This is a genomic window from Acinetobacter sp. Tr-809 (genome assembly GCF_011753255.1).
In the GTDB taxonomy this organism is placed as follows: domain Bacteria; phylum Pseudomonadota; class Gammaproteobacteria; order Pseudomonadales; family Moraxellaceae; genus Acinetobacter.
Genome location: NZ_VWVZ01000001.1, coordinates 1 through 57,671, shown reverse-complemented (window position 1 = coordinate 57,671; position 57,671 = coordinate 1). Strand labels below are relative to the sequence as shown.

Here is a 57,671-nt window from a genome sequence, read left to right as displayed (position 1 = left end):
TTTCAATTGATCGGCAGGAAGTGCATAAACCGTGTCCAAAATTTTAAAGATAAATTTGCGTGTCATTTCATCTTCAATCTTTGCCGCATATTCCGTTGCTTGCTTTTGCTCAATTCCATTTTGACGATCTAAAGTAATCGAACGTGCTGCATTACCCACACTGACGCAATAGCCATGCCATTGTTCTTCAGGGGTTAATGGCTTTTTCTCAGCACAACCAGCCAAAACTAAACCTATTGCAATAAACAAAACTTTTTTCATCATCATACTGCGGCTAATTTGATGCACACATCATACTGAAACTTGTTTATTTTGCAAAAGGAAGCCTTTAAAACCATGCTTTCCGTAATAAAAACATACAAATCATTTGCTACAACGCATGTTATTGCCTAACTTTTGACACTTTCCTCCATTGGCAGAGAGATAAGTCGTACCCGCAACCAAACTATAATGCTTTCCCTTACTGTCCCAACATCTAACCCCATTGCAGTTTTTAACAGGAATAAGTATTTCACTTGTCGCAGTAAAATTGTTTGTGGTCGCCGTGGCTGCAGTTACAGGTTTGGTAGGTGTTGTTGCGGTAGTTGTTGTCAGCGTTGTAATTTTTGGCTCTTTGGGTGCAGTCGGCTGTTGTGCTGTAGTATTGCTATTCTTTTTAACAGGATCGAGCTGAGGTTCTTGTCGTTGTACAGGTTGTGGGGTTGCTGAATAAGTGGTGACGCCTTTGGCATCGACCCACTTATAATATTCCTTAGCATTGACTTGGAGTGTCGAACTGAATAGCACTAAGCCAAGCACTGCCCAAAGCTGACCAAAAGTGACAGATTTCATTTATTTTCTCCAAAAAATGTCATAAAATCATTAATTTTCAATAAGTTATATTAATTCTATCACATTTTTTATTTTCTAAAATAATTCGCCATAAAAAACCTGCTTTAAATAAAGCAGGTCTGTATTTTTAGTAGCTAACAAAACACTGTTCGGTACAGGCTGATTAATAAACGCAGCAGTTAATGTCCTCTTGAGAACAAACCTTAACAGCTAGCTTTGTAGCTTCCTCAATAATTTCTGCCTGAGCAGTTCTATATGTTGTCTCGCAAAAACATCACTGCACATTGATTATGATAGGTAATTCGCAGCTCGTAAGCTCCGCCACTTTTCTTTTTACAATCAGCTAGCGCTAAGCGTTCTGCTTTACTATTTGCTCACACTGTTGTTCCTAGTACACCACCTTTTGGTGATAGTGCAATTCCCCCCATGTCTTTATCCAATAACCTGTAAGTTGGGGTGTCTGCTGTGAACCACATTGCTATGATTGCTGCGTAATTCTTTTAAAGATTTATTCATTTCAGACTCTTCTTTTACGCACATCCTTCGATTTTACGGTTGCCAAAACATCACAACATGCACACTCAAAAAACAGATTTATATATTCCACCATAAAATCAACGCAATTCAGAACCATGGTTTTAACTTTAAGCCAAAGACTAGAATGACCTAAATAACAGACTTAAAATTCTAAATTATTAAAATAAAATAATGGATTGGTACTTAGAAATATTATCCAAACCATCAGCATAAGTATTAAAAAATTTCCCCAGATGGTTAATCCTCATTAATTTTTATGTGGATAGTATTTCGAGGGTAAATAAATCTGCTTTTTCATACAACCCAAATAATTCATTGCTAAGCAGTTTTTAATAACAGGCGAAAAAACAAAATTAACAATGATTATGCTCATAAATGCTTTATGGTGAATTTTCAGTATCTTGATCTTGTTGTTCAATGACTGGAGTATCTTGACTTGCTTTTTTAGCATCCAATTTTTTTAGATATTCCAAATCTATAGGTTTTATTTTAGTAAGTAGGATTGCATCTTTATGCTGCCTCATATAGCGCATAAACACCCCACCTAAAAAAACCTGGAGAATCATTGCGAAAAATAAAAATAAAGCAATAGGGATTACATTGGTCGCATTAATTTCTTTTTCAAAAAAATGTATAGGTACAAACATTGTAAAGTAAGCAGCTATTCCATTAATCATGAAAACAACTTCACCAATCTTACTTCTTTTTTCCGCACGTACTTCATCTATTGGCTGCTTAAGCTTAAATTGACCTAAAGACTCATCGAACTCAACAAGCTTGCCACAACTCTTTAGCTTATCAACAATAAATTTACTATTTTCATAGCTATTAACATGTACCAGTGATGGCAGATGAGTCTCAGCTGTCTTTAAAGATTTTTGATAGCTCAGAACTTTTCTTTTATATCTAAAAACATCCTTTTCATATTCTGAGTAAATATCAGATTCAATTTTCTGATCAAGCTCTTTGATTTTACGATTCCGCGTAGAATCATATAATGAAAAAACGTCTTGAATAATTCTTACTTTTTTGGCAAAAAAGTAAATAGCCAAGACAAAAATGATATATATAATAAAACTTGGAACACTTCCCGTTTCAATTATTTTGATCAATAGATCAATCATGGTGTATATAGCCCTCTTAGAAAAATCTCTTATCTTGTTTAATTATTTGTGTTCAGGAATGAATTAGATCTAAACATTTCATTGACGCAATTAATCATTTTAATTTTGATCTAAATCCCATCAATGATTTTATAAAAAAATCAAATACCTGATTAATTTTTATTTTTGCAATAGATCTAATAACTACCCTCACAAATTATTGATGCTCATCAAACCTTAGTGCTAAACATATTGATTAGGAAATGTAGAAATCCTACTTTAAAAATCAAAAAAAGCTAATTAAAACAATGAATTTATTTTCCAACTATAAGAATTAAATCAATAAATCGCAATAATTTTAATTTCCCAACAAATTAAAAAACATCCAGAAATTTAGTATAAAAATTATAGTTTATTCAAACAAAACAATAAGTTGGATTTTTAAACCCTTAAATTAACCATCAGCATAGACATTAAAAACTGTCCCAGACAGTTAATATATCTGTCCTGATTAATTTTTATGAGGATGTTTTTTTAGCGGTTTGGGGGAGTGTTACAAACATAAAAAAGAGGAACTATTTCATCGAAATAATTCCTCTTTCTGATTCTAAATCAAGCTATAAATCCTGTTTAGAACCTCCAATTGTAGAATACGTCAATCGCACGTTCTAAAGACTGGCTCGCTTCCAGATATAAACGACGGTTCATCTGATAACGCAAGGTCAATTTATTCACTGGGGTAAATACACCAATACCATAACGAATAAACAGATCTGGCGTGATATAACCTGTCAGACTTACTTGTGTATCATCCCCCGTACCCTGTGCATCCAATGCCAAACCGCTTAGACCAAAGGTTCGACCAATCTGGTTGGTCAAAGCACGCGTACCCCCCAAGCCCATACTAATACCCGCAGCAGCAATGGTATTATTCACGTCAGACTTAAAGCCTTCGGTATTGCTTAAACCACTGTTACCTTCATTAATACGGCCTGTGAGTAAGGCATTCAATGCTTCCTGTTCCGACAATCCCGCATCGTTATAAATTTGAATATTCGGTACAGTGGCAGTACCCGTGACGCGTACCCCGACCATACTACCTTGAACAGGTTTATTTGCATCAATATCTAGGGTTGGATTCGCCAATGGTCCATTAAAACGTGCAATCGCTCGGTTCAAATCAAGACTTTGACCATAGGCTTCGATCTTCACTTTTTGACTTACACCGATCGCACCATTGGCACGCATTGCCGTTTCCAAACCGCGTTGCGATAAGTGCAAACGACCAACCAATGGAATGGTACTTTCAAAACCTTGGAAAATGACTTGATTGCCTAAAGTCACGGTCATATCGGCACGAATATCCCAAGGCTTTGCTGCTTTTAACGTCGCAAGCAAATCCTGACCTTGTTGAACCACACGAACATCAGGTGACAAGTTCACTACGGTTGCAGAACTTTCAGGCATTGAAATTCGAGCGCGCGGTATATCAATTGTGCCTTTCAAACTTAACCGTTGATTAAATGGATAGACATCTAATGTCAGGTCAGGTTCTACAATCGCCGTGATCATTGGTGCTTGACGCACCAATAGGTTGTCACCTTTCAACGTCAGATTTAAATGTGGATCATTTTTCCAATCAAAATTACCTTTTAAGCGTCCAACACCCTGACCACTATTAAAAGCACCATCAATACTTGCAGATTGCTGGCGTATAGAGGAATACAACTGAATATTACTAAGGTTGACAGGCAAAGAGATCATCGAAATTGCACCATTTTTCAAGCGCATTTCACCGACGAACTCTGGTTGCGTCAAGGTACCATTCATCTTACCTGCCAAAGCCAAGGTACCAGACATTGAACGTACATCTTTAATAAAGGGTTTAAAGACTTTTAGTTGCACATCATCAAATGCAACTTCACCACGCATTGGCATATTGGCCTGATATGGATTAATAATCACATTGGCATAACCTGTACCAATATCAGGTGTCTTCATATCAACACGTAACAGTAAGCCTTCGCTGATGCTTTTTGCGATTACACTTAATTCGTCATAGGTTACCGTCGTTGCAGGATCTTGTGGATCGTCCGCAGCCAATCCAATTTCACCTTTGCGCGTTACCAATCGTGCATCAAGTTTAGGATGACTACCTTGAGCCCAAGATGCTTTAGCATAGCCATTGAGTTGACCTGTTACGGCCAAGCCCTCCGGCATGAATGCAGTAAAGTCTTTTAAATCTAAATTTTTAGTAATAAATGAAAAGCTACCTTTTTCTTTACTAATCCGTGCAGCTTGATCTAGACATAATTGGCTATTTGCACTTTGCCAGCAATGCTGACCAACATATAGCTCTTGTTGCGCTGTTGTGTAAATAATTGGAGCATTCTGATTCTGTACCAAATTGATATTGTGAGATTTAAAGCTACCTTTCTGAATCAACCCCAACCAATCATTTTTTGGATTAAAACCACCAGCAAGTTGTACATAAAAATTAGATTGGCGGTTTTTACTTTCAATCTTTAATAGATGTGCTTTACGCGTTCCAGCCAAATTCAAAGTTGCATGTTCAATTTCACGATTACCATTACGTAACTGATCTAATGTTGCAGTAAGTTGTGTTGGTGTAGTCTCAGAGGTAGGCAATTCACCTTGTACTTTTAGCGAACGAATCGTCACCAGATCATTAAAAGTAAAGTTATCAACCATCATATTTGCTGTAGCTTTCAAGCGAGGTTTCGATTGTACATTTAAACTGCCATAAGCACGCCCACGCAACCCTGGATAAAGCTCATACAATGCAGGCGCATTCAATTTAATAGCTAAATTTTGTGCATTTCCAGTTGCTTGAAGTTGGTTCTGTGCATAAGCAAGGAATAAATCATTGGCTTGAAATTGTTGTGGTAAGAATCCTTCTTGATTTGAATCCAGCAGCAAGCTTAGATTTCCACGACCTCGAATTGGCTTGTTATTGATAAAACCTGCGGCATTGAGCTCACGAATATCAATACGTTTCAGCTTATCTGACCAAACACCAAGTGTTTTAACTCGCCCAGAAACTTCACCTTTGACACTTGAAACAAAATATTGTGGTTTAAAACGGACTAATGAGGAGTCAATATCCCAACCCAATTTATCTTTGAGATTGACCGCACCCGTCGCATAAATCCTTCCTGCAACACCATCATGATTAAGTTCATTGATCTTGATGTAATCAGGCGTACCTGCAACCTTAATCTTTAATACACCATTGCCTTGATTCAAGGCATTTAAAGAACCATTGTAATCAACAGCAAAACTTTTAAATCCACCACCAGCTTTCTCATCATGGAAAATCAGTGCTGCAGTACTTTTGCCTTTTAGGGCGATCGTTTCTGTTTTATTTTCTTGTGGCAATTGCCCTGTTAAATCAATCTGTTCAAGCTGAATAATTTGTTGATTCGGCTTGGCAAATCCAGTGGCTTTAATCTCACCATTCAATAAGTTAATCGGTGCAGCCGCAGTAACAGTTTGCGGATTAAAATTCTGTGCTTTGAGCTGAGCTTGCCATGAAAGCTGCTGCTTCTCGGTTGGCAGCTTAACTTTGGCCTGACCTGACAAACTGCCTTTTTCCGCTTCATAACGGAAGTTTTCCACATCTAATAGATCACCCTTTACATCCAAACGCGCATCATATTTTCCTGTTGGTAATAACGCTTGTTCATGAGGGCGAATCGTGGTTGTGAGGTAAATGTCTTGCTGACCTTCTTTTAATGTCAGGTTGGTATGACCTTCTTCACTGCTGAGCCAGCCAATATATGGCATGGCACGGTCAATCCCTTTCCATGAAACATCCAACAACATCGGTTGTGCTTTTTTGTCTTTTTCTTCTGCTTGATTCAGCTTAACCGCCCAAGTTTCAAATTTGTCAAACGCAAGTTGTGCGTTCAGCACCAAACCTTTTTCCATTGAACCTATTGAGCTCAAGCTCGCATCCAAATTTGGCGGTAAGAAATCTTGTGCAATTTGCGGAACAGTTTTGTCTTTCGGGTCCAAGCGATCCAAACGCCCTTTAACATCCCAAGAGACATGATCATGCCAATTGACAAAACCCAGTAAGCTCACTGCACCGCCCATCAACTGGCCATTAAATTCACGAATATTCAATTGATGAGTTAAATCAGTATCCATCAGCGCAGTATATTGCCCCTCTGGCACTTGTTCGCCTTTTAAATCTGTATTCAAACTTAAAGCTAATTTTTGGATATCGCCATTAAATTTTGCCACACCATCTTTGGCAAAAAGTTTCTGATCTTTCAACAACGGTAAATGGTAGTTTTTAAAAAACAACTCACCGTTCATTGGCACATGATCACGTACAGGATGTACAACCGCCCAAGCTGTCAATAAATCAGGAGTACGTGTTGCAATACCAACTTTCAACGTATCTAAAGAGCCTCTGGCCGCGACTTTAATGACATCAATATCGAGGCTTTTAAGTGATGGAATGATCAGGTCAGCTGTGGCATTAAGTGGATATTTACCACTAAAATCCATTTCTCCTGTTGCCTTATTTACTGCCAAAAACTCCATTTTCATGCGTGAATCTTTGAACTTTAATTTGGTTTCTGACCACAAAGCATCTTTAAGATAAATATCGCTAAAATTGACTTTAGATGTGGTGGTTTGAAGTTCTAAATGGTCCAGGCTCGCCTCATCAACCCGCAATACAAAAGGAAGTTTGATCGGGTCAAATCCAAATGGTTTGCCTGAAGGTGGCTTCTTATCAAGAATTTTTAGATTACGAACATCAGCATGGCTAAGATGCACTTCTTTTTTAAGGATGGCTCGCCAGCCCAAAGACACATCGGCACGATCCAAAGAAACATCAATTCCTTCTAGTCGCACCAATACATTTTTTAAAATAATGCCTGAAAGCAGATTACCGCTTTCATATTCGTATTTAATGGTTTTCTGGCTTTGAAGTACACGGTCTAATAGGAAACGGCTACCCTTATCCGTTGACATCATCACTACCAAAGAACTGACCAATAATAAAAGAATGATCAGTACAATCAGCAGAATATTTCGTAGAATACGCCGCTGTTGTCTTGGTTCAGTTGGAGGGGTAAGTTGCTGCTCTACTTCCGTCATAATCAACCCGAAATTGTTTTGCCCTGATCAAGTACAGAGCTAAAAAAGTTTTTAAAGCTGTGGACCAATAAAGAAATGTAATCGAATTGGATTATTATCATTCGAAATACCTGATGCGATATCTAATCGAATTGGTCCAATTGGAGATCTCCAGCGGATACCAACACCGACACTGTATTCTGTTGGGTTGCTAAATTGTTTGTCATAAGCATTACCAAAGTCTGAGAACACAGCAGCACGCCAGCCATCTTTAAATTGATAGTTATATTCTAAGGAACCAACTCCTAAGGCTTGCCCACCCAATTTATAGCCATTTTCTTCTGGTGATAAACTCTTATAGTCGAAACCACGTAAAGATTGATCACCACCCGTAAAGAAACGTAAGTTATAAGGCACTTTATTAAAATCATCTGTAAAGATATAGCTGGCATCACCACGCCCAACGAATTGATGATTGTCATTTTCACCCAATGAATAAATGAAACGCCAGCCCGCACTTACAATTGCCATATTGGCATCTGAGAGTAAAGACTCTGTCCCCAATTCCACTTTATAAGTCTGTTTGAATCCGCGCGTTGGGTTTAAACGGGTGTTGGTATTGGTTTTTGATGCTTCATAACCTAACAGCAAAGATTCTTGCTCAGAATCAATTCCTGAAACTTTGAATGCATCAGGCAATTTATCGACATCTACATCACCTTTTTTGGTCAAGCGATCTAAGCGATAACGTAAACCAAAGGTATGTTGCCAGTCCCCCAGTGGATTTTTAATCACACGCTCACCGCCCAGTACAGCAGATTCGACCAATAGGTTTACATCTGGACCAATGTCATCACGAGTTTCGCGCTCATAACCACCAACAAGGTTAAAGTAATCATTTAATGGATGTTTATACGGAATACTGTAACGACCATCAATCGATTGACGGATTTCTGAAACCTCGACGTTGGCATCGAAAGAATGACCATATTTATTGACGATGGCCCGACGATACTGAGTACGAATACGCGCACCAGTATCTGTACCGTAACCAATACCAGTTTCAAGGCTATTTAAACGATCGGCATTCAGCGTCACCACAACAGGAATTTTACGTTCTGCTCGTGCTTGTTCTTCGAGCTTCTGACGTTCTTCATCGTCATCATCATGTGCAGGCGGCATCGGCATTGAACGAGCCAATGCATAAGGTTGTGCAGGTTCAGCACCAGAGAACTGTGATTCATCTACAACATCCTGTGTTACTTCTTGTGCCGAAGTGATTTTTGCACGGGCAAGATCTGCTTTTTGTTGACTATTCATCAATTGTGATTCTTGCACACGTTGCTGATCAACCAAAGCTTGTAAGTCAGGTGGTAAATCCAACGGTGGTTGAATGGCATCCGGTTTGATCGTATCAACCAAGGTATAGTTAAAATAACGGGTATTGGTTAAGTTATTTGCCAAAGCATTGACACGCCAGAAGGCATAATCATCGCCCTCTTTCCAAGGTGCCAAGCTATCTAGGACCTTCTGTGTGAGTGGCAATGGCTTGCTCGGATCACTCATCCGATACTCAACTTTCTTTAATTTATATCGCTCGCCTGTTTCATAATTTAAATTAATTTCAGCAGTTTTTTCTGGTTGTGTGATTTTGACATCATGTAATCGCCAAAATGCATCGAAATAACCGTTATCCGAAGCCACCGTGGTAATTTTGGTTTTGGTTGCTTCATAAGCGCCATGATTAAAAATATCGTCGACATCTTGCTCTGGAATTAATCGAATCACTTGGAATTGCGGGGTATTGGCACCTGCCCCAGTGAATTCAATATTTTGTTCTTTAATCTTAACGGGTTCATTTGGTACTACAATGACTTTCACTTTGCTTTCACTTTCTTTCACAAAAGTATAAGTGGCATTGTAATAACCTACTGCCTGTGCCGCCTGATTGGTTAAAGCACGCAATTGCGGTAAGGCAACATTAAAATCTTCAAAGGATTCTTGAGTGAAGCTAGATAGTTTGGCTTTGATATTCAGTGCCAAAATCGCAGGTGCGCCAGTCACATCTGCAGAAATACGCGGAATTTTATCCGTACTGAGTAAATTATCTGGACGGAAACGATTCACTATTCGTTTAAAGAATCCAACCTTTTCCTGCGGTTGATCAGACTTAGGCTGCAAATCAGCTAATGTTTTACCAGTTTCATTGGCCTCAACCACAATCTTACTATCCGCTTGAATCTCACCCATTAACTGGTCAATATTCAGCGGTGCTTGCTTGATTTCAGTCAGTTCAGTCTGTGATGCGTCAGCAATAATTGGTGCTGGATTCTTTGCAGTATTCTCACGATACGCTTGCGCTTCGTTCTTTGCATCTTCTGCAACACGGAAAATTTCATTTGCCATACCTTGATCCACAGGAATCACAGGCAAATTTTCTAAATTGTCATCCAACTGAATCGGTTTCAATTCGTTAATTTGATTAGTGGATTGTTGTTGTTCTTTTAACGCAGCCAAACTGTCTTGCCCTGGCAATACCCCTTGATCTGCAAGATTGATTGCTGGAACTGTTGGCGCGGCCGCTACAACCGCCAATTCGATCGGTTGTTCGCTCTGTTCAACTGCTTGATTTTCAGGCATAGTTAAATTTTGCTCTTGAGCATAAACACCTGATATGCAAGAACTAATTAAAAAACCACTACAAATAAGTTTAGGAAAACCCTGCATTTTAAAAATTAAATGCATAGAATGAACCAGTGTCGACTGTTTAAACTTCGTTTTAGATGGCATGTAAAACTCTAAATTTGTTTTTTAATTTATCGTTTTTGATGGGTGAAATAACTTCAAATCTTTGATTTTTCATCCAATCAGACCTTGGTATCATACATGCATTTCATCACCTTTTTACAGTTCGTCACATTTTTTTATAAATCACAATGAAGTGAACACACGATGAAACAAGACGAGCACTTAATGACATCACGTCGGTTCGCCCCGATGTTTTTCACTCAGTTCTTTGGCGCACTTAATGATAATGTTTATAAGCAAGCGCTGCTTTTAGTTATTACCTATGGGTGGATTCAACAACAAAGTGCCCCTGTCAGTACCTTAAATAATTTAGCCGCTTTATTATTCATATTGCCCTACTTCTTTTTCTCAGCGACTGCTGGTCAAATTGCCGACAAGTACGAACGATCACAGTTGATTCGCTTTATTAAAATATTAGAAATCGTGATCATGTTGATTGGTACCGCTGGCTTCCTACTTGGAAATTTATGGTTACTCTTGTTCGCCTTATTTTTAATGGGAACCCATTCAACCTGCTTTGGCCCGATCAAATACGCCATTCTGCCTGAGATTTTAAAACCACAAGAGTTAATGTCAGGCAATGCGCTGTTCCAATCTGGCACCTCCATTGCGATTTTGCTGGGGATGATTCTAGGTGGCGCTGTGATTGCTTCTTCTGAAGGCAATCTGTTATGGATCAGTGTCACCGTTGTGGTGATCGCATGCTTAGGCTATTTATGTAGCCGTTTTATTCTGCCACAGAAAGTTGCAGCACCCGATTTAAAAATTGATTGGAACTTCATTCGTACCAGTTTTCAAACCATCAAATATGCGAAAAGTATCCCCGTTGTATTTGTAATTCTGTTAGGTAACTCTTGGTATTGGTTTTATGGCGCAACCTACTTAACCCAAATTCCGCAACTGACACAACAAAACCTACATGCGTCAGAAAATGTGGTAAGCCTGTTGCTTACCTTTTTCTCGGTCGGGATTGGTGTTGGCTCTTTACTTTGCCGAAAAATTGGTGGGTCAGATATTAATATCAAGATGGTGCCTTATGGCGCAATTGGTTTAACCGTTTTTGCGCTATATCTGGCAGCAAGTCTGGCCTTTGTGCCTGAACGTACAGGTGAGTTACTCAGCTTAAAAGATATGTTTACACTCGGTGCCGTCTATTATCATGTGATGTTGGCAGTGACTTTGCTGGGCATTAGCGGTGGATTCTATATTGTGCCACTCTATGCCATGATGCAGGCCTATTCACCACGCTCACACCGAGCGCGTGTTGTCGCTGCAAATAACATTTTAAATGCTGTATTTATGGTCTCTTCCGCAGTTTTTTCAATTTTAATCTTAAGCATTTTAAAAATTGATATTAAAATCTTATTTACCATTACCGCAGTTTTAAGTGCAATTTTTTCATTTTGGTTATTAAAACGCCTAAAACCTTTATTGGAAAATGCTCCCAATACTTTAGAGGATTAATCTATGCGTCATTACACAGGTCTCGATAAAATGATTCATTCGTTTGATCAAGCCTTACGTAGTTTGGTACCAGGTGCAACCAGTGCACAACGGACGAATCCTGCCAATGATGAACCTTCACAACTTTGCGTCAGTGATGCCCGTCATGTTGCAGGTTTGATGCGAGTTAATCATAGTGGTGAAGTCTGTGCTCAAGCGCTTTATCATGGTCAGGCACTCACTGCAAAATTACCGCATGTCCGTGAAGAAATGCAGCAAGCGGCGATTGAAGAGCAAGACCATTTGGCGTGGTGCGAAGATCGTTTAAAAGAACTAGATAGCCACACCAGTGTATTAAATCCAATTTGGTATGGTCTGTCTTATGGTATGGGTGCGATTGCAGGGATTGCAGGCGACAAATACAGCTTAGGTTTTGTCGCAGAAACTGAACGTCAAGTCAGCCAGCACCTACAGGAACATATTCAACAACTTCCTGCACATGATGAACGTTCACGTAAAATTTTAGTCCAGATGAATGAAGATGAATTGCATCATCGTGATACCGCCTTAGAAGCAGGTGGTGTGGACTTACCTGCACCTGTGCGGATTACCATGACTGCCATTTCAAAACTCATGACTAAAACCAGTTATTATCTTTAAGTTATCCAAGGGAATTATTGCAAGGTAATTCCCATTTCTTTTAACTGATACAATCAAAAATTAACGAAAGATAATTTTGCCTTTATCAGTTGAATAACGGTCACTCCAAAAGCTTTGCGACTGCTTATCCAAATCAGTAAAAATCGTGTAGTCGATTTTACCCTGTCTAAAACTTAACTGATCATTCTTCTTTACTGCAATAACACGCGTGTCATTCACCCAAACCCGCTGCTGCTGATCAATTTTAATCAAAGCCAATGTTGTGCCGTCCGATCTTTCTGCAATCCACTGTGGTTGTTGTGTCGATATACTCGAACTAGGTACTTCTACCGTTTGCTCGATAAATCCCGCTTTGCTATTTTCCTCTTTGCTTTTCGTTATATCACAGCCCTGTGCTTCACTGACTTGGGTGCAACCTGATTGTTCTAATTGTTGTCTATATTTGGCATCAATTGCATAGGCTGAGTTCATGCTGCCACAGAGGATAACCCCTACAGCAATAAGTAACTTGGCTTGCATAAATAATTCCTTCATTATTCGCTTGTTATCTATTTAAACATCCTTATATACAGGCGTATGTAACTCAAGTGTGTTTCGTCGCAAACAAAAAATCCATGGACATAGCCATGGATTTTTAAATCATCACTCAAGCATCACTGCTTAATACAAACCATGTTCGGCCTTAAAGCGTTCTAGATTTCGAACAGCTTGATGGTAACGTGACTGTACCCAACTACTATTGATGCGCAAATCATATAAACGTTTTTGATAATCATCCCGAACTTTGCTTGAAAGATCTTTACGTTCCAGCTCTTTCAAATAACGGTTCATATCATTTTGAGAACGATCAAACTCTGAATCTGCTTGATAATATTCATTGGCAACTTGATAGTAGCTGCGCAAGGATTCACGTTTTTCGATTGGACAAACGCGAATATCGCCACGACCTTCGAGCGCTTCACTAAATATAATTTCTGGTCGGCAATAATAGCCTAGACCTTTTTGATACCCTTGCTCATATAACTTTTGATTGGGCACAATATTGGCTTTTTGACAGGAAGAATAGTATTTATCTAAACGGGATTCATGCCCATCGGAGCCATCTCTTTCACCCACATTAAACCAATTTGCTGTTTTGCATTGCTCGACACTCATCGCCGCACAACCCGAAAGTAAAACCGTTAAAGTCGATAAAATTAAAATAAGTTTCATAAAAAACTTCCTATTATTATAGTGTTACTTCATTTAAGTATTACATTGTAATGACAGGATAATGCATGCTTTGAAGATAGGCTAAATCTGCGTGCTGCCATAAATCATATAGAGGAATTTTTACATCCAAAGCCAATGGTAACTTTTTTGGATTAAATTGCATATGATCTAAAGTTTCACCCCATGCGATGACATCAATATCCAAACTGATATGGTGTGATGGACGAACTCGACCAGATTGCATTTCTAATTGTTTAAGGATTTCCGTCACTTCATCGACACAAAGGCGACTCTTTAATAGGCAGGCAGAATTCCAATAATCAGCCCCGATCCCATCCCGACATGGAATTTCATAAATCGGAGAAAATTCCACTGCGCCCAAACTTGAGAGCTGTTCATAAGCAAAAGTGAAATTTTGTTGTTGCTGGACATTACTCGCCAGTGCGAGCGCAAAAATTGTTTCTGTTGCGTTCAAGGCGAATTCCTACTGCATTGGCTTGTGCAATGATGGCGGGTTTGCGAATGGTGATACTGATCGATTCGATCGAGGGGAAAGTCGTAAATAGACATTCAAGTACCAATTGAGCAGCGTGCTCAATCAGTTTCGGTTTCGCCTCTTGTATGACTTGAGCTGCAAGCTCGCAGATTTGCGCATAGTTTAGCGTATCTTCTAGCTCATCCGAGTGTGCAGCTTGTGATAGATCATTATGAATGGTGAGATCTAGCATTAAAGGTTGAATAATCTGGCGTTCCCAATTGAAACAGCCAACCACAGTATCAACCTTCAACCCTTCAATTATAATGGCATCCATAATGACCTAATGAACCGATAAATAAATTAATGCTTTAAAAACGAAGCAGGTTCAATATTGTGAACCATTTTTAAACGTTGGTCAGCATAAATATCGGTATATGGTGCGAGAACACGCATGAAACGATCAAAATATAGCATTTGCTTGAATAGCAAAGCGAAGTCACGCGGGAATTTGATGCCGTGACGCTCGCCTACAGCTACCATGTCCATCATGATGTCATTCAAATCTGCTGGATTGGAATTGAGAATTTCTTGTGGATCTGCCAATAACACACCACTAAATAACCGCTCTAAATCATCAGCCAATACTTGGGTATCAATTTTCTGATGGGTCATGCCCATTTTCAGCATGTTTTCAGCCATTGCGTTGTAATTGGTATGCTGTAAAGCATCCATAAACGCCATACATGCTGTCCATACTTCAGGGTTTAACTGCCCAACAATACCGAAATCAATAAAACCAATACGCCCATCTTCAAGTAACATCAGATTACCTGCATGTAAATCCGCATGGAAACTCTTACATAGCATTAAGCTACCAAACCAAGTATTCATCGCAGTAATCAAGACTTGCGTCGGGTCTTTGGCGTATTGTTTCACCACATCAAAGTCAGTCAATGACACACCATATAAACGCTGCATAGTCAGCACACGGCGAGTCGAAAACTGGTGATAAACTTTTGGCGCAGTTGCAGCTTGGTTACCAGACACATTTAAGTACTGGATAAAATCATCCAAATTCTGAGCTTCTTCAATAAAATCAACTTCACGTACCATACGTGTTTTGATCTCATCCACAATTTCAGAAAGCGATGCAAACTTGATTTTTGGCACAGCTTTTTCTAAAAGTTTTGTCGCCCAATGCACCACATTTAAATCAGTGTATAAAATGGTTTCAACACCAGGTTTTTGAACCTTTAATACCACATCTTCGCCCGTGACTAATCGAGCGGCATGGACTTGCGCAATTGAGGCTGATGCCAAAGGTTTTTCATCAATGAAACTGAAAATTTCATTGAGATTGCGACCTTCGAACTCCTCTGCCAATACTTTTTGAATATAGCTAAACGGTAAAGTAGGCGTTTGATCTAAACAGCCTTGGAATTCCTGAACATATTCGCGTGGGAATAAAGACGGCGTACTGGCAATAAATTGCCCCAGTTTGATATAAGTCGAGCCAAGCGACTCAAAGGTCTCACGCATAAGTTTGGCGTTGCTTGGTTTTTCAGTTGCATATTTCACACCTGCTTGTGCTGCAACCACAACTGTTTCACCAATACGTGCAACAGATCGTAATCCATCGAATAAAATATTTCTTTTCATAATCTTTCTTGCCTCACAGATGGCATTAGTTTAGCAAATTTTGCTCAATTTACCGATCAAGTTGCCTGACAAACTGGACAATTTACATCTTTTTCAAATTTAAGAATGCGTTGCGATAAATTCAAACCATTCCAAAGCAACAGTTTTTGCTTGAGTGGTGTTAAACCTAAGCCTAAAAACAGCAAAGTGTGATGTGCTTGTAATGACGCTATCATTACAGGTGTAGTTGCCAATACACCTGACTCTGCACAGCGTAGGCCTTCATTGGCATGCTCTTCTTTTGGAAAGAGGCATTCATAACAAGCTGAATCCGATTCCACCATAAACATCTGCCCTTCAAAACCGATGGCTGAAGCACTGATGAGTGGTACTTGATGCTTTTTACACACCGCATTGACCAGATAACGGGTGGTAAAATTATCACAGCCATCTAAGACTACATCTTGATGCTGTACGAGTTCATCAGCATTCGTTTCATCGAATCGTATATTTTGATAGCTGACCTGTATATGCGGATTAATGTCTTGTAGATGTTTTGCCAAAATTTCGGCTTTATATCGACCTAAATCATTTGCTGTAAATGCGATTTGTCTTTGGAGATTACTTATCTCAATAGTATCAGCATCAACAATAGTAATTTTGCCCACACCTGCGCGTGCTAGCAGCTCAGCACTGGTACAGCCAATTCCCCCTGCACCGATAATCAGTACATTGGCAAGTTTGAGTTTTTCTTGTGCTTCGATATCCCAACCATCTAATAAAATCTGACGACTATAGAGATGCATTTCCTCATTGCTTAGCTCAAATTCGTTTTCTAAATGGTCTGACACGTGACTTGCTTCTTTATCATCAAGGGTAATGCTGATTTTAAGTCGATGTAGGATTTGAGGAAAGTAATAAATTGGAACGAACACTATTTTCTTTTGACAAAAAGCTATTTTTACCCCAATATTTTTCTTACTCCTTAACAGCTTAATAAAATCAATAAGTTACTATATCAGTTAAAAACTTTGGGTATTTATGCCTTTTTGATTTTAACTTTATGTTTTAGCTTATATTATTTTCATTATTTTATAGTTCATGACGGCATACGTCATTTAGAAATCATGTTTTTTCCAGACTTCAGCTCGGTCCATGTTCATGACGGCATACGTCATTTAGAAATAGAATGCGGTCAAAGTCTAGGCGTTGCGTACGTTCATGACGGCATACGTCATTTAGAAAATGAATACACGTAAACAAGCGGAAAAACTAGCGGTTCATGACGGCATACGTCATTTAGAAAACAATGGGGTCGAGTTCGTAACGCGGACAACGGTTCATGACGGCATACGTCATTTAGAAAAGACAGTCCCTGGTTCATTCGCATAAGCATCCGTTCATGACGGCATACGTCATTTAGAAAATTGCCCCTTCTTCTATCCAATCCGTGCCATAGTTCATGACGGCATACGTCATTTAGAAAAAATAGCACGCTTTTCTGCCGTGACAAAACCAGTTCATGACGGCATACGTCATTTAGAAAATACGCATTTGAGGTATTCACAATTTCATCCAGTTCATGACGGCATACGTCATTTAGAAATGATCTTGGTTATCTAGTAGTAGCAACGAAAAGTTCATGACGGCATACGTCATTTAGAAATGTTTCATTGTCATCAAGTGCTTGGCTTTGGAGTTCATGACGGCATACGTCATTTAGAAAAGCAATGAAGCTCAGTTCCAAATGGGATACAAGTTCATGACGGCATACGTCATTTAGAAACAGCAAAAGTCTTATTTGAATGGATTGTCAGAGTTCATGACGGCATACGTCATTTAGAAATAAACTTGCAAGTACCAAAGAAATACTTTTCCGTTCATGACGGCATACGTCATTTAGAAATAGAATTCCACCCCCCGTTTGCTGCAATCTATGTTCATGACGGCATACGTCATTTAGAAAAACAGGCTCACTTAACATTAGTGACAATACAAGTTCATGACGGCATACGTCATTTAGAAAAGACATTTCTTATCCTGCCTTTCTTAAAGCTAGTTCATGACGGCATACGTCATTTAGAAATCAATCAATGGCTGATAGACATAAACAGGATGGTTCATGACGGCATACGTCATTTAGAAATTATCTTGGATTGTAGGAAGCATTGAATCTCCGTTCATGACGGCATACGTCATTTAGAAAATCAGCAGCCATTGCAGGCGTGATAGAAACGAGTTCATGACGGCATACGTCATTTAGAAATTAGCATGATTCAGATTAAGGTAGTTAATTACGTTCATGACGGCATACGTCATTTAGAAAAAGTCAGCTTCACCACATCATACTTGTTGATTGTTCATGACGGCATACGTCATTTAGAAAAAAGCGCGCGTTAATTGGCGCACAAAACAAGAGTTCATGACGGCATACGTCATTTAGAAAATAAACAGTAAACGCATAATCACCAGCATCAGGTTCATGACGGCATACGTCATTTAGAAAACAAAACCAGCTAGAATATTATGAAATCTTCGGTTCATGACGGCATACATCACATAAATTAATGTTCTAACTGGAGATAAGATTTAAATCGAAAACCACGATGTATCAAAGCATTTAAAGAAATAGGAAATCGAAATCTGGCAGTTTGTAATACTTGAAGAACCCATGTTTTTTCAGCTAAAAATTCAAATAAGATTTTATCATCACATATCCTCGGGCCAGTAAAGATATCTGTCTGATAAGCTAACCCTATCCATAATGACTCCAACAATATATTTTTATCTAGATCGACTAACGCCAAAGTTAAAGTTTCCTCAAAGATACAATCATGGCTAAGGAAAAGAAGATAGCAGTGAGAATATACACAAACTACACCTTCTAAGACTTTACCCTCAACCATAACCCCTGTCTTTTTTCCCCTAACCATGACTTCAGACTGCGGAGAACTATTCGCCCCCATGTCTTGGATCAATGCTAAACCGATATAATCAGCCACATACATATTCAACTTTGCCTAATAAAAATATTACCGATTATATTTCCATCTATTACTTTGACTTTACTTCCGATCATGCATCATTTCATAAGACTGCGCTCTTAATAAATCTTCTTTAGTCCCAAAGGATTGATTACGTAATTGATTAATCGACTGTTGTTTACTGGCATCACTCGCATCACTTTTTAAAATTTGGTCACGTTCAGCCAAATATCCATTCACCTGCGTTTGCCATCCTGCTTCTTCTTGATCAACCTTTTCCAAACGATCAGCTGCATCGGGCCCTAATAAACTTTCACGCATATTGCGAAGCTCTTGTGCAGAACCGCCCTTTTCCCGTACCTCTTGCGTCAGTTGCTGCAATTCAGCAAATTGCATCGAAACCCGAACACCATCAGCCAAAGTTGTTGGAAGTTGATCAATCAATTTCGCCAACTCAGCTGCCTTTTGCTGAGCGGTTAGGGTTTTATTGGCATGGATACGCATTTGATCAATATTAAACTGGTTCAAATTACGTTCATTGCCAAATAAAGCATTGATCTCAGCGGCATTAAAAAACTGCTGTTGTACTTTGTACATCTGCTCAACCACTTTTTGATAACCATCAATATCACCCGTTTTAAAATTACCCATCGGTTTTATATTTTTTAAAGCGTGCGTATAGGCAACATATTGATCTAGCAGATAACTGGCATAACTTGAAGCCGTGTCAGGTAAAGTCGCACTGAGATACTGTCGAATATCGGCAATCAATTCTGTTTCTGTTTTTTCACCTAAACTAGAAAAGAAATAATCAAAACAGCTGCGAATACCAACCGTTAAAACTAATTTACCATTGGCATCAACCTGAATCGGGCAGTCAATTTCGGTGCCTCGCAATGAAGATGCCAATTCAGGCATTTTGCCTTTTTGATTATTTTGCTGACTTGCCTCTAAGCCATTTTCTGAAACCTGTGATTGAGCTTGCTGATTCGGCGCATGCTGGCTATTTTGAGCATCGGGTTTAAATATCCAATAGATTAAAGCCAATAAGAGCAATAAACATGCGATTAAAACTATACTGATGGTTTTATTATTCAAAAATTTACCGTTCATCATCCCTTGCTCTATTTATCATTCTTTCTTTGTTTGAACCGTTAAGAACTAAAGGAGCAACGGATTGCCCCTTTAGCAAATGAATTATAAACCTTGATTTTTTAAACGATTTGCTTGAGTACGATATGGTGTCACTGGGTTTTGTAAGAATCCGACTAAACCGAGGATCTGATTCACTTCATCCAAATGGTTAAATGCATAATTGTCACGAATCACGGTGCCCAAATGACTTGAACAACGCGGCACCAAGCCATCATTTTCACCAGAAATAAGTAAAGAAGTTGCTGTTAATGCATAATCCATTGGATCTAAAGCATTGGTAAATGGACTGGTTCCACTCCATGAATAATAACGCACACCATTGACCAATTCTGTTCCTGAACCACATGCTGTGGTTGGTACACCTGCTGGGAAGCGTTGGTTAAAGTTAGCTGAACCACTGGTGGTTAATGAATTTAAGCCCGCCAGTGCATCTTGATCATAATAATGCCCTGAACCAATACCCACCAATGAGAAGAAGGCATTTACCCCTGCTGCGATCACGGGTGCGAGTACTGGACCCACAGGAGACTTAACCACTGAGTCAACCACATCTGCAACATCAGAACCTTTGGTTGGACCACCCACTGCTGTGACTGACGCAACTTTGTTAGGCAACAAACTTGCGACATAACGAACCGATTGAGAGCCATGACTATGGCCAATTAAGTTAATTTTCTCCGCACCTGTAATTGCCAATACTTGCTTCGCCTGTAGCAACAATTGCTCGCCGCGTACCTCCGATGAATTAAAAGAAGCTTGCTGTGCAACGAAGACATTCGCACCATTACCCACCAAGTCCTCGGTAATGCCATTCCAATATTGCAAAGGACCAACAGCAGAGAAGCCTGCCATCCCGTGCGCAAGTAGAATTGGATACTTGGTTTTTGCATAGCTTGATGTAACACTGGTGCTACCGCCGACTGAACAAGAGTTCACATTACAGTTTTGCCATGATGCCTTTGGTGCAAAAAAATCGAACAAACCTGCATGTACCACAGATCCACTACTCACCAACATGCCCGCCATTAGCGCCATGACATTTAAATATTTTTTCTTCACGTTTTGCTCCTAGCATTTTTCATTTTTATTACAACGATTTAGTCTTTTTCTTCGTATCTGGAATCATTCCGAGCATACAAACGACTGGCAAAAATTATACTCCTTCGAAATATTGTGTGATTTTTAGACTAAAACAAACTGTGCCAAAATCATAACAATTCGTGCCAAAATTACGCTGGATTGAAAAAATTCCGATGAATGCACATTTTCAAATCCATCACTCTGCTTTAATTTCAGAATGAATTGGATCAGCTTTAAAATGGAATTTACTTCGCACTATGAGTATTCCCCGTCTTCATAATCAGCATTTTATTAGCAGCTCTTATGCACACCTACTGAGTGAGGTGGTATCACGATGGAATATTTCAGCTGAAACCTTATTTTGGGGCACTGGTGTTGAGATCGAAAAACTATCTGATCTCAATGATAAAATCAGCCTGAATGCCTTTAAAAAAGTAATTGCCCGAACCATTGAGTTAACACAAGAACAAGGCATCGGTTTTTATGCAGGTACGCAGTTAAAGATTAGTTCACACGGCTTACTAGGTTTTACCGTTGCCATTTCAAAAAATGCTTTAGAAGCCATTGAAACTATTAATCAATTTGTCAGCTTGCAATGTTCATTTGTCGAACTAAATTTTAAAGTTGAAAATGAGCTCGCCTATTACAGTATCGCCTATGATCGTTCCTTGCTGAATTTTAATGATGAATCAGACACAGAAGCCTACGAATTTAGCTGTATTTTCTTTCTGACCGGTTTTGTACATTTAGTCCGTTTCTTTATCCCAGATTTCAAACCAAGTGTTGATCTACAATGTAAATATCCAGCGTATTTTTCTCGTTTTACGGAGATATTGACATCGACTTTTGCAGACATACGTTATGAACAGCCTTATACCCGCTTAATTGCCGCTGCAACTTTTCTAGATGCACCACTCAGTATGGCCGATCCACTCACCGCAGAAAAATTTAAATTACTGTGCCAAAAAGAATTGGATGAACTGCTTGCGACCCAGGATATTTTACAACGGGTTAAATATCTAATTGATGATAAAACAGAAGGCTTACTGAGTATTGATCAAGTTGCTCAAAAGCTAAACCTGACCAAAAGAACCTTACAACGGATGTTGCAAGAAAAAATGATCAGCTTCCAAACTTTGTATGATGAAGTCCGAAAGGAAAAAGCCAAGAAACTGATGCTGAATCCGTTTATGACTAAAGATGAACTTGCTAAAAAATTGGGATATTCTTCTCTCTCAAGTTTTAATCGCGCCTATAAACGTTGGGAAATTGAATAAAGTTTTAGGGAAGTTTATGTAACAATGGAGTGATGTCTCAATCTAGTGGATGTTATATGAGTCACCCAGAAATTACCGCTGTTGAACTATCCAAAGCCTATCGCCTGCTCAATCATGGCCCGACAGTTTTGGTTTCTGCTCAGTATGGGCAAGAACGCAATGTCATGGCCGCAGCTTGGGCCTGTGCTTTAGAATTAACACCTGCAAAGGTCACTGTGGTCTTGGATAAAAGTACCAAGACTCGCCAATTGGTTGAACAAAGTGGCTATTTTGCCTTACAAATTCCCTGCTATGCGCAAATTGATATGGTGCATCAGCTCGGAACTATCAGTCAGTTTGATCAACCGAATAAATTAGAAGATTGTGAAACTGAATTGTTTTACCAAGATGATTTTCCTGTCCCACTAGTAGCAGGTAGTCTGGCTTGGCTAATCTGTAAAGTGATTCCAGAACCACACAATCAACAAGCGCATGATCTATTTATCGGCTCGGTGGTGGGTGCTTGGGCTGATTCACGGGTATTTCGTGATGGGCATTGGCACTTTCAAGAAGCCAGTAAAGCGTTGCGTAGTCTGCATTATATTGCAGGCGGTACATTTTATCTGATTGGTGATGAAGTTAAGGTCAAATAGTCTTTGATATAAGGCAAGGCCAAACCAGCTTTGCCTATTTTTATTGATCATTGATTTTCATCAATTCACGATACATAAGATCTAAAAACTGCTGCTGTTCTTGGTCATTTTTAAAGTAACGTTGATAAAGAACACTACAGCTTTGCACATCAGCAATATTGGCTTTATTAAATGACCAATCCTTTCGATCTATGATGCTGATACCTAGATCATCATCACAGCTCTGCCATAACTGAGAAAACTTGGTTTGTTTATCTGCATCTAGTTTTTTAAAATTTGCATGGACAGAATAACCGCGCATAGCTGAATTAAAAAACTGCGAAATCATGGTGACTGGCACACCACCCCAATCGATGCTTTGACCAATAGGCAATCGAATATCGGTCAATTTATTTTCAGACATGATCTCAGGCTGCTTGCCTTTTTTGAAGTGCTGTTCTTCGTAAACCAAGGTCGTTCCTACTGGGACATAAATTTTTTTAACCAGCATCGGTTGTTGCGTCACATAGTACGGATAATTCGGTCTTGAGTTTCCACCTGTCGGGTTCATATTACCCACACAGCCTGCTAAAGACACAGTCATTGCAGCAGATAAAAAAATCATTGCTTTCATCATCGATTCGGACACAATATCAAATACCAAAGTAAAAACCGTTGTGAGATCCACAACGGCTTTAAATAAAATCAGAGTTTAATCACCGAATTAAAATAAAATCTACTTGGCAGCCATACGGATTGCACCATCCAAACGGATCACTTCACCATTCAAATAGGAGTTTTCAGCAATATGTGCCACTAAACGCGCAAACTCTTCTGGGCGACCTAAACGTGATGGATAAGGTACCATTTGTCCTAAGGCATCTTGCACATTCTGAGGTAAACCTTTCAACATTGGCGTTTCCATAATCCCTGGGGCAATGGTCATGATACGAATACCATGTCGCGCTAACTCTCGTGCAATCGGCAAAGTCATCGCGACTACAGCTCCTTTTGATGCCGAATAAGCTGCTTGTCCAATCTGACCATCAAAGGCTGCCACTGACGCAGTATTTACAATCACGCCACGATCTTCATCGCCTTCAGCAACAGTATTTTTGCTCATTGCATCTGCTGCAAAACGCAGCATATTGAATGTACCTGTCACGTTGATGTGCAAGGTTTTAGAGAACATCGCCAAATCATGTACGCCTTCTTTACCGACGACTTTTGCAGATGGGCCAATGCCGGCACAGTTGATCAAACCATAAACGCTGCCATGTTTCGCCAATACATCTTTAAAAAACTGTTCTGCTGCCGCTTCATCGGTCACATCCAGTTTTACAAATTCTGCTGCTGCACCCAAGGTCTGCGCTTGTTGTTCGCCAGCGTCGATATTCATATCGACGAGTGTCACAGAAGCACCTTTTTCAACTAAATATTCTGCTGTTGCTGCACCTAGGCCCGAACCGCCACCTGTAATAACAAAATGTTTTCCCTGAATTTTCATTTACGTTTCCTATCAAATTAAAGATATAAATTTTTATAACTAAGCCTAAAGGCAAGTATTTTCCGATACAATTTCAAAAAGTAGCAAATTTGCTGCGGCTTTTGAGCATTCGATTTCATTCTTCTCCTGTATTTTATTGATATATGAACAAAAACCTCAACCTCGATCTTAATTCGGCTAAAGATACCATTTCAAATGCTTTAATTCGTGAAGCATTAAGTGTTGCTGCGAGTCGTGGGTTGAATATTGTCAATATCGCCAATCGTGCAGGTATTTCAGCAGAGCTCTTAACCTCCTCCAAGGCGCGAGTGCCTGTGACCCAATGTGCTCAGTTATGGGTCGAGCTTGCTGAAAGTATGAATGATGAGTTTCTCGGTATGGACACTCATCCCATGCGCCGAGGCAGTTATAGCCTATTAGCCAAATTAGCGTTTAATGCCGAAACGCTGGAGCAAGCCATCCAAGAAATTTTAAAATTTTTAAGTTTGGTGCTGGATGATATTCGGGGTGAACTGATTCAAAAAGGCAGTAAGGCCTATCTGATCTTGCATGATCGTGAGCACCCAAAACGGATGTTTACCTATTCAACCTATTTAATGTTGGTGCATAGTTTGATGTGTTGGTTGAGTGATCAGCGCATTGGCTTTCATAAAATGAGTTTTAGATGCCACCCGCCTGTGGAAATACAAGATTATCGGGTGCGTTTTTGCGAGAACATTCAATTTAATGCCGAGCAAAACCAAATCGAGTTTGACGCGCATTATCTCAAGCATAAAATCAAAAAAGATAAACAAGCACTCAAAGATTTTCTCAAACACACGCCTTATAACCTGATTGTACGCTTTAAAAATGAGAACTCGTTAAGCTTGCAAATCCGCCGTCAACTGCTGCTACAGCCACCATCACAATGGGACGAGCTGAAAGAGATTGCACAGCAATTGAATATGTCGACTGCCACCATTCAACGCCGCCTAAAGCAAGAAGGCGTCAGTTATCAGCAGCTTAAAAATGATATCCGCTGTGATATTGCCATTGAACGACTGAGTAAAAGTAATGATTCAATCCAGAACATCAGTGATGATTTGCATTTCCATGATCCCAGTGCTTTCCATCGTGCCTTTAAAAAATGGACGGGCGTCAGTCCCGGCAGCTACAGAAAGTCTTCACCCAATAAAAAGAAACGCTTGGGGCATTTAGAATAATCGAAGGAATAAGCTATGTATTTACCTGAAATATTTGAAGAAACAGATCTTGAAAAATTATACCAACTGATTCAGGACTACCCTTTTGCCACGCTAATAAGTCATAGTTCTGAAGGCTTAGAAGCCAATCATTTACCCTTTCATTTACTACGTGATGAGCACAGCCACGCAGCGACACTGATTGCACATATTGCCAAGAATAATCCGCTACATACTCAAATTGAAAATGGTGCAACAGTTTTAATTATTTTTCAGGGTGAACAAGGTTATATCTCACCGAATTGGTATCCAAGCAAGCAACAACACCATCGACATGTACCCACATGGAACTATCAAGTGGTTCACGTCAAAGGAAGCATCAATTTCTTACATGATGAAAAAGCACTACGCGGCATCTTGGCTAGACTGACGCATACCCATGAGGCCAAACAAGCAACGCCTTGGAAAATGTCGGATGCACCCAGCGAATATATTGCACAGGAATTGCAAGGCATTGTCGGGATCGAAATTCCAGTCTCACAGATTACAGGAAAGTTTAAACTCAGCCAAAATCGGGAAAAGCCAGATGCTTTAGGCGTAGTGGATGGACTGCAACAACAAGGTGAAAGCCGTTTAGCCAATGCAGTACAACACTATATTGAGGATTAAGCCTGCTTTTGTCCTAAGCTGACACGATCATTACCACCATAATCCTGAATGGTTTTAATCTGGCTAAAGCCATGCTGCTCAAAAATATCTCGTACTGCTTGACCTTGGTCATAACCATGTTCAAGCACAATCCAGCCGTTCGGTTTAAGCCAGTCTTTACCTTGGGTGATGATAATCTCAATATCTGCCATACCCTGCTTATCTGCGATCAATGCACGCTCAGGCTCCGACTTGAGCTTTTGCATATGCACATCGTCAGGATCAATATAAGGCGGATTAGATACAATCAGATCAAACTGTTGCTGTTCTAAAGCCGAAAACCAAGCACCACAAGCAAACTTGACCTGCATGAGACCATGTCGCACGGCATTGTCCTGAGCCACCTCTAAAGTTGGTGCATAGATATCAGTTGCAGTCACTTGCCAGTGTGGACGCTCGCTCGCAAGTGCCAAAGCAATCGCCCCCGTTCCCGTGCCTAGATCGACAATGTTGGCCTGTTGATCAATTGGAAGCTTTAATACTGTTTCGACAAGGATTTCAGTATCGGGACGTGGCACTAAAGTATCATGGGTGACTTTTAAATCGAGTGTCCAGAAAGGTTGTGAACCAGTGACATAGGCCAAAGGTTCACCTTGTTCGATACGAGCCAGCCCATCTAAATAAGCTTGCTCTTGTATTTCTGTTAGTTCTTGCTCAAGTCTTAATTTAAGTTCTAAGGCATTAATCCCCAAAAGATGCTCGAGTAACCATGCCGCCTCTTGACGTTCATAGCTATCTATTTCGCCTTTGATTTCTAATGCTTGAGCAATATTCATTAGCCGCCATTTTCCTGTGCAAGCATCGCCAACTGATCTGCTTGATATTCGCGATGCAAACTATCTAACAGTTCCGTTAAATCGCCTTCCATAATCGCATCCAACTTATATAAAGTCAGGTTAATACGATGATCGGTCATACGACCTTGCGGGTAGTTATAAGTACGAATACGCTCTGAACGGTCACCTGAACCAACGAGGTCACGGCGCATTTCTGAGGTTGCTGCATCAGCAGCCGCACGTTTTGCATTTTCTAAACGTGAGACTAACAAAGCCATCGCTTTGGCTTTGTTCTTATGCTGTGAACGCTCTTCCTGACATTCCACTACCACACCCGATGGAATATGGGTAATACGCACCGCTGAATCGGTTTTGTTAATGTGCTGACCACCCGCACCAGATGCACGATAGGTATCAATACGTAAATCTGCTGGATTGATTTCTACTGTGGTATCCACATCGACTTCTGGCAGAATCGCAACAGTACAAGCCGAAGTATGTACACGGCCTTGTGATTCAGTCGCAGGAACACGTTGTACACGATGTGCACCACTCTCAAATTTCAAACGACCATAAACACCTTCGCCATCAATACGGCAAATGATTTCTTTGTAGCCGCCGTGCTCGCCTTCATTTTCAGAAAGCACTTCAATACGCCAGCCTTGTGTTTCTGCGTATTTGCTATACATACGGAATAAATCACCCGAGAAGATCGCAGCTTCATCACCGCCTGTACCCGCACGCACCTCAAGATAGGCCGCGTTGGCGTCATTTGGATCTTTCGGAATCATCAATACATTCAATTGCTCTTCAAGTGCAACCAAAAGTGCTTTGTTTTCTTTAATTTCTTCTTCTGCCATATCTTTGAAATCAGGATCCGACTTCATCATTTCAGCAGTTTCGATATCTTCTTCAGCTTGACGATATTTGCTCCAAACCTCAGTGATTTCAGTTAAATCATTGTGTTCACGAGACAGTTTACGAAAACGTTTATTGTCCGAAATTACTTCTACATCAGCGAGTAATGCAGTCAGCTCTTCATGACGATCACAAAGTTGATCGAGTCTTAAACGGAGTGATGCTTTCATGGGCGGAATATCTCAAAATCTAAAGACTCAGTGCCAATGAAGCACGAGCAAAATCAAAAAATTGCGCATAGTTTACAGACTCTACTGCTTAAAAGACATAGAGAATCAGGGGAACTTACTATTCCTCACCCATTTCATCACAAATTGTTCAGTTTTAGTTTTCATAGCTTGTTCTCTGATCAAGGCTTAGATATAAATAATGAAGGATAAATAGAAAGATAAAACAACAGGATAATCTATGAATAATTTTATAAACCGTCCCACATCAGCCTTTATTGCTGCAAGCTGGGTTGCCTTACTCGCAGGTGGGGCTGGCTTTATGATTGGCTTATGGAATGCCAACATGCCACTACACGAGAAAGGCTATTATTTTGTGATTTTGCTCTACGGCCTTTTCTCTGCTGCATCTTTACAAAAATCGGTCCGTGATCAGCTTGAAGAAATTCCTGTGACTGCCATTTATTACGGATTATGTTGGGCTTCGATGGCGGTGTGTATTGTGCTGCTTTTGATTAGCTTATGGAATGCAGAACTCACCATGAGTGAAAAGGGCTTTTATATTATGTCATTCTTGCTCAGTCTATTTGGCGTGGTAGCCACCCAAAAGAATATTCGTGACATGAACTATCTACGCTTACAAACTGAACTGAATCCTCGTCAACTCAAACTTGAAGAACAAGCTGAAAAAGATGATCAATTAGATTAATTAAAAAATGAATGAAACCTTAAAATAAGGTTTCATTTTTTTGTGCGCTTTTAGACTATCTTATTGTTTAATCGAACTTAACCCTCATTCCTCGTCATTCTCAGCAACAAAACACTACAATCAAGAAACTAAAGAGTAATAATTAAGGAAAGCTTCTCCACACTTTCATATGCAAATTTTGTTACATTTGCTGCCATTAGAAAGAGGTCCGCTATGTTTCGGACACGGAGTCAAAAATGAAATTAAATGCTTGGTTATGTGCTGCTATTTTTGCAAGCTCGTCACTGGTTACGGCTGCTCATGCTGATAATGCAACCCGTGTTGCTGCGACGTCTGCACTTGGTAGTGTTGTAGGTACTGCTATTGGTAAAGAAATGGGTGGAAATAGTGGCGCAATGATTGGCTCTGCACTCGGTGGTGCTGGTGGTGCAGCGGCTGCAAGTAGCAAACGTACCCGTACAGAAGCTGCTATTGGTGGTGGTCTAGGCGGCGTTGGTGGTTATACTGTCGGCAAAAACCTTGGTGGCACTACAGGAGGTTATATTGGCGCTGCAGCAGGTGCAGCGGGTGGTTCTGCTCTAGGTCGTAAAGTCGGTCAAGACCGCGACTATGACAATTACCAGTCTAAAAAATACAAGAAAAAAAGAAAGCATCGTCATCACTAATTCTAAAAAGCACCCTAGGGTGCTTTTTTATGGTCTAGATTTTCTATAAACATCTATAAAATCCTGAGCAAAATGCTAGGTTGAATCCTCGTGCTGAACTTTTTAGAATAATTCCATATTTTTTATATGCCTTTTAAGCTGCATTATGAAGACTGAATTACTCTCTCCTGCTGGTTCACTTAAAAATATGCGTTATGCCTTTGCTTATGGCGCCGATGCGGTCTATGCAGGTCAGCCACGTTATAGCTTACGCGTGCGCAACAATGAATTTGACCATGACAATTTAAAAATCGGGATTGATGAAGCCCACGCCTTAGGTAAAAAGTTTTATGTAGTGGTCAATATCCAGCCGCATAACAGCAAACTCAAAAATTTTATCCGAGATATTGAACCGATTATTGCCATGCAACCAGACGCGCTGATTATGTCTGATCCTGGTTTGATTATGCTGGTACGTGAACATTTCCCTGAGATGCAGATTCATCTGTCGGTACAAGCCAATGCCATTAACTGGGCCACTGTAAAATTCTGGAAAGATTATGGTTTAAGTCGCGTAATTTTATCTCGAGAACTTTCGCTCGAAGAAATAGAACAAATCCAAAACCATGTCCCTGAAATTGAACTAGAAGTGTTCGTGCATGGTGCACTGTGTATGGCCTATTCAGGTCGTTGCCTGTTATCTGGTTATATGAATAAACGCGATGCCAATCAAGGTGCCTGCACCAATGCCTGTCGTTGGGACTATAAAATCCACAAGGCACAAGAAGATTCCAATGGTGATGTGATTCCAGTTCAGCAAGTCGCAACTCAACAGCAATGTTGTTCACAAACATCAAACCGCACTGATACGGTGGCACAAACTGTTTTGGTGCAGCGTAATGATGAAGACATGTTTGCGGCTGAAGAAGATGAGCATGGCACTTATTTCATGAACTCCAAAGATCTACGCGCAGTACAGCATGTGGACCGTCTGACTCAAATGGGTGTTGCTTCTTTAAAGATCGAAGGTCGTACCAAATCTTATTTTTATTGTGCCCGTACTGCACAGATTTACCGTAAAGCCATTGATGATGCACTAGTGGGTAAAGAATTTGATCCTAGCTTGATGACACAACTGGAAGGATTGGCCAATCGTGGTTATACCGAAGGTTTCTTACGACGCCATGTGCATAGCGATTATCAAAATTATACCGATGGCTCATCACATTTTGACTATCAACAATTTTGTGGTGAAGTCATTGCACGTCATGGTGACTATATTCGGATTGAGGTCAAAAACCGCTTTGTGATTGGCGATTCGCTTGAATTGATGACACCTAAAGGCAATATCAAGTTCAAATTGGAACAAATGCGTGATCTTAAAGGCAATGCCATTGAAAGTGCCAAAGGTTCAGGTCATATCGTCGAAATTCCATTGTCTTCTGAAATCGATATTGAATATGCCCTATTAATTCGTAATTTGCCCCAAGCCACAACCGAGTTGCAATCTGCAGCGCTTGCCTATTCGGCAGATTAATATGGCACTTATGATTACCAGTGCATGTATCAATTGTGATATGTGCTTGCCTGAATGTCCCAATCAAGCGATTGATGAAGGTGCAAAAGTCTATGAAATCGACCCAGAACGTTGCACTGAATGTGTTGGCTTTTATCAAGTACCCACTTGTGTAGCAGTATGCCCGATTGACTGTATCAAACCCAATCCGCAATATCACGAAACCCAAGCAGAACTTTTACAGAAGTTTAATCATCTACAAATTGTATAAAAGACAGCAATAAAAAAAGCGCCTTACGGCGCTTTCTTTTTAGATATACAAATTAGTTTGCATACACTGGGAATTTTGCACAAACAGCTTCAACTTTAGCTTTTACGTCAGCGATAACTTTCTCGTCACCTTTGCTGTCGATCACGTCAGCAATCCAACCTGCAAGTTCACGTACTTCAGCTTCACCAAAACCACGAGTCGTCACTGCTGGCGTACCAATACGGATACCAGAAGTTACGAACGGAGAACGCGGGTCATTTGGAACCGCATTTTTGTTTACTGTAATGTGAGCAGCACCTAACCAAGCATCAACTTCTTTACCCGTTACGTCTTGTTTGATCAAAGACAATAAGAATAAATGATTTTCTGTACCACCAGAAACAACATCAAAGCCACGTGAAATCAACACTTCAGCCATAGCTTGTGCATTTTTCACAACTTGTTGTTGGTAAGTTTTAAACTCATCCGACATTGCTTCTTTGAAACAGATTGCTTTAGCAGCAATTGCATGCATCAAAGGACCACCTTGGTTACCTGGGAATACAGCAGATTGAAGTTTCTTCTCAATTTCTTCGTTTGCTTTAGCTAAGATTAAACCAGAACGTGGACCACGAAGTGTTTTATGCGTCGTTGTTGTAGTAACGTCCGCAATTTGCACTGGGTTCGGATAAACACCTGCAGCAACTAAACCAGCAACATGCGCCATATCAACAAAAAGGTATGCACCTACTTTGTCTGCGATGTCACGGAAACGCTGCCAATCAACGATTTGGCTATATGCAGAGAAACCAGCAACGATCATGCGTGGCTTGTGTTCCAACGCTAAACGCTCTACTTCTTCATAATCAATTTCGCCAGTTTCAGTATTTAAACCATACTGAACAGCATTATATGTTTTACCAGAGAAGCTTACTTTAGCACCGTGAGTCAAGTGACCACCGTGAGCCAAGCTCATACCTAATACAGTATCACCTGGGTTAAGAAGCGCTAGGTAAACAGCAGAGTTTGCTTGTGAACCCGCATGCGGTTGAACGTTTGCATAGTCTGCACCGAACAACTCTTTTGCACGATCAATTGCAAGTTGTTCAATCACGTCCACATATTCACAACCGCCATAGTAGCGTTTGCCAGGATAGCCTTCTGCATATTTATTCGTAAGTTTTGATCCTTGTGCTTCCATTACAGCTGGTGAGCAATAGTTTTCAGATGCGATTAACTCAATATGAGCTTCTTGGCGTACGCCTTCAGAAGCAATCGCTTGAGCTAATTCTGGATCAAATTCAGCAATAGAGATATTGGCAAACATTAGCGGAGGGTCCTATGAATTAGGGCTTTTAAGCCGTGCTAAAGATTGGCACATATTGTAGCACGAAGTTTATGGTTTCACCGCTTGATATTTATTTAATTATTCGTGAATTTTACTTATCTTAATTGTTATGCTAACAACACAATAAAAAAGGATATCTAAATGGGATTAATCGATAAATTTTGGCCGAGTAAGAATCATACAACAACAAAAGAATCCACCCATCAATTACTAGAAGTTCCAGAAAATTGGGATTTTTATATGTTTGATATAGATGGGCAACCTGCAAGTTATTTTCTCAATCTAGCTTTGACGAGAATTGCACCGATATTAGATAGATCAACCTTGCTCTGGGTTGAAATAAAGATGAACCATTCAAGAGAGGATGGTCTATCTTCCAGTGAGGAATTTGATCACCTGATTGAAATAGAGGATCAACTCATCCCCGCACTTACGACCAGACTCCCTGCTCTCTATGTCGGTCGTTTGACTCATAATCACTTGAGATATTTCTACTTTTATTGCAAAGATGGAATAGATGTAGACCCTATTCTTCATAAAATCATGCAATCTTATCCAGACTATAGTTATCATTTTGGCCAAAAAGTTGATTCAGATTGGTCAACCTATTTCAATGATATGTATCCAAATGAAGAAATCATGCAATCCATCTCGAATAGATCTGTCATTGAAGAACTTTTAAACCATGGAGATAATCTTGAGGTTGAACGCCCTGTAGATCACTGGATTTACTTTCAAAATGAGATGGACCGAACTGTTTTTTCAAAAGCAATTCTATCTTTAGGCTTTGAAATTATTCAGCAAGATCAAGTTGAAGCAAGTCAAAACTTTCATTATCAACTACAAATTTCCAGAAGTGATTCTGTGAACCAACAATCTATTGATGCATGTACTATACAGCTAATTAAATTGGCTCAACAATTTAATGCTCAATATGATGGCTGGGAAACACAGATCATTAGGAATTAAAGAACCTACCCAACTTACCTTTTACAAAGTAAGTTGGGCTGTTCCCTGCTCTTAATTATTCACAGGCATTGCCGTTTTTACATCATTGACAATATTAATAATATTCGCCTCGTAGGCAGTACCATGGTCCCACTTTACAGGACTATTATCATCAGTAATATACTGAATAGAAGTACCCTGTTGTTGCGCAGAATTCACCAAGGTATTAGTTGCCAAGCGAGGAACGGTAGCGTCATTGGTTCCCTGATAAATAATAATTGGTGTCGTCACTTTGACCGTTAAAGGTTGACCGTCTTTAGTGGTAAAGTTTTTAACGATAGGAAGGTTTAAGAAATTATCTTGGGTGCGACCATAACCATTTAAACTTCCTGTTGATTTATCATATAACGTCATACTGTACCCAAAGGCATTCCCGAGATCACCAGAACATCCTGTTTCTGCATATTTCTGTGCAAGTTCTGCCGTTGGATTTTTGAAAATTTGGCTGTATTGCAAGTCAGGATTTGAATTACGTAACCCTGCTGTAATCAGTGCAGTAAAAGTATCTAGACTGGCATAAACGGGAATCTGTACTGCTGCTGGTTTACCTATAACAGACAGCTCTCCTAATGTTAAAATTAAATCCAGATTAGAAGCAGGTGCGACAGCAACCGTTCCCTTATAATCAAGCTTGGCCCGACTTTGATATTGTGCTGCACCTAATGCGGCTTGCCCGCCTTGAGAATGCCCGACAGTCATCCATTGGCGAGAAACTAGCTTACCTTGACCAGCTAAATAATATCGCGCAGCAACCACTGCGTCAGTAATCGAATAAGCTTCACTTTTTACATTCAAGAATGGATGTAGTTCTCGACTGCCAGGTTCCCCTAAACCCTCATAATCAGGTGCAACCACCACATAACCTGCTGCCAGAAATTGACTAATCATATCTTTAATAGCAGGACTAGTCGCATTACGGCTTGGTGCACATTGGTCTGCAACTCCCGTTGTGCCATGTGCCCAAGCAACAATTTTCCATCCTCCAGTTGGCATTGGTCCACCAGGTACAAACAATAAACTGGTCGCCATGGTCTCTTTTCCATCTTGCCCTAACATTTTATAGGTCATGACCGAACTTTCAGAAGCCACAGCACCGAAGTCAGTCTTGGTATAAGCAACTGGAATACCAACCACAGGGTTTTGAATATTATTTTCTGGAATTTCTGGCTTAGGTATAAACGAAATATTGTCGTTGTCATCATCATTACAGGCTGTAAGTAACAAACTAGAACTCAGCAGTGCAACCGTTAGTAATTTCATATTCATGTCATGTTCCCTGATTTTTTATCGTTTTCATTTTAATGCTTAGTATTTCTTTTACTAAGGCAATTACTTCCATAAGAATGCGCTTAATATCAAATTGTTCAAGTATTTTTTCACTTTGCTGCTTATTTATTCAAAGTTATTGCCAATTTTCTAAAAAATGAAATTGATACAACCTCATTCAATACTGCTTGTGAGATTTTCTTGTAAGATGTTCACATTCTCAACCAAGCTAGGCCAACTTTATGCAAGCAATCATCTTAGACACTGAAACACACACGCTGAATGGTTTGCCAATTGAAATTGCTTATGCTCCGATTGAAATTGAAAATGGAAAACTCAGTCTCGATAAAAAACAGATTTTTGACCAGCTTTATCAGGTCGGCCAGCCTATCTCGTTCGCGGCAATGGCAGTACACCATATTTTAGAATCAGATCTGATTGACCAACCTTTTTATAATGAGTTTAAGCTTCCTGCTCAAACCACTTATATCATTGGGCATAATGTTGATTATGATGTTGCCGCAATTGCACGTTGTGGTGTTGACACCTCAAAGTTGAAACCAATTTGTACCTTAGCTTTAGCACGTCACATTTGGGAAGATGCCGAAGCACATAATATTTCTGCTCTAATCTATTTGATCTCAAAAGGCAGTGATAAAGCACGTGAAATGTTGAAAGGTGCACATCGCGCAGATGCTGACATTATTTTAACTGCCAACATCTTGATGCATATTATTCATCAACTCAATATTCAAAATATCGAGCAACTTTATCTTGCCTCAGAAGAAGCGCGTATTCCCAAAACGATTACCTTTGGGAAACATAAAGGTACAGCCATTCAAGACCTTCCTGCCGACTATATTCAATGGTTGATGCGTCAGGATGATCTTGACCCATATCTGCGTAAAGCATTAGAGGCTAAACTGGTTAAATAAGAGTAAAAGTTCGCAATTTTTAGATTATTTGCCACTTAGTTTAAACAAGGCAATGATATTTAATAAATTGTTAACATTACTGTCATTTTTTAACCTTATCTTAATCTCCGTCTAGATCTTGATTTGGGGGAGATTAAGAGATGTCACATTTTTTTAAAACAGAGCTTGGGCAAACTGCCCTACAAGAACGTAGTATTGCATTGACTGCACGTCAACGTCGTCTACTACTTTTAATTGATCATGAAGATTTCAAAGAGTTGGATCAAGACTATAAGGAAAGGATTGCACCGACTGAACTTGTTCAACAACTGATTGATATGGGACTATTAGCAGAACAAGCATCACCTATTGTTCAAGAAGAAGCTATTGAACCCGAAATAAAAAGCAATGATCTCAAAACAACACTAGAGCCAGTTACAGCAGAAGAAACAATCACAATTGTACCAAAACCGATTGCAGCTGAACCAAAACCAGAAATCGAACCTGAAATTATTGAATTAGAAAAATTGCCTTTTGTTGAAATCCAACAAGTCATGATTCAAACACTCACGACGTATTGTGGTCTGATGGCGCGTCCGTTGATACAGAAAATTCAGTCGATTAGTTCTTTACAACAACTCAAAGCCTGTCAAATGCAATGGATAACCTCACTGCAAGAATCACGGATTCCACCTGCTCAACTGAATCAAACTTTAAAGTTGATCAATTATTCAGTGCAACATTTATAGTTGGATATATAGAATCTTTATAAGCTAGCGATAAAATTGATGTTTTAATAAACAAGAAGTACCTTTATTAGAAGGTATATATTTACCTACTTGTATTTTTTGCCTATGATGTGGCACGCATACATGCGCTCATAGCTCAACTGGATAGAGTACAGGTCTCCGAAGCCTGTGGCGTGGGTTCGAGTCCCGCTGAGCGCACCATTGCATCTTCTTCTCTTCTATATATTCTCTCCTTTCTATAATCGTTCTGTTTTTAACACGCCATAAACCTATTTTTCTACTTGGTTTATTTTTTCATATCGCTCAAAATACCCGTTCTATTTAACAACGTGAGACGTTTATGACTGATGCTTTGGTGTTGAGCGGTTTGTCCAAAACTTATCGTAATGGTTTTCAGGCGTTAAAAGGGATCGACCTGACCGTACCTGAAGGTGAATTTTATGCATTATTAGGACCTAATGGTGCAGGAAAATCGACAACGATTGGTATCATCAGCTCTTTAACCAAAAAAACATCTGGTTCTGTTGAGATTTTTGGGCACAACTTAGATACCCATCCCTCTCATGCAAAACAATGTCTTGGTGTTGTTCCTCAAGAATTTAACTTTGGGCAATTCGAAAAAACTTTCGATATTTTAGTGACCCAAGCGGGTTATTACGGCATTCCTAAAAAGCTGGCTGAGCAGCGTGCTGAACATTATTTAGAAAAATTAGGTTTATGGGAAAAACGTAATATTCAATCGCGTATGCTTTCGGGTGGTATGAAACGCCGTTTAATGATTGCACGTGCGATGATGCATGAACCTAAACTGCTGATCCTTGATGAACCGACAGCAGGCGTCGATATTGAGCTCCGTCGTTCGATGTGGGACTTCCTCACCGAAATGAATGAAAATGGCACATCCATCATTCTCACAACACACTATTTAGAAGAAGCAGAAATGCTGTGTCGTCGCATCGCAATTATTGACCGCGGTGTGATTAAAGAAGATACCTCGATGAAAGGTTTCCTCAATCAACTGAATGAAGAATCGTTTATCTGCGATTTAGCCGAGCCAATCGAAACTTTTGACCTGAATATTATCGGTTTTAAATTTAATCTGATTGATCCAGTTACCCTAGAAGTAACAATGGATAAGGCGCATAGCATGAATGATCTGTTCCTGCTCTTACAGTCACAGAATATCCAGGTCAGCAGCATGCGTAATAAATCGAATCGCTTAGAAGAATTGTTCGTGAAAATGGTCGAGAAGAATCTTGCAGGAGCGGATCAATGAATTTCAGTCAATTACAAACCGCTCTCTGGACTTTAGTTGTTAAAGAAATTCGTCGCTTTATGCGAATCTGGCCACAGACCTTGCTCCCGCCTGCAATCACTATGAGTTTGTACTTTGTGATTTTTGGCAACTTGGTAGGTTCACGTATCGGTGAGATGGGCGGCTTTAGCTATATGCAGTTTATTGTGCCCGGCTTAATTATGATGGCCGTGATCACCAACAGCTACGCCAACGTTTCTTCAAGCTTCTTTAGTGCCAAATTCCAGAAAAGCATTGAAGAGCTGATTATGAGCCCAGTACCATTACATTTAATCTTGTGGGGTTATGTAATTGGTGGTGTTAGCCGTGGTGTATTGGTTGGCTTAATCGTCACCATAATGAGCTTATTCTTTACTCACCTAGAAATTTATAATGTGTTTGTGACTATATATACAGTCATCATTACTTCATTATTATTTTCATTGGGCGGTTTCATCAATGCGGTCTATGCCAAGTCATTTGATGATATTTCAATTATCCCGACTTTCGTATTGACACCTCTCACCTATTTAGGTGGAGTGTTCTATGCCATTAGTGCATTAAGCCCATTTTGGCAAAACGTCTCTTTAGTTAATCCAATTGTATATATGGTCAATGCCTTCCGTTACGGTATTTTAGGGCACAGCGACGTTAATGTGACCTTCTCTTTAGGTATCGTGACGCTGTGCTGTGTCGTCCTGTATGCAATTGCATATCATTTATTAGCTCGTGGTTCAGGAATGCGTGAATGAGTGTTGAACATTCTTTATTGGGTAAAGACACCCAATACCCTACTCAATATCAACCAGATGTTTTATTTCCAATTGCCCGTGCTGAGTCTCGTCAACAGTATTTACATGTTGAGGGAATTACGCAGGGTAAAGACTGGTGGCATGTATTTGAAATCTCATGGCTGAACAGTTTTGGTTTACCGCAAGTCGCGATTGGCCGTTTAACCCTACCTGCAAGTTCGCCAAATTTAATTGAATCAAAGTCACTTAAACTTTATTTCAATAGCATGAACTTCACTCAATTTGAATCTCAACAGGCTTTTGTTGAAACAGTTGAACGTGATTTATCCAATGCTGCTGGCGCAAAAGTTGAACTACAGCTGTTTCAGGTTGATGATTTAGAGATTTCTAAACCTAAAGGGATCTGTATCGACAATCTAATCCCTGAGCGTTTATCAGAACATCCTGATTCAACTTTATTGCAGTTAGATATGGCCGCAGAAGATGACGTTGAAATTGAGCTGTACTCGCATTTATTAAGAAGTAATTGCCCTGTGACGGGTCAGCCAGACTGGGGTACTGTTTTTATTCGTTTACAAGGTAAAAAGCCTTGTTATCGCAGCATTTTAGCTTATATTATCTCGTACCGTCAGCATAATGGTTTCCATGAACAATGTGTTGAGCAAATGTTTGCAGATATTTGGCAACTTTTGAAACCAGCAAAACTGATGGTCTATGCAACCTATACTCGCCGTGGGGGCTTGGATATTAACCCATGCCGAGTATCTGATTTGTCATGGATGCCCGAGCCAATTCGCTTGGCACGACAATAAAACGAATAAATTTGATATAGAGGACGTTCTTCAATGACCAGTTATTTCGGTATTCTTCCGTCAGCAAGTTTGAGTCAGGACATTCAACTTGCACAAGCCAATCGTGATAGTAAAGAGCCACAATACCCTTTACGTGACAAAATTTCTCTACAGCTTACCGATGAGTTAATTGACACCATGTTGGTTCACTTGGTTCAACAATTTCCACCAAGTGACAAACGAGATACCACCGAAGGACTTGCGATTAAAATTCGCGGCATTGTTGAAACCTTAATGAAACAGCTTCTCGGCAAGGCACCAAATGAACAAGTCCTTGAATCATTAGCATTCATGGAAAAGAGCTTGTTCATTGATAATGAAGGTAAACAACGTATCGGTACAGTATTACCAGATAGCCTTGTGACTGAAATGAAAAAAAGCTTTGCTGAAGTTGCAGCTGGAAACGGTAAAGAACAACGTGATGCTTTAACAAAACAGTTTAAAACTTTTGCTGATGCCTTGATCCACCACTTTATGACAGAGTTCAACAAGACACTTGGTCTAGGTATGGTGAAACGTGGCGTTGCCAGTGTAGCAACCAGTGGTGTTGAAACTGCTGTTCATATCGTGATTAAGAAGCTTATCCCAAGCTTAAGCCAAGTTGAACTCGAAGTCTTTACCAAGCACTTCGATCAGTTGTTGGTACAAAAATAAGCTTTGACTAATCAGAAAGCGACGATTGTAAAATCGTCGCTTTTTTTATGCCAAATTAATCTCTTATAAATGTCACAATTTCTAAATTTGCATTGTCTAAATCAGCGTTTATGTTAGCATTCGCGAAGCATTGATTTACCTGATTTAGAATCGCATGTCTCCAAGCCCGCAATACAAATTTTTACGTCAAGCACCTCGTGATGGCTTGAGTACTGCCAATCAGCCTTCTCGTTGGCAACAACTGCATATCGACCCATGGCTTTGTCTATTTCTGATTCTCAATGCCATTCTGGGGCTCACAGTCCTATATAGTGCATCTGCACAAGACGTTGGGCTTGTAAGTAAACAAGCCATGAGCTTTGGTATCGGTTTCGTGGTCATGTTTAGTTTGGCGCAGATCCCTCCAAAAGTGTATCAGGCCTTTTCACCGTACTTTTATGTTTTCGGTGTACTGTCGCTGCTTGCAGTGGTGATTTTTGGTGAAGTTCGCATGGGTGCACAACGTTGGATCGACATCCCCGGCTTTGGTAGCGTACAACCCAGTGAGTTTATGAAAATTGGTATGCCAATGATGGTGGCTTGGTTCTTGTCGCGCAAAGCCTTACCTCCGAGCTTCTCACAAGTTATTCTGTCTTTATTGCTCATTGTTGTACCTTTTTTACTTATTGCAGAACAGCCCGACTTAGGCACCTCATTATTGGTACTTGCCAGTGGTATTTTCGTGCTATTTCTTAGCGGATTGTCTTGGAAGTTAATTGCGGGTGCAGCAGGTGTAGCGGGCATTATCATTCCAATTGCGTGGGAATTTTTACTGCACGACTATCAACGCCAACGTGTTTTAACTTTATTTAATCCAGAAGCCGATGCACTCGGAACAGGTTGGAATATTATTCAATCTAAAACTGCAATCGGCTCTGGTGGTTTTTCAGGTAAAGGTTTCTTAGAGGGAACTCAATCCCACCTACACTTTTTACCTGAAGGTCATACCGACTTTATTATTGCAGCCTATTCAGAAGAGTTTGGCCTAATTGGTGTCACCTTACTTATTCTTCTGTATTGCGCGATCATTTTTAGAACATTCCAAATCGGCTTACAAAGCTTCCATAACTATGGTCGTTTGGTTGCTGGTGCATTTGGTTTGTCATTTTTTGTTTATGTATTTGTAAATGCAGGCATGGTCAGTGGTATTTTACCTGTAGTAGGTGTGCCTTTGCCGTTCATGAGTTATGGCGGAACTGCAATTATTACCCTTATGTCAACTTTTGGACTGGTTATGTCTATTCATACACATCGATAATGAGGAATTTTATAAACTTATGTTTCTTCCTACTTTGAATAAAACTTTTAAATTTTTAACTTTAAGCGCTGGTTTATTCTTGAGCAGTAATTGGGCACAAGCAAATGAATTTTATAATCATCCTAATTACTTTGCGTTCAAACAAAAGGCAATGACAACCTATGGCTTAAGCAGCGAACAAATCGATACTGCGATGAGTGGTGCGCGTAACTTACCCAATATTTTGAACATCATGACCCGCCCAGGTGAAAGTAAACCTTGGTATCAATACCGCTCAATGTTTTTAGTTGAAGGCACTATTCAACGTGGTGCGCGTTTTAAGAGCCAATATGAAGATGTACTTAATCGTGCTGAACAGCAGTACGGTGTGCCTAAATCAGTGATTCTCGGTATTTTAGGCGTAGAAACGGGTTATGGTGCCAATAAAGGCTCTTTCATCACCAGAGACGCCCTAGCAACGCTTGCCTTTGGTTACCCACGTCGTGCTGACTATTTTAGTGATGAATTAGCGGCGTTGATTTCATGGACATATAAAGAAGGCTATCCTACCAACAGTATTGTAGGCTCCTATGCGGGCGCAATTGGTTACCCGCAATTCATGCCAAGTAATATTCAAAAACTAGGTGTGGATTACGATGGCAATGGTCATATTGATTTAAGAAACTCTGCGGCAGATGCAATCGGTTCAATTGCCAACTATTTAGCTCAACATGGCTGGGAACGTGATCGTCCTATTGGCTTCCCTGCTCGCTACTTAGGTAATAACCCTGATAGCGTTATTGCCAAGGATTTAACTCAACCAGTCCCTTATGGTGAATTAAAGAAATTAGGTGTCGCCCCAATTGACCCTTTGGTAAAAATTGATGATCTTGATTTAGTCAATGTCATTCAATTACAAGATCAATTTGGTCCAATTTACTATATTACTTATCCAAATTTCCAAGTAATTACGACCTACAATAAGAGCCGCATGTATGCAACTGCTGTATGGTTATTAGGCACAGAAGTAGCTAGCCGATAGGCTAGCTTTTTTACAACATTATGAAAAGTCAATAAATTTTTTATTAAAAAAGTATACACAATAAGCAAATTTCATAAATTGTTACAATATTGATTATTTTTTGATCCGAAACTGTAAGTTTTTGCCCTTTTTGTAACTATTTATCGTTAAGGACTAGACACACTTCGTAAGTGATGAATATTATCGCCGCAAGATTAAAGTAATTGCAAAAGTGAATAATTAGACATGTGCACTATATTTCAAGGTGTTTTATTGAAATAGAAAAGCATGTTCTCTAGGAGTTTATACAATGCAGTTTTCGCTAAAATATATTCTAGCGCTGACGGCAGGCTTAAGTTTAAGCCCGTTACATGCTGAAATGGTACAGTCTTCATCATTAACAAATGATGTGGAAGGTTCTAATTTGGCTGCCCGCGTACTAAGCAAAGATTCTCAAAATTTTAATTCTCGTTTTTCAAACGTTAATAGTCTTTCAATCACTGAGAGTTCAGGTGACAAAGTTCGTCGCCAAACGATCGCTGCTAAGATCGATATCCCAGCAGAAGAGCCTTCAGTGATTGAAAAACTGAATACTGTTGCTTCGAACACCGTTCGTAAATTCAGCCAAAATGGCGTTGCATCATGGTATGGTCGTCAATTCCATGGTCGCAAAACAGCAAGCGGTGAAACATTCGATATGAATGCTATGACTGCTGCACACCGTAGCCTTCCTTTGAACTGTTATATCCGTGTGACAAACAAAGACAATGGTAAAAGTGTTGTTGTAAAAGTTAATGATCGTGGTCCATTCCATGGTAACCGTGTTCTAGACTTATCTTATGGTGCTGCAAAGCAACTTGGTATGTCTAGCTCAGGTACAGGTAATGTGAGCATTGAACGTGTAGATGGTCCTAATTCTTAATCATTAAGACCATTACAAAAAAGCCGCTTATTGCGGCTTTTTTATTTTTATCTATTACATTTGTTAATGCTTTACGCCCTATCCTATTCTTCGGTATATTGAATGAAGAAAAATGAATATCGCATGGAGAGCAATGTGAAGTCGATCGATGAATGGTTTGATGAATATAGTGACAGTCACCAAAACCAAACTAACAAAAAAATCCACTGGGTCTGTGTTCCTGCAATTCTATTTTCGATCATTGGTATTCTGGCACATTTTAGCACCCTGCTTACCGCACTATTGCTGGTTTTAACTTTAGTGTTTTATGCACGTTTGGATATTGTTTTAGCAGTGGCGATGGCGGCCCTATTAGCCGTTATGGCATGGCTAATTGTGATTCTACCTGTAGGTGTTGGATTCTATATCGGCGTTTTTGTGATTGCTTGGATCGGACAATTTTATGGGCATAAAGTTGAAGGAAAGAAACCTTCATTCTTTAAAGATTTACAATTCCTTCTGATTGGCCCTGTATGGTGCATGGACGCTTATTTAGCTAAAGTCCTACCTAAATGGAAAATTCGTCAAAAATCAGCGATTACAAGCTAATTTAGCGCACATCTTGCAAGCGACCAACCGAGGGAAACTCTTATTGATAGATTTTCCCTTGGTATTTCAACCAACCATCAATATGTTTTCCACGCGGATCATGATGAGTCCAATGAATGACACCGCCCTTTTGGCTATATTCATATTCGCCAAAAAACTCAACTGTATCGCCTTTTTTCAGTCCTTCGATTCTCGGGGCTAAATCAATGTTGTGTGCGATCAATACGGTTAAACCATTCTCCAGTTTGAGGATCATTTTTTGATGTCTTGAGCCTTCGTTGTCATCTGGCAAAATTGCTTTCACAACACCCTTTGCTTGGACTTGTACATTACTTCGTTGCTGTTGATAGGCCTGCATGATCTTGTGTTGATCATCTACAAACACATTGCTACTTATAGTCGGTGAATGACTATTTGTATTTTGTTTTTGCTTTAAATCAAAACCAAAATAAGCTGCGATCAACACAATAATCGTAATAATGATCAAATTATTTTTTTGAGTTTTCATACTTACCTTTGATTTAGTCCAAGATAGCAAAATGCCAATCGAGTTGATTGGCATTTTGATCATATCGTGTCTATGATATTTAGAACAAACGATTCATACCGTTCAACGCTGCAACACGATACGCCTCAGCCATGGTTGGATAGTTGAATGTTGTTTCCACGAAATACTTCAAAGTATTGTTTGGACTGTGCATCACCACTTGCCCAATGTGGATAATCTCTGCCGCATTGTTACCAAAACAATGGATACCCAATACTTCTAAAGTATCACGATGGAACAGAATCTTTAGTTCACCGACGGTATCACCGGTAATCTGTGCACGTGCCAGATGACGGAAAGATGCTTGCCCCACTTCATAAGGCACTTTCTCTTCAGTTAACTCTTGCTCGGTCTTACCAATCGAGGAAATCTCAGGAATGGTATAAATACCTGTCGGCACATCACGGATCGGCTTCACATTTTTCTCACCAACCATGTTTGCACCCGCGCAACGGCCTTGGTCATACGCTGCTGACGCCAATGATGGCCAACCAATCACATCACCTGCCGCATAAATATTTTCAGCTTCAGTTTGATATTGATCATTGACCATCAACTGACCACGGCCATTCGGCACTAAGCCCACATTTTCCAAACCTAGACCATCGGTATTCCCTGAGCGGCCATTACACCATAAGATCGCATCTGCCTTGATCTTCTTACCGCTGAGCAAATGCAAGACCACGTGATCATCAAAGGTTTCTAAACGATCTATTTGCTCATTGTGACGAATCAATACACCTTGTTCACGCAAGTGATATGACAATGCATCGGCAATTTCATCATCAAGGTAGCTTAAAAGCTTTTGCTGGGTATTGATCAAATCAACTTTATGATCAAGTCCGATAAAAATAGAAGCGTATTCACAACCAATTACGCCCGCACCATAAATGATGATTTTTTGGATTGAATAATCAAGATCAAGGATCTTGTCCGAATCAAATACGCGCGGATGATTGAAATCTAAACCTTTCGGTTGGTATGGACGACTGCCTGTTGCAATCACGATTTGTTTGCAAATGATGGTGTCTTTAATGCCATCCTGACCGAAAATCAATACGGTGTTTTTATCTTGGATATATGCGCGACCGTGGAAAACTTCGATTTTATTACGGTCATAAAAACGTGTATGCGTATCGACTTGCTGTTGAATGACTTTATGCGCATTGCGGAGTACCTGTTTCATGGTGAATTGTTTCCACTCACCTACTTTTTGAAACATTGGGTCACGCTGATAACGAATAATACTTGAAACCGTTTGACGTAATGCCTTACTTGGAATTGTTCCTACGTGTGCACAGTTACCACCGAGTTGATCACGAACATCAACGATTGCAACACGTTTACCTGCTTTTGCAAGCTTCATTGCCGCGCCTTCGCCAGCTGGGCCAGAACCGAGAATTACTGCATCATATTTAACAATATTCCCACCAACGACCTCTTTCTTACGTGGCATTCAAAGCTCCTTTATTTCTTAACCGTTTTGCTATGTATATGATAACCAATATGCAGCCAGATGATGTATTTCACAACTATATATTTTTATATATTTACATTTTCAAAATGAATACCACTTTTCATGCTTTATTACGGTAAATTTGACTATAATAACGGGATATCTCAAGTCAAAGGCTGTAGAACTTATATGTCTGAACACCGTAAACCTGAACAGGGTATAAAACTTCGTGGCGCGGAAAAAGTCGCGAGAATTCCTGTAAAAGTTATCCCTACGGTTGAAGTACCTCGCAAACCTGACTGGATTCGAGTCAAGATGACAGCTCCAGAAGAAGTTCAGCGTATCAAAACAACCTTGCGCTCGCAAAAACTACATACCGTATGTGAAGAAGCTGCCTGCCCTAACCTGCCTGAATGTTTCGGTGGTGGTACAGCAACCTTTATGATCATGGGTGATATCTGTACTCGTCGCTGTCCGTTCTGTGACGTTGCACATGGTCGTCCAAATGCTCTAGATCCAGATGAACCTCGCCACATGGCAGAAACCATTTCCAATCTAGGTCTAAAATATGCCGTGATTACCTCGGTTGACCGGGATGATTTGCTAGATGGTGGTGCTCAACACTTCGTTGACTGTATCAAAGAAGCTCGTGCATTAAGCCCAAAAACCTTATTGGAAATTTTGGTACCTGACTTCCGTGGTCGTATGGATATTGCCTTACGCATCATGACTGAATGTCCGCCTGATGTGTTCAACCACAACATTGAAACTGTGCCACGTTTATATAAAGCGATGCGTCCAGGTTCTGATTATCAGCACTCTTTAACCTTGTTAAAAATGTTTAAAGAATACTGCCCTGATGTACCAACCAAATGTGGTTTGATGGTTGGTATCGGTGAAACTGAAGAAGAAGTGATTGCATTGCTAGATGATCTTCGTGCACATGATGTTGACTACATTACCATTGGTCAATATCTACAGCCGTCTAAACAACATGCACCGATTGACCGCTTTGTAACGCCAGAAGAGTTTGAGCGTTATGCAGAACATGGCCGTAAACTTGGTTTTAGAAATATCTGGTCTGCACCAATGGTTCGCTCAAGCTACTTTGCTGATCGCCAATACCATGGTGAACCTGTTCCAGCAGTACGTCGTAAAGTTGATCCTGCCAAGAAAATTGCAGTTCAAGCGATTGAAGCTTAGTTTTTCAGTTGGCGATAAAAAACACCACAATTGTGGTGTTTTTTATAATTAAAACAAAAGCTTAAGCAATATGCTTTTGCACTACAATCGAACCGACAGAATAACCCGCACCGAATGAAGAAATCACTGCATACTCACCATCATTGACCTGCTCACCAGTACGATGCATTGCGATAATGACGCCTGCAGATGAGGTATTAGCAAACTCATCCAAAATGATCGGGGCACGTGCTAAGTCAGCCTCTTTACCGACAACCAATTTCAAAATCAGTTCATTCATATTGGCATTGGCTTGGTGTAACCAGAAGCGTTTGATTTGCTCTGCAGTTAATTCCAGCTTTTCCAATTGTGCGGTAATGATTTTCGCAACTAATGGGCATACTTCTTTAAAGACTTTACGACCGTCTTGACGGAATAACTTGTCGTCTACAACCGCATCTTCACTACGGTTTAAGAAACCAAAGTTATTACGGATATTATTTGAGAACTGAGTAAACAAATGGATATCTAGGATTTCATAACCAGATTTAGTTTCAGTTTCTTCAATGATCGATGCCGTCGCAACATCACCAAAAATAAAGTGCGCATCACGAGTACGGTAGTCCAAATGACCCGATGTAATTTCAACATTGAGCAATAACACACGACCAGCGCCACATTTCACAGCGTCATAGGCTTGCTTCAAACCAAACGTTGCAGCAGAACATGCTACGTTCATGTCATAGGCATAGCCTTGAATGCCCAATGCTGACTGGATTTCAATCGCAACTGCTGGGTAGGCACGTTGCATATTTGAACATGCCAAAATTACAACATCGATATCTTCTGCGGTAACACCTGCATTTTCCATCGCTTGCTTAGCAGCAATAACGCCCCACTCCGCTTGAAGTGAAAGTTCATCATTACTTCGCTCTTGCAAACGTGGGCGCAAACGTGTCGGATCAAGAATACCTGATTTTTCGACCACATAGCGGCGTTGAATACCCGATGCTTTCTCGATAAATTCAGGGCTTGAACCGCGAAGGGCTTCAATTTCACCAGCTTCAATTTGCGCTGCGTTATCTTGGTTATACTGTTCTACATAAGCATTTAAACTTTCAACCAATTCTTCATTGGAAATAGATTCGGTTGGATGGAATAAACCTGTACCTGTTATACGGATGCCCATGTAAAACTCCTGTAAAGAATGCTTCTAACTTTCATATTTCTCAGTTTAACCGATTGCTAATCGATCCCATAGTTTTTGTAATCTAGTTGGTGAAATAGGCAGCTTTGTTTTCATCGGTTGAGAAAACAAAGAAATTCTGAATTCTTCCAACATCAAATACAGTTCTTTGATTTTAGGATCATTTTTAAATTTAAAAACTTTGTCCATCCATGGATCGACTTCATCAATTGCAGCAAGGTCTCGTTGTAGATTATTGGGCAAACGATCTAAACGCAATAGCAGCGCTTTCAAATAACGCGGATATTCCTGCCAAATTTCAGCAGGACGACTATATACAAAGTTTGCTAATGACATTAAATCAAGTTGATCTTCAATATCATCTACACTTCGACCAAAAATCGTTTGATCTAAAACCAATAGTTCACGGCGAATCTGCTGCCATTGGGTAAATATTTCAGTTAAATCATTTAATGTCTGTTGACCATTTGCTAAAAATTTCTTTTTAGTTTCGGTCAACAGTTGTTGAAACTCAGCCGCATTTTTAGGTAATTCTTGAATTGAAACTTGCAAAGTTGCATAGACCAGCATTTGTTCAAGCTTGGCACGATCACCCAGTGGTGAATAGGCTAAAGCCAATGGCTTGGAAATTTGCTTTTTCAATTGACGAATTAAATCACCCAATTGCATATGCACCAGACGAATCACCCCTTCACGATGCTGCTTAATTGCTTCATCTTGATCATTAAAGGTTTGAATCACTACACCCGACTCGTCTTTGGCTTCAAGCTCAGCAAATAACTTGGTTGGTACCAGCGCTTGGTATTGCTTGATGACAACGCCTGTTACTTTCTGCGATGCTTCAAACACAAAATTTTCAGGGAAAGTCTGGAACTCACCTTGTTGCTGTTTCACTGGACGATGAGTTTCAACACGACAACGTGCTTTTAACTCGTCCAGATCACGCCCTTGTGCGATCAACTTGCCTTTTTCATCAACGACTTTAATAAACGGTATCAGATACTGATCAATGCGTTCAAAAGAAAAATCTTTTTCCGTAATCTGCTCACCGCGTAAAGCAAACGCCAAGTAACTAAATAAATGCTCGCGCAAATGCACGGCATCAATCCCCTGCATGAGCTTTTTCGCGGTATCAGGTATCGGTACCAAATTGCGACGTTTGTCTTTTGGCAGTGCTTTCAATAAAGCTTCAATTAAATCCTGACGCCACCCTGGAATCCCCCATGACCATTGCTTTTCATCCACTTGTGGTAAAGCCTGCACAGGTATTTTAACTGTCGCCCCATCTTCATCATGGCTTGGATCAAAACGATAGCTGGCAGCCAAACGCAATTGTCCATTATGCAAATAATCTGGGAATTGTTGCGTCGTTGGACGATCATTCATCCATAACGCATCATCATCTACAAATAAATGACGTGGGTTTTCAGCCTCTAACGTGGCACGCCAATCTTCAAAACTGCTGCGACTGGCAATTTCTTCTGAAACCTTCCCTGCATAGAACTGGTAAATGGTTTCTTCATCCACCACCAAGTCACGACGGCGTAATTTATCTTCAACCCGTTCAACTTCTTCAAGTTTGAGCAGGTTATGTTTTAAAAATGGTGGGGTAATACCTAAATTACCTGTCGTTAAGGCATCGCGTAAAAAGATTTCATGCGCAGCAGGTTGGTCTACTTTTTCAAAATTGATTAATCTTTTCGGTTCAATAATCAAACCAAACAGAGAAATCTGCGCATAAGCATTAACAATACCTGCTTTTTTCGACCAATGTGGTTCAAAATAGTGATATTTCAATAAGTCCCGTGCGGCCAATAGAATCCATTCTGGATCAATTTTTGCCAAAGTCCGTAAATACACCTGCGAGGTTTCCACCATCTCAAATGCCATAACCCAAGCGGTATTGGTCTTGTGTAAGGTACTCGCAGGAAAAACTTTGGCCTTCTGCTGGCGCACCGCCATAAAAGTATTACGTTCGTCTGTTTTATTGGCGATAAATGAAAGCAAACCAGTTAACAGCGCACGGTGTAAGTTTTCATAATTGGCTGATTTTTCATTAAAACTGAGTTTTAAACCTTCTGCCAATTCAACCAATTGCTGATGGGTTTGTTTCCATTCACGAAGACGCAACCAACTTAAAAAGTGCTGGCGTGCAAATTGACGACGCTTATTTTCAGTTTGTGTTTCAGGACTGGTTTGCAGCGTATTCCAAAGTTTTAAATAAAATAAAAAGTCTGAGTCTGCTTCTTTAAACAATGCATGTTTTTGATCTGCCTGCATTTGCTTGTCTGCAGGACGTTCACGTGGATCTTGAATAGCCAAAGCACTGACAATAATCAAGGTTTCTTTGAGCACACCAAAATGAGCCCCACCCACCAACATACGCGCCAAACGTGGGTCAATCGGCATACGCGCCATCATTTGACCGACTTTGGTTAAGCTATCTCGACTTCCCCCTTTAGTAAAGGGGGATTGAGGGGGATTATCTATAGATGAATCTCCCTTGCGGAACATCGTTTGTTCCTCACCTCTTTGAGAAAGAGGGGCTTTTTTCTCTGTTAACGCACCCAACTCAACCAAGAGTTTACGTCCGTCATTGACCAAACGGAAATCTGGCGGCTCAATAAAATCAAAATCTTCTAGATTGCCTAAACCTAAGCTTTGCATTTGCAAAATAACAGAAGCCAAGTTGGTTCGCTTAATCTCAGGTTCAGTAAATTCAGGACGACTTAAAAAGTCTTCTTCACTGTATAGACGAATACATACACCAGCAGCAATACGACCACAGCGGCCTTTACGCTGATTGGCTGCAGCTTGTGAAATTGCTTCAATCGGTAAACGCTGTACCCGTGAGCGGTAGTTATAACGCGAAATACGAGCAAAACCACTGTCAATCACATAGCGAATATTCGGAACAGTCAGTGCTGTTTCTGCTACGTTGGTGGCAATAATAATGCGTCGACCTTTACCACCTGGACTAAAGATCTTTTGCTGTTCCGCTAGAGCTAAACGGGCATATAAAGGCAATACCTCAGTATGACGAGGACCATATTTTTGCAGCGTTTCCTGCAATTCACGAATTTCTTGTTCAGTGCTAGCAAAAATTAAAATATCCGCATATTCAGGATGACCTTTTGCTTCAGCATCAGCAAAACACTCTTCTACTGCTTGTACTACAGCACGCGGTAAATTTTCTTCGAAATCATCAAACTCGTCATCATCACTACCGACAATGCTCAGCTCAGAAATCGGGCGATAACGCAGCTCGACAGGAAAGCTACGGCCTTCTACTTCAAAAATAGGCGCATCATAAAAATATTGGCTAAATCGGTTTACGTCCAGAGTCGCTGAAGTCACGATGACTTTTAAATCAGGACGCTTTGGCAAAAGCTGCTTGAGATATCCCATGATGAAGTCAATATTGAGTGAACGTTCATGTGCTTCATCAATAATGATCGTATCGTATTTTGATAAAAAACGGTCATTGGTCAATTCAGCCAACAAAATACCATCGGTCATCAAACGGACGATTGAGTCTTGTGAACCTTGCTCATTAAAACGGATTTTAAAGCCAATTGATTCGCCAAGCTTCTCACCCACCTCTTCAGCAATACGTTGCGAAACACTTCGTGCAGCCAGTCGACGTGGCTGAGTATGACCAATCATCCCAGTGAGTCCACGACCTGCCAGCATCGCGATTTGTGGGAGCTGTGTGGTTTTACCAGAACCCGTTTCACCAGCAACAATAATGACTTGATGCTTTTGAATTGCCGCAATTAAACGATCTGCGTATTGAGTGACAGGCAGGTCTTGATTCAGCTTGATCTTGGGAATACGCGCTAAGCGTTGTTTGACTTTATGGTTAGACTGTTCAAATAGTTTTTCAATTTCTGCTGTTTCTGTTTTTTTATCTTTGCGCAGTCGATTTAAACGGTGACGGTCACGTGCCATAACCAATTGATCTACATTTAAATGACTCTGCACTGAACAGCTTTCCTGAAAAATAAAATAATCGGCTATTTTACGCCTTAAGCCCTTGCTATGCAAAGAAAGCTTTTCATTCTCTTCGCGACAGAATGCAAAACTTAGCTTATTTAGCCCATACCTCTTTTTATTCCCTGATCGTTTTACACAGACATCCGATGTAGAAAATTTAATCGTATATCTTGGTTTTTTATATATTTTTATCTTTTTTCAATTTTACCCTTGAATTTTGCTGACGTAGACTTCATGTTGTTATGCACATTAGTTTTGGATATTTTGTCATTTTTACTTCATCTCTATGCGGTCAAATAAGACAGATATCCTTGGGTGAAAGTCGTTCCAGATTGAGTTATTCAATTTTCCGATTTTAGTCATGTAAAAATACTATTTCCCCAATAACTAAAAATTATTTATTCTTGACCTCGTAAACAAGTAAGGCGTTAGCCTCTCAATAAAACCTCAATCATGGAGACAATGATGAGCTTAATTAATACTGAAGTTAAACCATTTAAAGCAACTGCGTACCACAACGGTCAATTTGTTGACGTATCTGAAGCTGATCTTAAAGGCAAATGGTCTGTTGTATTCTTCTACCCAGCTGACTTCACTTTTGTATGTCCAACTGAGTTAGGCGACCTTGCTGACAACTATGCTGAATTCCAAAAATTAGGCGTTGAAATCTATGGCGTGTCTACTGACACTCACTTCACGCACAAAGCGTGGCACGACACTTCAGAAGTTATTGGTAAAATCCAATATCCATTGATCGGTGACCCAACTTGGACACTTTCTAAAAACTTCGAAGTATTAATCGAAGCTGCTGGTCTTGCTGACCGTGGTACTTTCGTAATCGATCCAGAAGGCAAAATCCAAATCGTTGAAATCAACGCTGGTGGTATCGGTCGTGATGCATCTGAACTTCTTCGTAAAGTTAAAGCTGCTCAATATGTTCACGCTCACCCAGGTGAAGTATGCCCAGCTAAATGGAAAGAAGGCGAAGCTACGCTTGCTCCATCTATCGACTTAGTTGGTAAAATCTAATTATTTAGATTAGACCACTCGGTTTGAAACCACCCTTTTTAGGGTGGTTTTTTTATTGAGAATTTTGATCAATCCAAGCCCTATTTCACACCCAAAATTTATAGCTAATTTTTTACAATTCTTATACTTATAAATTTATAGCCAGCTTCATTTATGAATTGTCAGACGGTTTCAGTTGGAGTACTGTCAAACAATAGAACACCAGAGTTGTTAACCATGTACTAAAAGATCAAATCAAAATGGGGACGAATATATGGAAAAACCAGTTGTTGTAACCTCTTGGAAATATGATGTTTCTTCACGCTATTTAAAAATTTTCTATAGCAATGGCTCAGGTGAGCTTTATCATCCCGTTCCAGAGTTTATCTACAATAATTTACTTCGCACCAACGATAAAACCGCCTTTGTGCATAAATATCTTGAGTTTGATCTGCATTTTAAACGACTCTGTATTTCAGCCTAATCATAAAAAATCAGCCCGATTGGGCTGATTTTCGTTGTATTTAGCTTAAGCTTTAAGCAGCATCTTGCTGTTCAGCATATTTCTCCAACATCTTCTGTTTAGCCTCAGGATAGACATTAATTCTGTCTAAGTTGCCTTTATAGTGTTGCACCACTCGATCATCCATGATTTTTGACCACCACGATGGAATAAATGCAGGCAAAATCATGGCACCATAACCAGCAGGTAATTGTGGCGCATCCTCAAAATGACGCAAAGTTTGGAAGCTTCGGGTCGGGTTAGCATGATGATCTGAATGACGTTGTAATTGATACAAGAACAAATTAGTCACGACATTATTATTGTTCCAGCTATGCTCTGGCAAAGTCCGTTCATATTGGCCATTTTCTTTCTTTGCACGCTTTAAACCATAATGTTCAATATAATTTACTGATTCAAACAAAGTAATCGCATAAGCCGCTTGCGTGACTTGGAACGGGACTGAACGCATACCAAACTTACTAAACATAGCAGCATGATATACAGCTGACATTGCCCAACCATGAATTAACTCATTTTCCTTACAGAAGAAAGGTAGTTTTTTACGTTCTAAACGGTTTTTCTCAATTTCGATCGCAGATTTAAAGCTACCAATCACAGTACGCGGTAAAAACTTCCAAAAGCTTTCGCCAAATTGTGAAGATGCTGGATCTTCAGGTGTTGCAACTCGACGGTGGTGTCCATACGGGTGTTCAATTCGGAAATGGTTATAACCCGATGGTGCTAAAGCCAAATGCGACAAATAATGTTCTAAACGTCCTGTCTTATGGCTGAGTTCATGTGCAGTATTAATGGCAATTCCATTGACCATTCCTACTAAGGTTCCCAATAACACTTGATCTGCAACTGGCGTATCTTTACGACTGGCTAAATAAGCCCCATAAATATTGGTCGCGTATTGTAAAGGAATAAAAAGTTTAACAATTCGAGCGTAATACGGATCAGCTTCTAAATCCGCGATTGCATCTAATGGTGGATTTTCAGTGTCTTCACCAATCAATTTATCCAATGTCGGAATAACGCCATGAATAAATAATGGTCCAAATGAAGCAAAGAATTTTTTCGTTTTTTTAGGACCAAACTGATAGCCCGCCAAGCCCCCCATTGCAATGGTTGGTACAGCCAAACCTAATAGCCATAAATGACGTTTTTTATCCTTAAATGTTGTTGTCGCTTGCTCGACATCTAGTTGACTATGCATATTCATTAGAAACTCCTCAATCAAACACAAAATGTTTTGCTTGAATTGATTGTGTTCCTTCGCCGCTCCTCTATATTATCATTTTAAGACTTGCTATTATCATTTTAAGACTTTACTGAGTTTTTCTTGTGCAAAAGCAACAGATCCCGGTTATTCCATCACGTTATTATTTGCGCCTGATTGAAATTTTAATCAGCACGCATCAATACGATAATGATTTGTTGATGGCTGTGCAGCAAGAACTGGCAAAAACAGAATTATTATCGATTCAGCAAATTGAACAATTCATTGAGATTGGTTTAAGTCTGCCCAATACCCAAGACTTGGCCTTTGAACTGGGTAAAAATATCAAGCTCAGCTCACATAGTCTCGTCGGCTATGCACTCATGACCAGTCCTAATCTGGAACATGCATTAAGATTAATCGCCCAGTACTTTAGACTGATTATGCCAAGCTTTAAGCTCAGCATTCAGTTTCCAACAGGCTCACAAAAGGTTGAACTGCTATTTGAACCAATTTTGCAGATGAATAAGCAATGCTTGGCCTTTCATATTGAAGCGATTGCCGTAGCGTTCTACTACAGCCTATTAGAATTGGCAGGTCAGCAATTACAACGCTACCAAGTCTATTTAAGTGTTCCAGAGCCAAGCTACCAAGAACGTTATTTAGCCTTGGTGAAAGCCAATTTCCATTTTAACTATACTTGGCTTTCTGGTATCCGCGTGGTGATTGATCAGCAGCAATTGGCACTACCCTTACCTTTGGCAGATGCACATAGTTTAAAAATAGTTGAACAACGCTGTCAGGAACAAATTCAGAAAATCTACCATCAAGGTGAAATTGTAGAATGGATCAGCATGATGCTTAGACAAGCGAATCAAGTGCCAACCTTAACTGAATGCGCCAAAGTCTTAAACATTTCCACCAAAACCTTACAACGCTATTTACAGCAACATGGCGTTGAATTTCAAGCTTTAAAGCAGCAGATCAGTACCGAGCGTGCGATTGAGTTATTAGAAAACTCTAGCTTCACCATTACCCATATTGCCTATGAACTCGGTTATTCCAATCCTGCCAATTTCACCCGTGCATTTAATAAAGTGATTGGCTGCAGCCCTCAAGCCTATCGACTACACCATCAAAGTAAAATCAATTCACTTCAACACCACCATACATAAACCTGCACCGATCGGCAGAATGGTGCTCATGTAATCTTCATCATCTTTAATCAGTTCGAGGAATTCCTTCACTTCTGCTGCATGAGAAATCACATTATCAACAATCAAGGTACTTCCCGAAGACTGCAATAAACGCTTTAAGTCTTGCCAGTAGCTCACATAGCTACCACGTTCCGCATCCAGCAGAATCAGATCATAAGGTTCAGTTGCTTGGGCTAGATAATTTGCAGCATCACCCACCCAAAAATTAATAAACGGCTCTAAGCCAAATTCTTCCGCATATTTTCGCGCTTGAGCACTACGAAAAGCATTAATCTCGAGGGTTTTCACCTTAGCATCACCTACGGCTTTTGCTGCTTCAGCCAGCCAAAGTGTCGAATAACCTGTGGAGGTTCCTATCTCGAGAATTTCTTTTGATTGTTGGGTACGGACTAACATACCAAGTAGCTTTGCAGATTCCGCTTCAATATTACGGTAACGTCTTAAACGATCAGACTGGCGAGCATCGTGTTGTTTAAACTCATCATATAAATCAGAAATACGTTGTAAAAATACAGTGCTGGTCATGCCTGATCCTCCAAGTGCGTACATTAAAAGCGCATTGAGCTTAAGTCGTTTGTATCAATTTAAAACGCGGTAGAATTTGACCACCTTCAAGCTGAACAGTTTCGGTAAACATACCTAATGGGCGTACCCACATTGAGTAATCACCATACAAGCATTGATATACCACCAATTCTTCTTCCGTTTCACTATGACGAGCCACGTTAAACACTTGATACAATTGACCTTTATAGTGTTGATAGATACCGCGTTGTAACGCCATATTTCTTACCCTTTATTTATGCCATGAAATGATTGCAGTTATATAACAACTTTGATTGTACTCAAATTTTTACTGAAAGATATGTTCAAAATTTGGCAACAGCATTGAAATTCAAAAAACCGATCAAATTTATAAAAACATACTGTTTTACCTATTCAGTGCTTTTGCGTACTATAGCCTCATTGAATGAATTTAGCTGATTTAAAAGTCTTAGCGTTTGGAGAAATACATGTTAGATCAAAATATTAAAACTCAATTAAAAGCTTACTTAGAACGTTTAGAAAGTCCAATCGAGTTGGTTGCTGCTTTAGATGACTCGGACAAAGCTGCAAAAATCAAAGAACTCGTGACTGAAATTGCTGAACTTTCTGATCAAGTTACGGCGCGTTTTGACGGTTCAAACGCTCGCCGTCCTAGTTTCGGTGTGGCTAAAGCAGGTGAACAACCACGTGTGTTCTTTGCTGGCTTGCCGATGGGACATGAGTTTACTTCTTTGATCTTGGCATTATTACAAGTGTCTGGTTATGCACCTAAAGTATCTGATGAAGTACTCACTCAGATCAAAGGCTTAAACTTAAGCGCGAACTTTGATGTGT

At 39.9% G+C, this 57,671-nt stretch carries 52 protein-coding genes, 1 tRNA gene, 1 pseudogene and 1 CRISPR repeat array (1 of these 55 running past the window's edge); of the genes and pseudogenes, 27 read left to right on the top strand and 27 right to left on the bottom strand.

The window, feature by feature from the left end; genetic code table 11:
- The 5 genes from F3J02_RS00270 to F3J02_RS00250 form a co-directional block, all read right to left on the bottom strand.
- Positions 1-261, bottom strand: partial view of a hypothetical protein gene (locus F3J02_RS00270; RefSeq protein WP_032878237.1) — the 5' portion only. Its footprint begins 99 nt before the window's first position; only the first 261 of its 360 coding nucleotides appear in the window; it begins with the start codon at positions 259-261; the stop codon falls past the left edge of the window.
- Between the two features lie 102 nt (positions 262-363).
- Complete coding sequence (locus tag F3J02_RS00265) at positions 364-831, bottom strand: DUF4124 domain-containing protein (RefSeq protein WP_167246630.1); 468 nt, start codon at positions 829-831, stop codon at positions 364-366.
- Between the two features lie 917 nt (positions 832-1,748).
- Positions 1,749-2,492 carry a hypothetical protein gene (locus F3J02_RS00260; RefSeq protein WP_167246628.1) on the bottom strand — a complete coding sequence of 248 codons (744 nt, stop codon included), beginning with the start codon at positions 2,490-2,492 and terminating at the stop codon, positions 1,749-1,751.
- A gap of 609 nt (positions 2,493-3,101) precedes the next feature.
- Positions 3,102-7,607, bottom strand: coding sequence for a translocation/assembly module TamB domain-containing protein (locus tag F3J02_RS00255; protein WP_167246626.1), 4,506 nt, complete (start codon positions 7,605-7,607; stop codon positions 3,102-3,104).
- A gap of 51 nt (positions 7,608-7,658) precedes the next feature.
- Positions 7,659-10,376, bottom strand: coding sequence for an autotransporter assembly complex protein TamA (locus F3J02_RS00250; protein ID WP_167246624.1), 2,718 nt, complete (start codon positions 10,374-10,376; stop codon positions 7,659-7,661).
- 162 nt (positions 10,377-10,538) lie between these two features.
- On the opposite strand from F3J02_RS00250, the gene F3J02_RS00245 reads away from it, so the two are divergent.
- Both F3J02_RS00245 and coq7 read left to right on the top strand, forming a co-directional pair.
- Entirely contained in the window at positions 10,539-11,858 is a 1,320-nt protein-coding gene (locus tag F3J02_RS00245) for an MFS transporter (RefSeq protein ID WP_167246622.1), read from the top strand.
- A 3-nt stretch (positions 11,859-11,861) separates the two neighbouring features.
- Complete coding sequence (coq7, locus tag F3J02_RS00240) at positions 11,862-12,497, top strand: 2-polyprenyl-3-methyl-6-methoxy-1,4-benzoquinone monooxygenase (RefSeq protein ID WP_167246620.1); 636 nt, start codon at positions 11,862-11,864, stop codon at positions 12,495-12,497.
- A 60-nt stretch (positions 12,498-12,557) separates the two neighbouring features.
- Here the strand turns inward: coq7 and F3J02_RS00235 are convergent, their stop codons facing one another.
- From F3J02_RS00235 to F3J02_RS00195, 9 genes are all read right to left on the bottom strand, one after another.
- Positions 12,558-13,016 (bottom strand): hypothetical protein, encoded by a 459-nt coding sequence (locus tag F3J02_RS00235; protein ID WP_167246618.1) that lies wholly within the window; start codon positions 13,014-13,016, stop codon positions 12,558-12,560.
- A 141-nt stretch (positions 13,017-13,157) separates the two neighbouring features.
- On the bottom strand, positions 13,158-13,709 hold the full coding sequence (locus F3J02_RS00230; protein ID WP_004806464.1) for a DUF2799 domain-containing protein: 552 nt from the start codon (positions 13,707-13,709) through the stop codon (positions 13,158-13,160).
- A 40-nt stretch (positions 13,710-13,749) separates the two neighbouring features.
- Positions 13,750-14,184, bottom strand: coding sequence for a 2-amino-4-hydroxy-6-hydroxymethyldihydropteridine diphosphokinase (locus tag F3J02_RS00225; RefSeq protein ID WP_167246616.1), 435 nt, complete (start codon positions 14,182-14,184; stop codon positions 13,750-13,752).
- Positions 14,141-14,521: a dihydroneopterin aldolase gene (folB, locus tag F3J02_RS00220; protein WP_167246614.1), complete on the bottom strand. Its 381-nt coding sequence runs from the start codon at positions 14,519-14,521 to the stop codon at positions 14,141-14,143. The genes F3J02_RS00225 and folB overlap by 44 nt, the downstream gene beginning before the upstream one ends.
- A 26-nt stretch (positions 14,522-14,547) precedes the next feature.
- Positions 14,548-15,846 carry an ABC1 kinase family protein gene (locus tag F3J02_RS00215; protein WP_167246612.1) on the bottom strand — a complete coding sequence of 433 codons (1,299 nt, stop codon included), beginning with the start codon at positions 15,844-15,846 and terminating at the stop codon, positions 14,548-14,550.
- Between the two features lie 56 nt (positions 15,847-15,902).
- A complete protein-coding gene (locus F3J02_RS00210) occupies positions 15,903-16,631 on the bottom strand; it encodes a HesA/MoeB/ThiF family protein (protein ID WP_171526002.1) in 729 nt (242 codons plus the stop codon).
- Between the two features lie 291 nt (positions 16,632-16,922).
- Positions 16,923-18,332: a CRISPR direct-repeat array (repeat unit 29 nt; unit sequence GTTCATGACGGCATACGTCATTTAGAAAA).
- Positions 18,333-18,389: 57 nt separating this feature from the next.
- A complete protein-coding gene (locus F3J02_RS18740; protein ID WP_166936858.1) occupies positions 18,390-18,833 on the bottom strand; it encodes a hypothetical protein in 444 nt (147 codons plus the stop codon).
- A gap of 57 nt (positions 18,834-18,890) precedes the next feature.
- Positions 18,891-19,922: a lipase secretion chaperone gene (locus F3J02_RS00200; protein ID WP_167247826.1), complete on the bottom strand. Its 1,032-nt coding sequence runs from the start codon at positions 19,920-19,922 to the stop codon at positions 18,891-18,893.
- A gap of 84 nt (positions 19,923-20,006) precedes the next feature.
- On the bottom strand, positions 20,007-21,023 hold the full coding sequence (locus F3J02_RS00195; protein WP_167246610.1) for a lipase family alpha/beta hydrolase: 1,017 nt from the start codon (positions 21,021-21,023) through the stop codon (positions 20,007-20,009).
- A 278-nt stretch (positions 21,024-21,301) separates the two neighbouring features.
- Here F3J02_RS00195 and F3J02_RS00190 point away from each other — a divergent pair, with 278 nt between their 5' ends.
- On the top strand, positions 21,302-22,321 hold the full coding sequence (locus F3J02_RS00190; RefSeq protein WP_167246608.1) for a helix-turn-helix domain-containing protein: 1,020 nt from the start codon (positions 21,302-21,304) through the stop codon (positions 22,319-22,321).
- A gap of 56 nt (positions 22,322-22,377) precedes the next feature.
- Complete coding sequence (locus F3J02_RS00185) at positions 22,378-22,953, top strand: flavin reductase family protein (RefSeq protein WP_167246606.1); 576 nt, start codon at positions 22,378-22,380, stop codon at positions 22,951-22,953.
- A 40-nt stretch (positions 22,954-22,993) separates the two neighbouring features.
- Here the strand turns inward: F3J02_RS00185 and F3J02_RS00180 are convergent, their stop codons facing one another.
- Positions 22,994-23,566, bottom strand: a complete 573-nt coding sequence (locus F3J02_RS00180) for a hypothetical protein (RefSeq protein ID WP_167246604.1) — start codon at positions 23,564-23,566, stop codon at positions 22,994-22,996.
- A gap of 102 nt (positions 23,567-23,668) precedes the next feature.
- The gene (locus tag F3J02_RS00175; protein ID WP_167246602.1) at positions 23,669-24,439 is read right to left on the bottom strand and encodes a 3-hydroxyacyl-CoA dehydrogenase; all 771 of its coding nucleotides are present in this window, start codon (positions 24,437-24,439) and stop codon (positions 23,669-23,671) included.
- A gap of 143 nt (positions 24,440-24,582) precedes the next feature.
- Here F3J02_RS00175 and F3J02_RS00170 point away from each other — a divergent pair, with 143 nt between their 5' ends.
- Positions 24,583-25,641, top strand: coding sequence for an AraC family transcriptional regulator (locus tag F3J02_RS00170; protein ID WP_167246600.1), 1,059 nt, complete (start codon positions 24,583-24,585; stop codon positions 25,639-25,641).
- 15 nt (positions 25,642-25,656) lie between these two features.
- Positions 25,657-26,289, top strand: a complete 633-nt coding sequence (locus F3J02_RS00165; RefSeq protein ID WP_167246598.1) for an FMN-binding negative transcriptional regulator — start codon at positions 25,657-25,659, stop codon at positions 26,287-26,289.
- Here F3J02_RS00165 and prmC read toward each other — a convergent pair.
- Positions 26,286-27,104, bottom strand: coding sequence for a peptide chain release factor N(5)-glutamine methyltransferase (gene prmC / locus F3J02_RS00160; RefSeq protein ID WP_167246596.1), 819 nt, complete (start codon positions 27,102-27,104; stop codon positions 26,286-26,288). The genes F3J02_RS00165 and prmC overlap by 4 nt on opposite strands.
- Entirely contained in the window at positions 27,104-28,192 is a 1,089-nt protein-coding gene (prfA, locus tag F3J02_RS00155) for a peptide chain release factor 1 (RefSeq protein WP_004653992.1), read from the bottom strand. The genes prmC and prfA overlap by 1 nt, the downstream gene beginning before the upstream one ends.
- 238 nt (positions 28,193-28,430) lie before the next feature.
- Between prfA and yiaA the strand changes: the two genes are divergently transcribed.
- From yiaA to F3J02_RS00135, 4 genes are all read left to right on the top strand, one after another.
- Positions 28,431-28,898, top strand: coding sequence for an inner membrane protein YiaA (gene yiaA / locus F3J02_RS00150; protein ID WP_167246594.1), 468 nt, complete (start codon positions 28,431-28,433; stop codon positions 28,896-28,898).
- Positions 28,899-29,134: 236 nt separating this feature from the next.
- Positions 29,135-29,563 (top strand): hypothetical protein, encoded by a 429-nt coding sequence (locus F3J02_RS00145; protein ID WP_016539803.1) that lies wholly within the window; start codon positions 29,135-29,137, stop codon positions 29,561-29,563.
- Positions 29,564-29,708: 145 nt separating this feature from the next.
- A complete protein-coding gene (gene yegQ / locus F3J02_RS00140) occupies positions 29,709-31,079 on the top strand; it encodes a tRNA 5-hydroxyuridine modification protein YegQ (RefSeq protein WP_167246592.1) in 1,371 nt (456 codons plus the stop codon).
- Between the two features lies 1 nt (position 31,080).
- Positions 31,081-31,329 (top strand): YfhL family 4Fe-4S dicluster ferredoxin, encoded by a 249-nt coding sequence (locus F3J02_RS00135; protein ID WP_167246590.1) that lies wholly within the window; start codon positions 31,081-31,083, stop codon positions 31,327-31,329.
- A 52-nt stretch (positions 31,330-31,381) separates the two neighbouring features.
- Here the strand turns inward: F3J02_RS00135 and glyA are convergent, their stop codons facing one another.
- Positions 31,382-32,635 carry a serine hydroxymethyltransferase gene (gene glyA / locus F3J02_RS00130; protein ID WP_005187674.1) on the bottom strand — a complete coding sequence of 418 codons (1,254 nt, stop codon included), beginning with the start codon at positions 32,633-32,635 and terminating at the stop codon, positions 31,382-31,384.
- A 162-nt stretch (positions 32,636-32,797) separates the two neighbouring features.
- Here glyA and F3J02_RS00125 point away from each other — a divergent pair, with 162 nt between their 5' ends.
- Complete coding sequence (locus F3J02_RS00125; protein WP_167246588.1) at positions 32,798-33,625, top strand: DUF695 domain-containing protein; 828 nt, start codon at positions 32,798-32,800, stop codon at positions 33,623-33,625.
- Positions 33,626-33,676: 51 nt separating this feature from the next.
- On the opposite strand, the gene F3J02_RS00120 is transcribed toward F3J02_RS00125, so the two are convergent.
- On the bottom strand, positions 33,677-34,930 hold the full coding sequence (locus F3J02_RS00120; protein WP_167246586.1) for an alpha/beta fold hydrolase: 1,254 nt from the start codon (positions 34,928-34,930) through the stop codon (positions 33,677-33,679).
- A 242-nt stretch (positions 34,931-35,172) separates the two neighbouring features.
- On the opposite strand from F3J02_RS00120, the gene F3J02_RS00115 reads away from it, so the two are divergent.
- From F3J02_RS00115 to F3J02_RS00065, 11 genes are all read left to right on the top strand, one after another.
- Positions 35,173-35,865: a putative quorum-sensing-regulated virulence factor gene (locus tag F3J02_RS00115; protein WP_167246585.1), complete on the top strand. Its 693-nt coding sequence runs from the start codon at positions 35,173-35,175 to the stop codon at positions 35,863-35,865.
- Positions 35,866-36,005: 140 nt separating this feature from the next.
- Positions 36,006-36,593 (top strand): hypothetical protein, encoded by a 588-nt coding sequence (locus F3J02_RS00110; RefSeq protein ID WP_167246583.1) that lies wholly within the window; start codon positions 36,006-36,008, stop codon positions 36,591-36,593.
- A 125-nt stretch (positions 36,594-36,718) separates the two neighbouring features.
- Positions 36,719-36,794, top strand: a tRNA-Arg gene (locus F3J02_RS00105).
- 139 nt (positions 36,795-36,933) lie between these two features.
- Positions 36,934-37,869, top strand: a complete 936-nt coding sequence (locus tag F3J02_RS00100; protein ID WP_005204396.1) for an ABC transporter ATP-binding protein — start codon at positions 36,934-36,936, stop codon at positions 37,867-37,869.
- A complete protein-coding gene (locus F3J02_RS00095) occupies positions 37,866-38,639 on the top strand; it encodes an ABC transporter permease (RefSeq protein ID WP_167246581.1) in 774 nt (257 codons plus the stop codon). Before F3J02_RS00100 ends, F3J02_RS00095 begins: the two co-directional genes overlap by 4 nt.
- Entirely contained in the window at positions 38,636-39,451 is an 816-nt protein-coding gene (queF, locus tag F3J02_RS00090) for an NADPH-dependent 7-cyano-7-deazaguanine reductase QueF (RefSeq protein ID WP_167246579.1), read from the top strand. Before F3J02_RS00095 ends, queF begins: the two co-directional genes overlap by 4 nt.
- Positions 39,452-39,484: 33 nt before the next feature.
- The gene (locus F3J02_RS00085) at positions 39,485-40,144 is read left to right on the top strand and encodes a hypothetical protein (protein ID WP_167246577.1); all 660 of its coding nucleotides are present in this window, start codon (positions 39,485-39,487) and stop codon (positions 40,142-40,144) included.
- Positions 40,145-40,298: 154 nt separating this feature from the next.
- The gene (gene rodA / locus F3J02_RS00080; RefSeq protein WP_167246575.1) at positions 40,299-41,441 is read left to right on the top strand and encodes a rod shape-determining protein RodA; all 1,143 of its coding nucleotides are present in this window, start codon (positions 40,299-40,301) and stop codon (positions 41,439-41,441) included.
- 19 nt (positions 41,442-41,460) lie between these two features.
- Positions 41,461-42,462 (top strand): lytic murein transglycosylase B, encoded by a 1,002-nt coding sequence (gene mltB, locus F3J02_RS00075; protein ID WP_167246573.1) that lies wholly within the window; start codon positions 41,461-41,463, stop codon positions 42,460-42,462.
- Between the two features lie 289 nt (positions 42,463-42,751).
- A complete protein-coding gene (locus F3J02_RS00070; RefSeq protein WP_005153835.1) occupies positions 42,752-43,363 on the top strand; it encodes a septal ring lytic transglycosylase RlpA family protein in 612 nt (203 codons plus the stop codon).
- A 135-nt stretch (positions 43,364-43,498) separates the two neighbouring features.
- Positions 43,499-43,951, top strand: coding sequence for a DUF962 domain-containing protein (locus F3J02_RS00065; RefSeq protein WP_159883227.1), 453 nt, complete (start codon positions 43,499-43,501; stop codon positions 43,949-43,951).
- Positions 43,952-43,991: 40 nt separating this feature from the next.
- On the opposite strand, the gene F3J02_RS00060 is transcribed toward F3J02_RS00065, so the two are convergent.
- Positions 43,992-44,459 (bottom strand): DUF3465 domain-containing protein, encoded by a 468-nt coding sequence (locus F3J02_RS00060; protein WP_167246571.1) that lies wholly within the window; start codon positions 44,457-44,459, stop codon positions 43,992-43,994.
- A 79-nt stretch (positions 44,460-44,538) separates the two neighbouring features.
- Positions 44,539-45,954 carry a Si-specific NAD(P)(+) transhydrogenase gene (gene sthA / locus F3J02_RS00055; protein ID WP_159883223.1) on the bottom strand — a complete coding sequence of 472 codons (1,416 nt, stop codon included), beginning with the start codon at positions 45,952-45,954 and terminating at the stop codon, positions 44,539-44,541.
- 189 nt (positions 45,955-46,143) lie between these two features.
- Between sthA and lipA the strand changes: the two genes are divergently transcribed.
- On the top strand, positions 46,144-47,157 hold the full coding sequence (gene lipA / locus F3J02_RS00050) for a lipoyl synthase (protein WP_016539771.1): 1,014 nt from the start codon (positions 46,144-46,146) through the stop codon (positions 47,155-47,157).
- A gap of 61 nt (positions 47,158-47,218) precedes the next feature.
- Here the strand turns inward: lipA and F3J02_RS00045 are convergent, their stop codons facing one another.
- Both F3J02_RS00045 and F3J02_RS00040 read right to left on the bottom strand, forming a co-directional pair.
- Positions 47,219-48,325, bottom strand: a complete 1,107-nt coding sequence (locus F3J02_RS00045; protein ID WP_167246569.1) for a beta-ketoacyl-ACP synthase III — start codon at positions 48,323-48,325, stop codon at positions 47,219-47,221.
- A 45-nt stretch (positions 48,326-48,370) separates the two neighbouring features.
- The gene (locus F3J02_RS00040; protein WP_167246567.1) at positions 48,371-52,327 is read right to left on the bottom strand and encodes a DUF3418 domain-containing protein; all 3,957 of its coding nucleotides are present in this window, start codon (positions 52,325-52,327) and stop codon (positions 48,371-48,373) included.
- Between the two features lie 477 nt (positions 52,328-52,804).
- On the opposite strand from F3J02_RS00040, the gene ahpC reads away from it, so the two are divergent.
- Together ahpC and F3J02_RS00030 are read left to right on the top strand one after the other, a co-directional pair.
- Complete coding sequence (ahpC, locus tag F3J02_RS00035; protein WP_016539767.1) at positions 52,805-53,368, top strand: alkyl hydroperoxide reductase subunit C; 564 nt, start codon at positions 52,805-52,807, stop codon at positions 53,366-53,368.
- Positions 53,369-53,621: 253 nt separating this feature from the next.
- Positions 53,622-53,831 carry a KTSC domain-containing protein gene (locus F3J02_RS00030; RefSeq protein ID WP_005204416.1) on the top strand — a complete coding sequence of 70 codons (210 nt, stop codon included), beginning with the start codon at positions 53,622-53,624 and terminating at the stop codon, positions 53,829-53,831.
- A 52-nt stretch (positions 53,832-53,883) separates the two neighbouring features.
- Here F3J02_RS00030 and F3J02_RS00025 read toward each other — a convergent pair whose 3' ends face one another.
- Entirely contained in the window at positions 53,884-55,077 is a 1,194-nt protein-coding gene (locus tag F3J02_RS00025) for an alkane 1-monooxygenase (RefSeq protein WP_167246565.1), read from the bottom strand.
- Between the two features lie 122 nt (positions 55,078-55,199).
- On the opposite strand from F3J02_RS00025, the gene F3J02_RS00020 reads away from it, so the two are divergent.
- Positions 55,200-56,249, top strand: a complete 1,050-nt coding sequence (locus tag F3J02_RS00020; protein WP_167246563.1) for a helix-turn-helix domain-containing protein — start codon at positions 55,200-55,202, stop codon at positions 56,247-56,249.
- Here the strand turns inward: F3J02_RS00020 and F3J02_RS00015 are convergent.
- The gene (locus F3J02_RS00015) at positions 56,226-56,816 is read right to left on the bottom strand and encodes an O-methyltransferase (protein ID WP_167247825.1); all 591 of its coding nucleotides are present in this window, start codon (positions 56,814-56,816) and stop codon (positions 56,226-56,228) included. The two genes, F3J02_RS00020 and F3J02_RS00015, sit on opposite strands and share 24 nt — an antisense overlap.
- Positions 56,817-56,856: 40 nt before the next feature.
- On the bottom strand, positions 56,857-57,075 hold the full coding sequence (locus tag F3J02_RS00010) for a DUF1653 domain-containing protein (protein ID WP_167246561.1): 219 nt from the start codon (positions 57,073-57,075) through the stop codon (positions 56,857-56,859).
- Positions 57,076-57,304: 229 nt separating this feature from the next.
- On the opposite strand from F3J02_RS00010, the pseudogene F3J02_RS00005 reads away from it, so the two are divergent.
- A pseudogene (locus F3J02_RS00005) lies at positions 57,305-57,671 on the top strand (alkyl hydroperoxide reductase subunit F); the annotation flags it as partial.

What these genes read in the sequence shown, in the direction of transcription:
- F3J02_RS00250 (WP_167246624.1), bottom strand. Translation starts at nt 10,376, where the DNA reads ATGCCATCTAAAACGAAGTTTAAACAGTCGACACTGGTTCATTCTATG.
- F3J02_RS00030 (WP_005204416.1), top strand. Translation starts at nt 53,622, where the DNA reads ATGGAAAAACCAGTTGTTGTAACCTCTTGGAAATATGATGTTTCTTCA.
- sthA (WP_159883223.1), bottom strand. Translation starts at nt 45,954, where the DNA reads ATGCCACGTAAGAAAGAGGTCGTTGGTGGGAATATTGTTAAATATGAT.
- queF (WP_167246579.1), top strand. Translation starts at nt 38,636, where the DNA reads ATGAGTGTTGAACATTCTTTATTGGGTAAAGACACCCAATACCCTACT.
- glyA (WP_005187674.1), bottom strand. Translation starts at nt 32,635, where the DNA reads ATGTTTGCCAATATCTCTATTGCTGAATTTGATCCAGAATTAGCTCAA.
- F3J02_RS00115 (WP_167246585.1), top strand. Translation starts at nt 35,173, where the DNA reads ATGCAAGCAATCATCTTAGACACTGAAACACACACGCTGAATGGTTTG.
- prmC (WP_167246596.1), bottom strand. Translation starts at nt 27,104, where the DNA reads ATGAATATTGCTCAAGCATTAGAAATCAAAGGCGAAATAGATAGCTAT.
- F3J02_RS00210 (WP_171526002.1), bottom strand. Translation starts at nt 16,631, where the DNA reads ATGCATCTCTATAGTCGTCAGATTTTATTAGATGGTTGGGATATCGAA.
- F3J02_RS00185 (WP_167246606.1), top strand. Translation starts at nt 22,378, where the DNA reads ATGAGTCACCCAGAAATTACCGCTGTTGAACTATCCAAAGCCTATCGC.
- F3J02_RS00010 (WP_167246561.1), bottom strand. Translation starts at nt 57,075, where the DNA reads ATGGCGTTACAACGCGGTATCTATCAACACTATAAAGGTCAATTGTAT.
- mltB (WP_167246573.1), top strand. Translation starts at nt 41,461, where the DNA reads ATGTTTCTTCCTACTTTGAATAAAACTTTTAAATTTTTAACTTTAAGC.
- F3J02_RS00015 (WP_167247825.1), bottom strand. Translation starts at nt 56,816, where the DNA reads ATGACCAGCACTGTATTTTTACAACGTATTTCTGATTTATATGATGAG.
- F3J02_RS00245 (WP_167246622.1), top strand. Translation starts at nt 10,539, where the DNA reads ATGAAACAAGACGAGCACTTAATGACATCACGTCGGTTCGCCCCGATG.
- F3J02_RS00110 (WP_167246583.1), top strand. Translation starts at nt 36,006, where the DNA reads ATGTCACATTTTTTTAAAACAGAGCTTGGGCAAACTGCCCTACAAGAA.
- rodA (WP_167246575.1), top strand. Translation starts at nt 40,299, where the DNA reads ATGTCTCCAAGCCCGCAATACAAATTTTTACGTCAAGCACCTCGTGAT.
- folB (WP_167246614.1), bottom strand. Translation starts at nt 14,521, where the DNA reads ATGGATGCCATTATAATTGAAGGGTTGAAGGTTGATACTGTGGTTGGC.
- yiaA (WP_167246594.1), top strand. Translation starts at nt 28,431, where the DNA reads ATGAATAATTTTATAAACCGTCCCACATCAGCCTTTATTGCTGCAAGC.
- F3J02_RS00025 (WP_167246565.1), bottom strand. Translation starts at nt 55,077, where the DNA reads ATGAATATGCATAGTCAACTAGATGTCGAGCAAGCGACAACAACATTT.
- F3J02_RS00180 (WP_167246604.1), bottom strand. Translation starts at nt 23,566, where the DNA reads ATGAAAGCAATGATTTTTTTATCTGCTGCAATGACTGTGTCTTTAGCA.
- F3J02_RS00095 (WP_167246581.1), top strand. Translation starts at nt 37,866, where the DNA reads ATGAATTTCAGTCAATTACAAACCGCTCTCTGGACTTTAGTTGTTAAA.
- lipA (WP_016539771.1), top strand. Translation starts at nt 46,144, where the DNA reads ATGTCTGAACACCGTAAACCTGAACAGGGTATAAAACTTCGTGGCGCG.
- F3J02_RS00215 (WP_167246612.1), bottom strand. Translation starts at nt 15,846, where the DNA reads ATGAAAAGAAATATTTTATTCGATGGATTACGATCTGTTGCACGTATT.
- F3J02_RS00045 (WP_167246569.1), bottom strand. Translation starts at nt 48,325, where the DNA reads ATGGGCATCCGTATAACAGGTACAGGTTTATTCCATCCAACCGAATCT.
- F3J02_RS00230 (WP_004806464.1), bottom strand. Translation starts at nt 13,709, where the DNA reads ATGAAACTTATTTTAATTTTATCGACTTTAACGGTTTTACTTTCGGGT.
- F3J02_RS00070 (WP_005153835.1), top strand. Translation starts at nt 42,752, where the DNA reads ATGCAGTTTTCGCTAAAATATATTCTAGCGCTGACGGCAGGCTTAAGT.
- F3J02_RS00165 (WP_167246598.1), top strand. Translation starts at nt 25,657, where the DNA reads ATGTATTTACCTGAAATATTTGAAGAAACAGATCTTGAAAAATTATAC.
- F3J02_RS00060 (WP_167246571.1), bottom strand. Translation starts at nt 44,459, where the DNA reads ATGAAAACTCAAAAAAATAATTTGATCATTATTACGATTATTGTGTTG.
- F3J02_RS18740 (WP_166936858.1), bottom strand. Translation starts at nt 18,833, where the DNA reads ATGTATGTGGCTGATTATATCGGTTTAGCATTGATCCAAGACATGGGG.
- F3J02_RS00145 (WP_016539803.1), top strand. Translation starts at nt 29,135, where the DNA reads ATGAAATTAAATGCTTGGTTATGTGCTGCTATTTTTGCAAGCTCGTCA.
- F3J02_RS00085 (WP_167246577.1), top strand. Translation starts at nt 39,485, where the DNA reads ATGACCAGTTATTTCGGTATTCTTCCGTCAGCAAGTTTGAGTCAGGAC.
- yegQ (WP_167246592.1), top strand. Translation starts at nt 29,709, where the DNA reads ATGAAGACTGAATTACTCTCTCCTGCTGGTTCACTTAAAAATATGCGT.
- F3J02_RS00260 (WP_167246628.1), bottom strand. Translation starts at nt 2,492, where the DNA reads ATGATTGATCTATTGATCAAAATAATTGAAACGGGAAGTGTTCCAAGT.
- F3J02_RS00125 (WP_167246588.1), top strand. Translation starts at nt 32,798, where the DNA reads ATGGGATTAATCGATAAATTTTGGCCGAGTAAGAATCATACAACAACA.
- F3J02_RS00175 (WP_167246602.1), bottom strand. Translation starts at nt 24,439, where the DNA reads ATGAAAATTCAGGGAAAACATTTTGTTATTACAGGTGGCGGTTCGGGC.
- prfA (WP_004653992.1), bottom strand. Translation starts at nt 28,192, where the DNA reads ATGAAAGCATCACTCCGTTTAAGACTCGATCAACTTTGTGATCGTCAT.
- F3J02_RS00100 (WP_005204396.1), top strand. Translation starts at nt 36,934, where the DNA reads ATGACTGATGCTTTGGTGTTGAGCGGTTTGTCCAAAACTTATCGTAAT.
- F3J02_RS00265 (WP_167246630.1), bottom strand. Translation starts at nt 831, where the DNA reads ATGAAATCTGTCACTTTTGGTCAGCTTTGGGCAGTGCTTGGCTTAGTG.
- F3J02_RS00200 (WP_167247826.1), bottom strand. Translation starts at nt 19,922, where the DNA reads ATGAACGGTAAATTTTTGAATAATAAAACCATCAGTATAGTTTTAATC.
- F3J02_RS00235 (WP_167246618.1), bottom strand. Translation starts at nt 13,016, where the DNA reads ATGCAAGCCAAGTTACTTATTGCTGTAGGGGTTATCCTCTGTGGCAGC.
- F3J02_RS00190 (WP_167246608.1), top strand. Translation starts at nt 21,302, where the DNA reads ATGAGTATTCCCCGTCTTCATAATCAGCATTTTATTAGCAGCTCTTAT.
- F3J02_RS00255 (WP_167246626.1), bottom strand. Translation starts at nt 7,607, where the DNA reads ATGACGGAAGTAGAGCAGCAACTTACCCCTCCAACTGAACCAAGACAA.
- coq7 (WP_167246620.1), top strand. Translation starts at nt 11,862, where the DNA reads ATGCGTCATTACACAGGTCTCGATAAAATGATTCATTCGTTTGATCAA.
- ahpC (WP_016539767.1), top strand. Translation starts at nt 52,805, where the DNA reads ATGAGCTTAATTAATACTGAAGTTAAACCATTTAAAGCAACTGCGTAC.
- F3J02_RS00170 (WP_167246600.1), top strand. Translation starts at nt 24,583, where the DNA reads ATGAACAAAAACCTCAACCTCGATCTTAATTCGGCTAAAGATACCATT.
- F3J02_RS00135 (WP_167246590.1), top strand. Translation starts at nt 31,081, where the DNA reads ATGGCACTTATGATTACCAGTGCATGTATCAATTGTGATATGTGCTTG.
- F3J02_RS00120 (WP_167246586.1), bottom strand. Translation starts at nt 34,930, where the DNA reads ATGAATATGAAATTACTAACGGTTGCACTGCTGAGTTCTAGTTTGTTA.